This window comes from Chondromyces apiculatus DSM 436 (assembly GCF_000601485.1).
In the GTDB taxonomy this organism is placed as follows: domain Bacteria; phylum Myxococcota_A; class Polyangia; order Polyangiales; family Polyangiaceae; genus Chondromyces; species Chondromyces apiculatus.
On the sequence record NZ_ASRX01000042.1, the window covers coordinates 1 to 57,671 of the forward strand.

Here is a 57,671-nt window from a genome sequence, read left to right on the forward strand (position 1 = left end):
TCCTCGATGGGCGCGAGCCCCTGCCGTGGGAATCAAGGGGCAGAGACGAACGTCGTCGTGCGCACCTGGCGCAGATCGACCCTGCTCTCCGGGTCGAACGCCGGATCCGGGTCGCCCGTGCGGCTCCGGGTCACGGACACGGTGACGTTGCAGGTCTCGGCCTTGTCCGAGCTGGTCGCCGACAGCTCGTTCGCCGGGATGGTGAAGCTGCCCGGATCGCCGGGGACCTCGAAGGTGTCGCTGAAGATGCAGTCGCCGTCGACCTCGATCTCCATCGGATCGCTCGACGTGCCGGTCCAGGTGATGGTGAACGCCTCGGCGCGCGAGGCGTCCTCCGGCGGGACAGGGTTGAGCGCGAAGGGCGCGGGCAAGGTCCCGGCGCTCCTCGGGGCGCCGTCGTCGTCGACGCGCTCCAGCGACACCACGAACTCCGTGCCCTCGGCGCCCACCCGGAAGTCGGCCTGGTACACCCCCGTGCTCTCCACGCCCATCTCGACGCGGTCACCCCCGCCGGCCGAGGCGTAGATCGCGTCTCCGCTGCTCAGGTCCACGTAGGTGTTGCTCTGCGCACCACCCGTGAGCAGCGTGGCCACCACCTCCGACGACGTCCCGTCAGTCGACTCCACCTCGATCAGCGCCGCGATCCCCGCGGTGCGCAGGTTCTTGGAGTCGATGGTCTCGGTGCAACCCGTGGCGAACAGGGCGACCGCGACGGCGATCGTCCCCCCCAGCATCCTCGTTGTCATAAGCAATCCCTCCGAAGCGTGAACGACCCCCCGGCGCGCGGGAGAGCCTACCTTTATGTACGACCATTGCCGGGCGACCGTCCAGCCGGGCGCACGAAACGGCGGCGTGGTGAGGCTCGTCTGGGTGGTGCGAAGGTGGAGCGGGGGCGGCGCAGGTGGGGTGCGGGGGCGGCGCGGGTGGGGTGCCAGACAGGCCGCCTGGCGCGTCGCGGCGCCCTTGCGTCACGCGCTTTTCCCGGAGATCCTGGCCGTTCGGGCGCGCTTGACGCACGCGGCCACCGCGCCGATACGCGTGGATGGACACGTGCCTTTGCACGCGGGTTCTGCAGCACGAGAGGTGGGTATGAGGCGTCGTATGCGCTGGTTGGGATCTGTCGCCATGGTGGCGGGGATGACGGGATGCGGGACGGGGACCATGGAGGTCCCGCTTGAGGGGCCTGGCGCTCCCGGACAGGCCACGTTCTCGCCCGATGAACCCACGGAGCTGTACCTCGTGGAGTTCGAGGTGCCCTCGCTCTCCCGCGGCGGCAGCGAGGAGCTGCTCGACATCGAGCGCGTCGACTTCCGCGAGCAAGCGGCAGCGCGGAACCTGCGCTACCGCGAGCGCTTCACCTTCGGCGACCTCTGGAACGGACTCTCCATCCAGATCGGCGCGGACGACGCCACCGAGATCGCGCGCATGCCGCACGTGAAGGCGGTCTTCCCCGTGGTCCCGTTCGAGCTCGACGAAGGCGACACGCCACCCGAGTCGCCCGAGCCCACCTCGGACCCCGAGCTGGCAGGCGCCACCACCATGTCCGGCGCGACCGTCGTCCGCGACTCCCTCGGCCTCACCGGCCACGGCGTGTTCGTCGCGGTCATCGACACCGGCATCGACTACCACCACCCCGACCTCGGCAACGGCTGCTTCGGCCCGGGCTGCCGCGTCGCCTTCGGCCGCGACTTCGTGGGCAACGTCTACGACAGCGCCAACACCACCATGCAGCCCACCCCGGACGCCGACCCCGACGACTGCGGCGGGCACGGCACCCACGTCGCCGGCATCATCGGCGCGAGTGGCGGGGTGACCGGCGTCGCCCCCGAGGTGACCCTCGGCGCCTACAAGGTCTTCGGCTGCTCCGGCTCCACCAGCGCCGACATCATGATCGCCGCCATGCAGCAGGCCCGCGCCGACGGGGCCCGCGTCGTCAACATGAGCATCGGCTCGCCCTTCGCCTGGCCCGAGTACCCCTCCGCGGTCGCCGCCGACCAGCTCGTCGAGCAGGGCGTCGTCGTGGTGACCTCGGGCGGCAACAGCGGCGATGGCGGCCTGTTCGCCACAGGCGCCCCCGGCACCGGCAAGCGCGTGATCGCCTCTGCCGCGCTCAACAACAAGCAGCAGAGCCTCTTCTCCTTCTCCGCCGACGCCACCCCCTACGGCTACTCCCGCGCGACGGCCGCTCCCGTCTCGCCCCTCTCGGGCTCCCTCCCGCTGGTGCGCACCGGCACCATCACCTCCGACGCCGATGCCTGCACCGCGCTGCCCGCCGGCAGCCTCGCGGGAAAGGCGGTGCTGATCCGCCGCGGTGGCTGCACCTTCTACGTCAAGGCGCAGATCGCGCAGAACGCCGGCGCCGCGGCGGTGATCCTCTACAACAACACGAGCGGCGCCCTCTCGCCCACCGTGGCTGGCACCCCCGCGATCACCATCCCGGTCGTGGCGCTCACCCAGACCACCGGCGAGGCGCTCGACGCCGCCATGACTGCGGGCACCAGCTCCATCACCTGGACGAACCAGTTCGTCACCACCCCCGTCACCACCGCGGGTCAGGTCGTCTCCTTCAGCTCGTACGGAGTGACCGCGGAGCTCGACCTCAAGCCCGACCTCGCGGCGCCCGGCGAGTTCATCTTCTCCACCTACCCCCTGGAGCTTGGCGGCTACCTCTCGCAGGGCGGCACCTCCATGGCCTCGCCGCACATCGCGGGCACCGTCGCCCTCCTCCTCGAAGGGCGCCCGGCGCTTCCGGCCTGGCAGGTGCGCGACGTCCTCCAGAACTCCGCGGTCCCCGCGCCCTTCGGCGAGAACCTCGCGAGCGGCCTGCCCGACCACACCTTCCGTCAGGGCGCCGGCATGGTCCGCATCGACCGCGTCTTCGAGAACGACGTGGTTGTCTCGCCCGGCAAGATCTCGCTCGGCGAGGACAAGCCCGCGCCTCACGCGGTCACCCTGACCCTGCAGAACATGGGCGAGGAGCCCCGGACCTACGTCCTGAGCCACGTCGCGGCGCCCTCTGCCTCCGGCAACCACTTCACCCCCACCAAGATCGTGACCGACGCTGCGGCCGTGCAGTTCAGCCCCGCGACCGTCACCGTGCAGCCCGGTGGGTCCACCACGGTCGACGTCACCATCACCTCGAACGCCGCCCTGCCCGAGGGCGCCCTCTACGGCGGCTACGTGGTCCTCACCCCCGAGACGGCCCCCGCGCAGGGCGACGGCGTGCTGCGCGTCCCCTACGCCGGCTACAAGGGGGACTACCAGCTCCTGCCCACCATCACCCCCAACGGCAAGAGCTACCCCTGGCTCGCGCGCTACGGCGGCGTCGACCTCGCCACCGGAAAGCCGATCTTCAACAACCAGCCGAACGGCGCGACCTTCTCCACCTTCTCGGGCAGCGACCTCCCCTACGTGGTCGCGTTCATCAACCACAGCCCGCGCAAGCTGATCCTCGACGTCTTCCAGGCGACCACCATGAAGCCCTGGGGCCGCGTCCGCGAGGTCGACTACGTCTTCCAGACCGCGACCGCCGCGGACTTCACCTACTACTCCTGGAACGGCTACACGACCCTCAACAAGAAGACGGTCAAGGTCCCGAACGGCCAGTACGTCATCAAGATGCAGCTCCTCCGCGCCCTCGGTGACGAGAACAACCCGGCGCACTGGGACACCTGGACCTCGCCAGTGCTCACCGTCAACAGACCCTGAGCTGGAGCTAGAGAAGGAGGGGCTCCGCCTGCCGGGGAGCCCCCTCCGCGGCGTCCGTCAGCGGATGGTGACCGCCAGCCGGTAGTCGAACTGCCCGTTCGGATCGCTGGGGTCTTGCGCGAACGGCGAGGCGAGCACCTGCAGGTAGTACGTCCCCGAGAGGTGGCTCGCGTAGCTGTCCGTGGCCGGCGTCCCGATGCCGTCGATGCGTGAGCAGAACTCGCGGCCGCCGTCGTCGTCGAAGCCGACCTCCTGCCCCGTGGCGTCGTACAGCACCAGGTAGCTGTCGATGCCGCCCGACTCGCAGGTCTCCGCGCCACCCTCCACGATCTCCGCGCGCAGCGACTTGCCTGCCGGCATGTCGATCTGGAAGTAGTCCGAGTCCTCGCTGTCCAGGTGCCCGCCGAGCACGTAGATGTCGCTGCCGATCAGCCCGTCGGCGGCGCTCAGGAGGTCGTTCACCTCGGTCTCGGTGCCCCCGTCGGTCACCTCGCGCGCCTGCACGGTGTAGGCCGCGATCGCCGCGTTGTTCCCGTACTCCTCCACCTGCAGGTAGTAGATGCCCTCGGGGAGGTACACCATCAGCGCCGAGCAGCTCCCCACCCCGCTGTTGTCGTCGCTGTAAAGCTGGGTGCCGCCCATGTCGAGGATGCGGATGGTGGTGGCGATGCCGGCGCAGCCCTGGCCCGTCGCGTCGAAGGTCTCGATGCGCATCATCCGGTCCTGGCCCGGCACGAACATGGCGAACACGTCGACGTCGCCCACCGCGCCGATGCTCGCGCTCACGAGCCCGGTCTGGTTGACGTGGACCAGGTTGTCGAGCGCCTCGCTGGTGGTGTTGTTGGGCTCGATCTCGGGCGTGGTCTCGAAGGCGCACACCGAGCTGCAGCCGTCGTCGTTGTCCACGTTCCCGTCGTCGCAGGTCTCGGGGGCGTCCACGTACCCGTCACCGCAGACCGCGACGCGATCGCAGGTCGCGGTGCAGCTCGCGCCGCCGTCGCACTCCTCGCTGCCCTCGACCACCCCGTCGCCGCACCGGGCGGTGAGCTTGATCTCCACCCGGTAGGTGGGGATCACGGTGTTGTTGCCCCGGTCCTCGATGTCCACGTAGTAGGTGCCGGCCGGCAGGTGCCTCACGCCCGCGTTGAGCGCCGGATCGACCCTGGAGCACTTGCCGATGCCCCCGTCGTCCGCGGACGCGATCACCGTCTGCTGGTCGGTCCCGAGCACGAAGGCGTAGGTGTCGATCCCCGCGCAGGAGCCGGGCCCGTTCCCGTCGAACGTCTCGATGTGCACGTCCGACGTCGCCGTCAGCGTGAACGCATAGTAGTCGACGTCGTTGGCGGGGTTGATGCTCCCCTGGAGCAGCGCGTAGGGCATGAACGGCCCGTTCGCGGTGCTCGCCGTCCCGTTCGGCTCCTGCTCCAGCGACAGCTCCAGCGCGCAGCTCGCGTTGCAGCCGTCGCCCGGCGTGGTGTTGCCGTCGTCGCAGGTCTCCGGCGCGTCGACGAACCCGTCGCCGCACACGGCCACCCGGTCACAGGTCGCCGTGCAGCCCGGGCCCCCGTCGCACTCCTCCGCGCCGGACACCACCCCGTCCCCGCAGCGCGCGAGCTGCTCGACGAGGAGCGTGTAGCCGGCGATGGTCCCGTTGTTCAGGTAGTCCTCGACCTTCACGTAGTACGTGCCGGCCGCGAGGTGCCGCGCCGCCTCGTCGCCAGGCACCGAGGCATTGATCGCCCCGCAGGCGTTCACCCCGCCCGTGTCCCGCGAGATCAGCGCCGTCGTCCCGTCGCTGCCGAGCAGGGTGACCACGGTGTCCACGCCCAGTGCGCACGCGTCCGGCCCGGTCCCGTCGAAGGTCGCGATCCGGAGATCCGAGGTCGCCGTCAGGGTGATCGCGTAATAGTCGACGTCCCCGACCGGGGTGATCGCGCCCCCGAGCAGCACCACTGGCGCATACGGCCCGTTCGCCTGCGCGTCCGTGTTGTTCGGCTCCGTCTCGGTGAGCTGCTGGAGCTGGCAGGACGCATCGCAGCCGTCGCCCGGCGTGGTGTTGCCGTCGTCGCAGGTCTCGGGCGGGTCGATGAAGCCGTCACCGCAGGTGGGGATCCGCCTGCAGCTCTCGTCGCAGCCCGGCGTGCCGTCGCACTGCTCGCCGCCCTCCACCACGCCATCGCCGCAGAGCGCGTCGTAGCTGACCGTCAGCGTGTAGCCCTGGATGGTGAGCCCCGCGGAGCCTACCCGCACGTAGTACGTGCCGGCCTCCACCCGCGCCGCGGCCCCCGAGATGAGCGAGCAGGCGCCGGGCCCCCCGTCGTCATCCGCCGCGAGCTGGGTCGTCCCGTCACCCGCGAACAGCGCCACGGTGGTGTCGATGTTCAGGCAGCTCGAAGGCCCGCTCGCATCGAAGGTGGCGATCCGCAGGTCGGCGGCCTCCGGTACCTCGAACACGTACCAGTCCACGTCCGAGGCCGGCGTGATGGCGCCGCTCACCAGCACCTCGGGCGAGAACGGTCCGTCGGCCTCCCCGGGGGTCCCGTTCGGCTCGCTCTCCGTGAAGGCGTCCACCTGACAGGTGGCGCTGCAGCCATCGAAGTTCACCTGGTTGCCGTCGTCACAGGCCTCGGCGCCCGCGACGATCCCGTCGCCACAGACCGTGGCGCAGACGCTCGGCGCGCCGCTGCAGCCGTACCCGGCCTCCACCGTGCAGGCCGCGTCGCAGCCATCGCCTGCGGTGACGTTGCCGTCATCGCACGTCTCTCCCGCGCCCACGACGCCGTCTCCGCATGTCACCGAGGTGCCGCCGCCCGCGCCGCCTCCTCCGCCGACGCCACCGCCAGCACCGCCGACGCCACCGCCAGCACCACCGACGCCACCTCCAGCACCACCGACGCCACCGCCAGCGCCGCCCGCACCACCGACGCCACCTTCACCACCTTCACCGCCGACGCCACCGCCAGCACCACCGACGCCACCGGCACCGCCGCCGCCGCCACCGGCACCGCCGCCGCCCCCGCCAGCGCCGCCTTCGCCCCCGCCGGCACCGCCGCCAGCACCGCCGACGCCGCCGCCCCCGCCGCCATCTCCGTCGGCTGGAGGAATCCTCGATCGATCCACGGAAGTGATGAGCTCGCAGCCCAGAGAGCCTGTCGCTCCCAGGGTGAGCAGCATCGCTGCTACTGCACGATTTACGGACGACGTCATGCGCGTGATCCTTGGTGGTGGCGCCCTCGCCCGCAGACGTCACGCGTCAGGGTGACCGAGTGCGCGGTCCTGCTGCCCCTGTTCCCCGAACTCGGGCCGCCCAGCCGGGAGGGGTTCTCAGGGTACGGAGTACCAGAAAAGGAACGTCAGGGGCGAGCGTCTCGCGGGGGTCCAGGGCGTGGTGATGCCCCCCACGAGCTTCCCCGGCGGGGCGAGGGGACGCGCGTCCCTCCGTGGAGACTCAGAGCTGCGCGGCGGAGAAAACCAGGTCGATTGTGGCGCTCTGGCCTGCCACGTAGGTCGCGGGGACCATCTCGTAGGCCTGGCCCTGTGGGCTCGCGTGCCGCCCATCCATCTGGCACCAGCCGGTGGCGTCTTGGGGCGACACGCACTCGCAGTACTCGTTGTTCCCGTCCTCGCACCCGCTCACCTTCAAGTGGACCTGCGCGCGCATCTGGAACGTCTCGCCCGCCGGCAGGGAGGCGAGCCTGACGCAACTGTTGCTGTTGCGGTCCTCCGGGAGACACTTGTGGTCCATCGTCACGTCCTCGAGCACGAGGCCGTTCCAGTGGAAGGGGTACTCGCTGTGAGGATCGATGCGGTGGAGCGGGGTGCGGGAGCACTCGAACGTGCATGGAGCGTCGTCGCCGCTCCGGAGCCGCTCGCACACGGGCACGCACAGGTCCTCGTGCCACTGCACGTCGTTGCCTTCGGCATCGGTGAGGACGAAGGGATCGATCGGCCCGCACCCGGCCCGTCCTTGCAGGTAAATGGGCTGGTCGGTCTGGTTGATGAACCGGACGGTCACGTCGCCGGGAGGCTCGTTCCTGTAGTCCGCGCAGTCCGCCTTCGGCTCGCTCTTGTCGAGTTCGAACTTGCAGCCGGGCATTGCCATGAACGCGCACCCCGCCGTCGCTGCCGTGACGAGCGTCCACCGTGCGGCCGCACGCACCGCCCCGCCGCGCATGCCCGCCAGCAACTCCGCCTGCACCCTCAGCGCTTCTGGCCGCATCCTTCGCAGCATACCTCGCAGCATACCGTCGCAGATAGCACAGGCGATGCCAGCGCCGGGAGCGGCCGGCATCAAACCGACGGCGCGTCCTTGTTCCCGGCGAGGCGCGCCGCCCGCTCCTGCCGTTGCCGCGCGACCCAGGCCTCCGCCTCCGCTTCCGTCACCACCGCCTGAAGCAGGGGAATGTGCTTCCCGCGGCGGATCAAGGTCATGGCGTGCCAGGTCATCCAGGTGATCAGCCGCTGGTGGAGGTTCGCTCCCCACACCACGGACCCGTGGATGTGCCACATGCTTGGCGACTGTGCTGCGGCACGCCGGGTCTCCGAGGCCATGTCGCCGAGGCGCCTGAGGTCGGCCGAGACCATCACCCAAGACATCTCCTCGACGCACTCGAGGAAGATGTCGCCCAGCGTGGACATCTCGCGCGCGCTGATGTCCCCGAGGAACTCGATCCGGATCAGGTCCGGCGGCTCGACCCGGATCCGGTGCGCGCCGAGGTACTGCCAGCCATCTGGTGGTGTGGTCTCGAGCAACTTACGTCGCCCAGGAAACCCTTCATCGTTCCAGATCCCTGAATGCGTCGCGCCAGCCACTCGGCCCATCGTGTTTCCCCCTCGTTGAGATCCCGACACGGATGTCAGGCCTTACCTCAACGGGTACTACGAGCTGCAACGTTGAACAAGCCTTGCCCACGTCGCGGCCGGCCTTCGCGCGTCACCACAAAGTCCCTGATCCACACATGAAGTGGTGAGCCCCGCAACCAGCGTTGCTTTTTGCAACGCCCAGGTGCTCCCGGAGCGCAGGAAAGGCGACCCACACACGTCACGGTGGCTCGGGGAGCGCAGGAAAGGCGACCCCCACACGTCACAGTGGCCCGGGGAGGACCTCACGGCCGAAGGTGAGGGCTCCAGGGCTCCTTGGGGCAGCGGTCATGCCTGACGGCGGGCGCGCTGGGTGTCGAGGAAGGCGTGGGCCTCGGCCTGGGTGGAGACCACGGTCACGGGTGGCATGGGGTGGCTCTGTCCGAGCAGCCTCACGGCGTTCCAGACCATCGTCGCGAGCACGCGCTGCATGAAGCTGCCGCCCCACATGACGCAGCCGGCGAAGAGCGCGAGGTGGCCTTGATGCGCCGCCGTCCGCCGGGTGCTGGCAGGGAGGTCGCCGAGGTGGGTGATGTCCACGGAGAGCAGCATCCAGGGCAGCTCGCCCGAGAGCCGCCGGAAGATGCTCCCGAGCCGCGCCATCTCGGGCGCGCTCAGGTCGCCCCGGATCTGCAGTTCGACGAGGTCGGGCGGGAAGAGCCAGACCCGGTGCGCGCCGATCCGCTCCTCCAGGGTGTAGTTCGGTCCCGGTGGGGGGGAGGTGAGGCGGTCCGGCGATCCCTCCGCTTCGAGCTTGGTCTGCTCCACAGGGCGCAGCATAGCTCGACCCCTGTGCGGTGCTGGAGGCGCGAGGCGCTGGCCAGCAGGGTGGCGCAGGGTGGCCCCGCGCCCGGGACGCTCACTGGAAGACCAGTTCCACCGCCGCGTTGCCTTGCTGGTACGCGGCCGCCTGGGTGGGGCTCTTCGCGCCGGCCGGCGCGGTGGGGTAGCTGAGCAAGCACGCGCCTTCTCCGGTGGTGGGCTCACAGGCGCAGCCTTCGCTGGAGGCGGGATCGCAGCCGTCGATCGCCTTGTAGACCATCCCCGTCACCTCGTAGGGGCCGGCGCCGAGGACCTGCTGCTGGCAGGTGGCGTCGAGGGGCTCGCCGCTGTCGTCGCAGGCGTCGGAGCGCTCGGCGAGCACGAGCCCGGTCCAGGTCATGTCGTAGTGGCCGCCGGGAGCGATCTGCACGAGCGGCGGGAGCGCGCAATCTGCGGCGCAGTCGAGGCCCACCGTCGCGCAGGTCTGCGCGCACGGCCCGACGTACCAGGGGACGACGGCGCCCGCCTCGTCGCGCAGCTCGAAGGCGTCGAGCCAGCCGCAGCCCCTCTCCGAGCCCAGGTAGATGACCTCGTCGCTTCCGTTCGTGAACCGCACCGTGACCTCGGTGGCCGCCTCGTTGTCGTAGTCCGAGCACTCGGCAGGGCCTCCAGTGCCGCCCTCCGAACCCTCGCTACACCCGGCCGCCAGCGCCGTCGCCGCTGCCGCCATCACCCAGCAAAGCCCTGCCAAGCTCTTCATCGCCGTACGCATGGGAGGCGTCACTAGCACGGCAGATGCCAGCGCGTGGAGGCGCCGCCGCAGGGCAAGCGGGAGCAAGGGAACGCGCCGCCGCGAAGGCACCTGGAAGGGCTCTTTCCCGGCGAGGCAGAGGGACACGCGGTGCAGGCGCAGCGCCTCGGAGGCGCGACCAGGGCACCCGTGCCCGCAGTGAGCTACGTTGGGCCACGGCAGGCGCCGGGGTGGGAGCAAGGGCGGGGAGGGGCATTGCCTGTTCAACGTCAGGGTGTGCAGACGTTGGACGATGTCGACACCGGGCAAGGACGCCACCGGGTGATGCCGACGCCGGAGGGTGTCGCGGCAGCGCTGCGGCGGGGGTGTGCTGCGGAGCGCCGCTAGAGAGAGGCTTCCGTCTGCACGTCGTGGCGGCGTTCGCCGTCGATCCAGGCGCGCGCCTCGTCCTCGGTCGCGCAGATGTGGAGGGGTTGCTTGTGAGGCTTGAGCCTCGCGATGGCCTTCATCAGCATGCTGGCGACGAGCCGCTGGGGGAAGGCGAGGCCGAAGGTCACCGCGCCCCTGAACCAGGGCGAGGGTTTGATGGTGGCCATCCAGCGGCGCACCTCGGGGGCGATGCTGCCCGAGTAGGTCGCGTCGTACAGCACCCGGTACTCCTGCGAGCCCGTCAGCTCCTCGGCCGCGAGGACGATGCGCTGCATGTCGTCGATGGAGATGACGCCGGAGAAGCGCACCACCAGGAGATCAGGAGCCTCGAACACGACGAGGTGGGCGCCGCATGGCCTTCGATGCTCGTTCATCATGGTGCACGCAGACTCCCCTCACGATGTCACCAGCCCGGCGACCCAGGTGAGAGTCATGTCTCCAGGGTACCTTTTACCCGAGCGGTGTCGGCGCTGGAGGAGGGCTGATGGGATTCGCGATGCAAAGGTGGCGCGGGTCACCCCCGACTCCGGTACCCTGGCGAGGATGGTCCACGCCGGCAGCGAGGCCGATGCCGTGAGCGGCGCGCAAGACGCCCAGCGCGATGCCTTCGAGCGGGGGCTGACGCGGGAGATCCTGATCAGCGAACGGCTGCGGGTGACCATCCTGGCGGCCATCCCCGGCATCGCGTTGATCCTGTTCCTGGCGGCGACGACGCAGTACCCGGAGCAGGTCGAGTGGGCGCTGCAGGGGGAGATGGACAGGCTGCGGGTCGGCATGCTCCTCGGGGGGTTCGCGACCTACGAGCTGATCGCGCTGCAGGGCGTGGAGCGGCTGCTCCGGAGCGGTCGGGAGCGCTCGCGGCTGCGGCGCTACCTGAACGCGCTGGTCGAGGTGAGCCTGCCGACGCTGGCGATCATCTACTACATGACGGTGGTGAGCCCGGTGGAGGCGCTGCTCTTGCCGCCGGTGTTCATCTACTTCGTGTTCATCCTGCTCTCGACGCTGGGGCTGGACTTCAAGCTGTGCCTGTTCACGGGGTTCGTGGCGGCGGTGGAGTACGCGCTGCTCGCGCTGGGGGCGCTCGACGGGGTGATGGGGGGCGGGACCCAGGCGCCGCTGTCGTCGATGGCGCACCACCTGGTGAAGGCGGCGATCCTGTTCGTGAGCGGTGTCGCGGCGGGGTTCGTGGCGCGGCGGCTGCGGAGCGGGTTCGTGAACACGCTGGAGTCGCTGGAGGAGCGCAACCGGGTGGTGAACCTGTTCGGCCAGCACGTGTCGGCGGCGGTGGTGGACGACCTGCTCGCGCGCAAGGCGGGGGCGCAGAGCGAGGTGCGCGAGGTGTGCGTGATGTTCGTGGACATCAGGAACTTCACCTCGTTCGCGGAGCAGCGGAGCCCGGAGGCGGTGGTGGCGTACCTGAACTCGGTGTTCGAGCTGATGATCGAGAGCGTGAACGAGCACCGGGGGATCGTGAACAAGTTCCTCGGTGACGGGTTCATGGCGGTGTTCGGGGCGCCGCTCTCGGACCCGGACTACTGCAAGAACGCGGTGGACGCGGGGCTGTCCATCGTGGCGAAGATCGAGGCGAAGGTGGCCTCGGGGGAGATCGCGCCGACGCGGGTGGGGATCGCGCTCCACGCGGGGGAGGCGGTGGTCGGGAACGTGGGGTCGACGATGCGCAAGGAGTACACCGTGATCGGCGACGTGGTGAACGTGGCCTCGCGGGTGGAGACGCTGAACAAGGAGCTGGGGTCGCAGATGCTGGTGACCGAGCGGGTGTGGGAGGCGAGCGGGAGGCCGATCGCCGACGCGACGCCGCCGATGTCGGTGCGGGGCCGGCGGGAGCCGCTCCGGCTTTATCAGCTCGCCTGAGGGCGGGGGTCGCGGCCGGTGGAGGGGTCGCGCGGGACGCGGGGGTCGCGGGAGGCGAGGGCCTCGGCGACGGCGGTGGCGATGGCGGGGCGGCCGAGGGGGACGCCGGTGATGGTGAGGACCTCGGCGAGGACGGCGCGCAGCTCGGTCTCGGCGTGGGGGGCGCTGGAGACGATGGAGACGCCGTAGCGCGCGCCGTCGGCGTCGAAGGCGAGCAGGTCGATCCGGGCGTCCTGGCCGAGGGTACCGGCGGCTTCGAGGAGCAGCTCGCGCACGTCGCTCTGGCCGATGGTGCTGGTGGCGAGGTTGAGGACGACGGTGACGGGGCGCGCGGGGCCGAGGACGCGGACGGGGTGGGTGAGGCCGAGGAGGTGAGGGACGCGGATCTCGTGGCCGCGCTCGTCTTCGAGGCGGGTCTCGAGGAGGGTGATGGCGCGGACGCGGCCGGCGCGTCCGCCGATCTCGGCGAAGTCGTCGACGCGGAACCTGCGGCCGTAGACGACGGCGACGCCGACGGCGACGGAGGCGAGGAGCGGGGTGACCGAGAGGCCGAGGGCGATGACGGCGACGATGCCGACGCGGGCGAGGGTGCCCTGGTCGTCGCCGGTGACGAGGGGGGCAGCGACGATGAAGAACGAGAGGACGATGCCGGCCCGGACGAGGAGGCTGGTGGGCGCGGCGAGGTCGGCGGGGAGCCACTCGACCTCGGTCTCGCCACGGCCGACGCTGTCGAAGAAGAGGCCGACGAAGCGGACCAGGACGACGAGGGCGATGCCGACGATGACGGCGACGATGAGCAGGGGCAGGGCGCCGACGAGCCTGACGAGCAGGGCATAGAGGGGCCCGAAGACGAAGCCGGTGAGCTGCTCGGCGTAGATGCGGGTGGGCTCGAAGAGCGAGAGCGTGATGAGGACCCAGCCGTAGGCGACGCCGATCTGGGCGAGGGCCTTGGAGGCGCCGACGCCGATGTTGAGCGCGGCGCGGAGGGAGGCGGGGCGGATGACCTCGATGGAGCGGAGGCGGATGGCGGGGACGCGCTCGGGGTGCTGGGCGATCCAGGTGCGGGTGGCGTCGGCGAGGCTGCCGGCGCGGCGGATGAGGAAGAGCGCGAGGAGGCCCGAGAAGACGACGAGGGCGAAGGAGAGGAGGGTGATCAGGGTGGCGCTGCGGGAGCGCTCCTTGCGGAGGGCGTCTCGGAGCTGGGGCGCGATGCGGACGGCGTAGGCGTGCGCGGAGGGGTCGCCGGCGGCGAGGGCGTCCTCGGGGCCCAGCTCCAGGACGGGGCGGTTGCCAACGACGATGAGGGCCGTGTCGCCCTGGGTCTCGACCTTGACCTCGGCGCTGCCGCCTTCCTCGGCAGCGCGGCGCAGGGCTGCGCTGGCAGCATCGGCGCGCTGTTCGGGCGAGAGGCCGTCGCGTGAGGCGTGGATGAGGAACGCCGGGGTGCGGAGGACGCGCACGGTCGCGGAGGGAAGCGCAGAGGGCGCGGAGGGGAGCGCAGAGGGCGCGGAGGGGAGCGCGGAGGGCAGCGCGGGTGCGGGAAGGGCGTCGGGGAGGGTGCTGGTCCCCGGGAAAGGTGCGGTGGGGGTGGAGGTGGCAGCGCGCGGAGCTTCGGGGAGCGCGGGCGCGGCGTGGGAGGGGGTGGCCAGGGGCGCGAGCGCGGCGAGGAACGCGAGGGTGCGCGCGGTGGCGGCCCAGCGCGAGAAGCGCGGGGGGGTGCCGGTCGGCAGGGTCGTGGCGGGATCCCTCAAGCGCGCGACTCCGTTCCAGGATCTCGTTCCGGGTCCGTTGCGCGGTGCTCGTGCGAAGAACCAGGGGGTGGCGATCATCGGGGAGCGTCAGGAGCAGACGGGCCCCTGATCCATGGTACGCAGTACCAGCTTCGGCTCCTGCCGTCGCGCAGGTCAAGCCGGGCGCGGACGGGCCGTACCCAGGTCGAGGGGATGGGGGAAAGTGGGCCAGCTCCCTGCCCTGCGCGAGGCCATCGGTGGTATGGGCGTCACCCCATGCAAACTCACCGACGACGTGCTCTGTGCGTGCTGACCCTGGCGGGCCTGGCTGGGCTCATGACGGCGCTCGGCGCTTGCACGACCTACACGCCTGCACCCAGCGCGGAGTCTGCGCCGGGGAACCCAGGGTCGCCGCCTGGGGCGCCGCCCGCAGCGCCGCCCGGGGCGCCGTCCGAGCCTGGCGCGGCAGAGCCTCAGGGCCCCGGCAAGCCGTGCATGGACATCCGGGCAGCGCTGGTGCGGTGTCCGGATGGCGAGGAGATCACCCACGAAGGGTGCGACGGGCCGGAGTACAACAAGCGCTGCGCGCCGAAGCGCGCGCCCTAAGGCCCACGCCGCAGTGACCCGTCCCATCGCCCTGCGCAGGGGCGGCGGGAGGTCGCTCGGGAGAGGGTCAGGGCCGGCCGAGGCGCGCCTGGTGCTCGCGGCGCAGCAGGCCGTAGATGGCGGTGTCGGTGTAGCTGCCGTCGCGGAACCAGTTCTCGCGGAGGAGCGCCTCGCGGGTGAAGCCGGCCTTTTCGAGGACGCGGGCCGAGGCGAGGTTCTGGGCGTCGAGGTGGGCCTCGGCGCGGTGCAGGCCCATGTGCTCGAAGCCGTACTGGAGGACGGAGCCGAGGGCCTCGGTCATGTAGCCCTTGTTCCGGTGCCGTGAGGCCAGCTCGTAACCCAACTCGGCCCAGTAGTGCTCCTTGTTCCAGGACCGGAAGCCGAGAGAGCCGATCATCTCGCCGGTGTCGCGCAGGGTGAGGGCCCAGCGGATGGACCTGACCTCGCGGATGCCGGCGGCGACGATCTCCAGGCGCTCCTTGCAGTCCTCCAGGGTGAGCGCGCTGCGGCCGGAGAAGCGCACCACCTCGGGGTCCGTGTACACGGCGTGGAAGACGCCAACGTCGTCCGGGGTCAGGGCGCGCAGGAGGAGGCGCGACGTCTCCAGGACGGGGAACGGGTCGAAGGAGAGCATGGGGTCAGGACGCGCCGAGGCGCGCCTGGAACTCGCGGCGCAGCAGGCCATAGACGGGGGTGTCCGTGTAGCGGCCGTTGTGGAACCAGTTCTCGCGGAGGAGCGCCTCGCGGGTGAAGCCGGCCTTTTCGAGGACGCGGGCCGAGGCGAGGTTCTGGGCGTCGAGCTGAGCCTCGATGCGGTGCAGGCCCATGTGCTCGAAGCCGTGGTGGAGGACGGGCCCGAAGGCCTCGCTCATGTAGCCCTTGTTCCAGTGCCGTGTGGCGAGTTCGTAGCCGATCTCGGCCCAGTGGTGCTCCTTGTTCCAGCGCCAGAAGCCGAGAGAGCCGATCATCTCGCCGGTGTCGCGCAAGGTGAGGGCCCAGCGGATGGACCTGACCTCGCGGATGCCGGTGGCGATGATCTCCAGGCGCTCCTTGCAGCCCTCGAGGTTGAGGGGGTCGCGGCCGAAGTAGCGCACCACCTCGGGGTCGCTCTCCAGGGCGTGGAAGACCTCGACGTCGTCCGGGGTCAGGGCGCGCAGGAGGAGGCGGGGCGTCTCCAGGACGGGGAACGGATCGAAGGAGAGCATGGAGGAGCGGAGATGATGCCGGTCCCCGCTGCCGTCAAGCGCGGCGGCGGGAGGTGAGGCGCCGCGCAGGGGGCAGGTGTCAGGCGGGTTCCATGGGGAGGTAGCTGGGCTCCCACATGGCCGCGGCGATGGCGGCGGGGATGGCGGCGTCGTCGAGGGGACGGGCGGCGACGCCAGCGTCGCGGGCGGCGCGGGCGACCGAGGCGGCGACGGCGACGGTGACGCGGCGGAGGTGGGCGACAGAAGGAAAGAGGCAGCCGGCGGCGAGGTCGTGCGCGTCGACCTCAGCGGCGAGGCGCTCGGCGGCGGCGAGGAACATGGTCTGGGTGATCTGGCGGGCCTCGCTGACCAGCGCGCCGAGGCCGACGCCCGGGAAGATGAAGGCGTTGTTGGCCTGGCCGATGCGGATGGTGCGGTTGCCGAAGGGGACGGGGTGGAAGGGGCTGCCGGTGCCGAGGAGGGCGCGGCCGTCGGTCCAGGTGATGACGTCGGCGGGGCGCGCCTCGGAGAGGTCGCTGGGGTTCGACATGGGCATGATCACGGGGCGCCGGGTGGCGGCGGCCATGGCGCGGATGATGGGCTCGGGGAAGGTGCCGGGCTCGCCGGAGGTGCCGAGGAGGGCAGTGGGGCGGAGGGCGCTCACGACGGCGGCGAGGTCGCGGGGGCCGTCGGCGAGGCCGTGGGCCCTGGCGAGGTCGGCGGGCCAGGTGAACTCGCGCTTGTGCTCGTCGTCGATGCGCCGGTCGTCGACGAGGAGTCCGCCGCTGTCGAGGCAGGCGATGGCGGCGGTGAGCGCCGGGCCCGCGAGGCCAGCGCGTTCGAGCTCGGCGCGGATGAGGCGGGCGATGCCGACGCCAGCGGCGCCCGCGCCGAGGATGACGATGCGCTGCTGGGTGAGGGGAATGCCGGTGATGCGCGCGCCGGTGAGCATTCCCGCGAGGGCGACGGCGGCGGTGCCCTCGATGTCGTCGTTGAAGGAGGGGAGGGTGGCGCGGTGGCGGTCGAGCACGCGGAAGGCGTTGCCCTTCTTGAAGTCCTCCCACTGCACCAGGGCGCGGGGGAAGCGGCGGCGAATGGCGTGGACCAGCTCGTCGAGCAAGGCGTCGTAGGCAGGTCCACGCAGCCGGCGCTGCCGGTAGCCGATGTACAGGGGGTCGTCGAGGAGGGCCTGGTTGTCGGTGCCGACGTCGAAGCTGAGGGGGAGGGTGCGGGTGGGGTGGATGCCGGCGGCGGCGGTGTAGATGGCGAGTTTGCCGATGGGGATGCCCATGCCGCCAGCGCCCAGGTCGCCGAGGCCGAGGATGCGCTCGTTGTCGGTGACGACGAGGAGGCGGACGTCGTCGAAGGGGGCGTTGCCGAGGACCTGGTCGATGCGGCCGGCGTGCTCGGGGGTGATCCAGAGGCCGCGGCCGCGGCGGTAGATGTGGCTGTAGCGCTGGCAGGCGCGGCCCACGGTAGGGGTGTAGACGATGGGGAGCAGCTCCTCGATGTGGTCGAGGAGGACGCGGTAGAAGAGGGTCTCGTTCCGGTCCTGGAGGGCCGAGAGGCCGATGTACTTCTCGAGCGGGTCCTCCTTGCGGCGGATGCTCTCGTGGGCGCGGACCGCCTGCCTGTCGATGGTGCCGACGGCGCTCGGCAGCAGGCCGTCGAGGCCGAACGCAACGCGCTCCTCCGGGGTGAAGGCGGTCCCCTTGTTGTAGATGGGGTGCGCGAGCAGCCGCGCGCCACGGTAGGGCACGAGCAGCTTGCGGCCTCCCTGAGCTTCCTCGACCACGCGATAGGGCTCCATGCGGAACGACCTCCGGTTCTGGGGCCATCAGCTTATCCGGCTCTCGGGGGAGGGGGACGAGGAGGGGCACGAGGAGGCGAACGTCGAGGTAAGGAGGAAGGAGGGGTGAAGCAAAGTGCGACGTCGGGTCCCACTGGAATGCGGTCACAGGAGATCTGGTGGGCGTTCGAGGGAAGACGGCCTGTGATCCGGCCCCCGATCAGTCCGCCGCGACCGTGCCGGACGATGCACAGAGACTCTCGCATTATGCCGTCTCATGGTAGGTGTGGACGGTCGTGGGGTAGGCGTCGCTGCGACTGAAACCGCTCGGGGCCTACCAGGGTGCATCGCAGGAACTTGGCGTTAGGATCGGGTGCGGGTCGCGCACACTTGGCAGGGAGACGGAATATGAAACAGGGTGTCTGGACCAGCTTCCTACGCATGAATGCGTTGGCGGGAGCGCTGGTCACGTGGCTCGTCGCGGCTCCCGGGTGCGCGTCGAATACGGAGCCGCCTACCGGCACGACGACCACCACCTCCACCAGCAGCACTGGGGGCGGCGGTGGCGAGGGTGGCGGTGGCGGTGCGGGCGGCGGTGAGTGGACGGGTCCCTGCGATCAGGACTGCTCGAAGATCGAGACGGCGCCGTGCCTCAAGGCCGTGTGCAACGAGGGCCAGGTCATCGGCACGATCGGGCTCTGCGCGATCGTGTACGACGACGGGACGACCTGCGACGACGGCCTGTTCTGCACGACGAACGACACCTGCGAGAGCGGGCAGTGCGTGGGCGGTGAGCAGAACGATTGCGGCATGGAGACCACCTCCTGCCACTCGGTGGTGTGCGACGAGGACAGCGACTCGTGCTCCGAGGGTTCGGACACGGCCCAGAACGGCAACCCCTGCCAGCCCACGGACCTTTGCCAGACGCTCGGCACCTGCCAGAACGGGACGTGCGTGGGCCTGCCGAAGGACTGCACGTTCTCGCCGTTCACGGAGTGCAACAGCGTGGCCTGCAACCCGGCGACGGGGCAATGCGAGCCGACGGCGGACGCCGCGAAGAACGGGGTGAGCTGCTCGCTCACCGGCGACCAGTGCTCGGTCAGCAAGACGTGCAACAACGGCCAGTGCCAGGGCGGGACCACGAAGGACTGCTCGGCGTTCACGGCTGGCTGCAACGTCGGCGTGTGCAACGCCCAGTCGGGCAACTGCGTGGCGCAGGCGATTCCGGCGGGCCAGACCTGCGCGGAGGGCACGAACAACTGCAACGTGGGCATCTGCGACGCGGCAGGCGTCTGCAACCCCACGCCGGTCGCGGACGGGACGGTGTGCAACGATCGCAATAGCTGCACCGGCAGCGATAGCTGCACGGCCGGCACCTGCAACGGCATGGCCGTCACGGGATGCGCGCACTACCTCAGGGACAACTTCGAGACGGGTTGCCCGCCCACCGGCTGGACCCTCGCGGGTGACTGGGAGTGCGGCACGCCCTCCAGCGTCGGCCCGGCGAAGGCCTACAGCGGGTCGGTCTGCATCGCGACGCAGATCGACGCGAACTACAGCGTCAACCAGACCTACACCACCTCGTACGCCCAGTTCCCGCCCATCTCCCTCGTCGGAGCGACGGCGCCGGTCCTGTCCTTCCAGACGTACATCAACACCGAAGGCAGCACCTACGACGGGGTGAACCTGAAGGTGAGCACCGACGGTGGCACCACCTGGACGGTCCTGTCGACCGTGACCCCTGCGTACAACCTCACCATCGACAGCCAGTCTGCGTGGGGTGGCCCGGCCCTGACGACCAACACCTGGGCGACCTTCAGCGCCAACCTCTCGGCCTACGTGGGTCAGAACGTCCTCCTGCGCTTCTCCTTCCGCTCCAACGCCAGCGTCCAGGCGCCGGGGGTCTACGTGGACGACGTGGTCGTCGCGGAGGCGAACGTCATTCCCCTGCGGATCACGACCTCGCGGCTCCCCGACGCGGCGACGAACACGCCCTATTTCGCGAACCTGCTGAAGAATGGCGGCTCCAGCGCGGCCACGTGGAGCATCGTCAGCGGGACGAACCACGACTGGCTCACCCTCAACCCGTCCACGGGCGCCCTCGGTGGCACGCCGGCGGTCGCGAACATCGGTCCCTTCGAGGTGCGGGTGCGCATCGAGGAGCCCTCGCTGCCCTCGAACTTCGACGAGGTGACGCTGCAGGGGATGGTGGTCGATGCCGTCTTCGCGGCGACCTTCGAGTCCTGCCCGAACGGCTGGACCCTCGCGGGTGACTGGGAGTGCGGCGTGCCCTCGAACGTCGGACCCGCGACGGCGTACAGCGGCACGGGGTGCCTCGCGACGCAGATCGACGCGAACTACAGCGCGAATCAGGCGTGGGCCACCACGATCGCCACGTCTCCGGCCATCAACCTGAGCGGGACGACGGCCCCGCTGCTCAGCTTCCGGATGTGGCTCTACTCGGAGATGAACTCCACGGCGACGAACTACGACGCCGTCAACCTGAAGATCAGCACCGACGGGGCGACCTTCACGCCGGTCACGAACACCAACATCGCCTACAACATGACCGCGGCGAGCGAGTCGGGGTGGGGCGGCAACCAGTCGGCCCTCGGCTGGCGGCTCATCACCGCGGACCTGACCGCCTACGCGGGACAGACCATCTACCTCCGGTTCGCGTTCCGGAGCGACGGCACGGTCCACTATCCCGGCGCCTACATCGACGAACTCTTCGTCACCGACTGAGGCCTCGGCTCTGATGCTGGACAGCGCTCGGGGTCCGCGCCCCGAGCGCGCAGCTCACCGGCTGCGCGGGTCCAACCCGCGGTCGGCGTGCTGAACTCAGGCTGAGGGCGCGCTCCTTGCAGACCCCGCGCGAACCGTGCTCGGGAGCAGGAATGAAGGGCGCAGCACCTTCGCACAGTACGTGAATCGTGAAAGCGTAGGGGTGGGGGGAACGGGCTCGCTTGCGGGCGCGCTCCATCCGTGCTTTCGGGAGAACACGAACCATGAGCCAGACCAGCATGCCGCGCTCTCTCCGCCGGGGGGTGGTGCTCCTGTCGTTGTTCACCTGCACCGCGCTCGGTTGCGCGACATCTGCCGAGCCGCCGCCTGGCCCCGAGCCTGGCGAGACCGGCGGTGCTGGTGGCGCGGGTGGGGCCGGCGGCGCGGGTGGGGCGGTGAGCCCGTGCGGGATCGACTGTTCGACCATCGTGCTGCCGACCTGCCTGAAGTCGGTGTGCAACGAGGGGCAGCTCGAAGGTGAGGTCGGGGTCTGCGTGGTCACGATGGATGACGGCGCGGCCTGCGACGACGGCCTGTTCTGCACGCTGAACGACACCTGCTCCGCCGGGGCCTGCGTGGGCGGGGAGCAGAACGACTGCGGCTACGAGAGCACCACCTGCCACTCGGTGGTGTGCAACGAGGACGTCGACGACTGCACCGAGGGGCCCGATCCCGCGCAGAACGGCAACCCCTGTCAGCCCGAGGAACTCTGTCAGACCCTCGGTACGTGCAACAACGGCACGTGCGTGGGCCTGCCGAAGGACTGCACGTTCTCGCCCTTCACCGAGTGCAACTCCGTGGCGTGCAACCCGGCGACGGGCCAGTGCGAGCCGACCGCGGACACCTCGAAGAACGGGGATAGCTGCTCGCTCACCGGTGACCCGTGCATGATCTCCAAGACCTGCAACGAGGGCGCGTGCGAGGGCGGCGCCGCGAAGGACTGCTCGGCGCTCACGGTCGGCTGCTCCAACGGGCTGTGCAACGCCCAGACCGGCGACTGCGTGACCGAGCCGGTGGCGGAGGGCGAGACCTGCCTCGCGGCCGCGAGCGAGTGCAACACCGGCATCTGCGACGCGTCCGGGACCTGCATGCCCGTGCCGCTCGCGGACGGTACGGTGTGCAACGATCACAATAGCTGCACCGATACCGATGCCTGCCTGGCGGGCACCTGCACGGGGACGGCGGTCACGGGCTGCACGTTCTACTTCGAGGAGAACTTCGAGACCTGCCCGCCGTCTGGCTGGGTGCTGAGCGGCGACTGGGAGTGCGGGTCACCCACCTCCGTGGGGCCGAGCGCGGCCTACGAAGGGACGCGCTGCATCGCGACGCAGATCGACGACTACTACAGCGACGATCAGACGTACGAAGTCGCGTACGCACAGACCCCGCCGATCAACCTCACCACCGCGACCGAGCCGACGATGCAGTTCGCGGCCTACATCGAGACGGAAGACCCGGACTACGACGGCGCGAACATGAAGATCAGCACCGACAACGGGAGCACGTGGTCGATCCTGACCACGGTGAATCCCCCCTACGTTGCGAACGTGGACGGGGAGGCTGCCTGGGTCGGCGACGTCACCGGAGGTGCCTGGCGGCTCTTCAGCGCGGATCTTTCGGCCTATGTGGGGCAGACCGTCCTGATCCGGTACTCGTTCTACAGCGATTACGCGGCATCCTATGCCGGGGTGTACGTGGACCAGATCGTGGTGGCGGAAGCGAACACGATCCCGCTGGGCATCACCACCACTGTGCTGCCCGCGGCGGCCGCGGGCTTCGCTTACTCCGCGTCGGTGACGAAGAGCGGGGGGTCGTCTGCGTCCACGTGGAGCATCGTGGGCGGGACCAACCACGACTGGCTCACGATCGATCCTGCCACGGGTGTCCTGAGCGGCACGCCCGACGCGTCCCAGGATGGCCCGTTCAGCGTCACCGTGCGCGTCGAGGAGCCCGGCCTCCCGTCGAACTTCGTAGAGAAGGTGCTGAGCGGGTCGGTGATCACCGCCGTCTACGTCGAGAGCTTCGAGGGCGCCTGCCCCAATGGCTGGACGCTGGGTGGCGACTGGGAGTGCGGCGTGCCCACGAACGTCGGCCCCGACACCGCCTACTCGGGCACCCAGTGCCTCGGGACGCAGATCGACGGCCTCTACAGCAACAGCCAGTCGTGGGGCACGGCCATCGCCACGTCTCCGCCCATCGACCTGACCGGGACCACGGCGCCGGTGCTCACCTTCCGGATGTGGAACCTCACCGAGCCGTACCTCTTCTCTGGCTACGACGGCGCGAACCTGAAGATCAGCACCAACGGCACGACCTACTTCCTGCTCACGAACGTGACCCCCGCGTACAACACGACGGTGTCGGCCCAGCAGGCGTGGTCCGGTGACCAGAGCGCTCTGGGCTGGCAGCTCGTTACCGTCCCCCTGAGCGCGTACGCGGGGCAGACGATCCGCCTGCGCTTCGCCTTCGCCAGCGACAGCATCGTCAACTACGACGGCGTGTACATCGACGATCTGCTCATCGCGGAGTGACCTGAGAGAGAGAGAGCCGAGGGCGCGGCGGGGGCGCGCGCCTCGGGCTCCCGTGGTGCTCACTTCGACGCGGTGGCAGGCGCCGGCGTGACGCACCGGATGCCGAGGAAGCCGCAGCGGTAGGTGACCTCGAAGCCGCCGGGGCGCGCCACCTTGACCTGGGAGGCGATGCCGTCGCGCCAGCTCCCGCCGCGGGCGACGCGCATCTTCGACTTGCCGTCGTTGGCGCTCGTGGTCCACTCGAAGACGTTGCCGGCGAGGTCCTGGATGCCCTCGGGGCTGACCCCGCCAGGGAACGCGCCCACCTCGCAGGTGCCGGTGCGGGCCGTGCCGCCGCCCGACCAGCAGAGCTGGTCCTTGGGCTCGGGCGCGCCCCAGGGGTAAGCGCGCCCCTCGGCGCCGCCGCGGGCTGCCCACTCCCACTCGTCTTCGCGCGGCAGGCGCTTGCCCTGGGCTTTGCAGTAGGTGTCGGCCTGCGCGTAGTCGACGCAGACCATGGGGTGCTTCTCCTTGCCCGGCACGTTGTACGTCGACGCCTCGGCGCACTTGGAGAAGTTGTCGTTGCACTGGCCCGCCTTGACGCACGCTGCGTACGACGCGGCGGTGACCTCGGTGCGGTCCATGCAGAAGTCGTCGATCTTGGCGTTCACCTTGAGCGGGCCCATGACGAAGCTGCCGCCAGCGACCCTGGTCATCCCGTCCGGGCAGCCGTCGCCCGCGGGCTTGGGCGGCTCCGGCGCGGGCGCGCTGGCCTGAGGAGCAGCGGAAGGCGCCGCCGACGTCGCAGCCTCCGGTGCAGGGGGAGCCGGTGCAGGGGCCGTCGGAGCACCTGGCGCAGCGGGCGTGGCGCTGGCGCCGTCGGGCGTGGCCGACGCGCTCTCGGGGGCGGGCGACGCCCCGCAGGCGAGGATGGACGTGGCGAGGGCCGGGGTGACGAGGCGGAGAAGCTGGAAGCGCATACGTGGACACTCGTGGAGGGCGAAGGTGAATGAAGACCGGTGGAGCACGCACCCTGCGGCGTGGATCACCGGGCGATGATGGTCGGCTCGGGATCGTCCTCCAGCCACTGTTCCTGCAGGACGATCGCGGGCAGCAGGGTGAACGGCCCGTCATAGCCAGGGCCGAAGGTCAGGATCTGGAAGGCGCGGCGGTCCCCGCGCCGGACCGGGAACATCACCTCACCTCCGCGGGTGAGATCGCTGTCCTTGGGCGGGGTGATCCAGAACGCGACGCCCTCGGTGCGACCGCCGAGGAGCGACACGGCCGAGAAGGTCAGGTCCGGGCAGCGGAACCGGAGCCACTCGCGGACGCGGTAGGTGCGGCACCCCGCGGTCGCAGGTCCGCTGCGCGTCAAGCGAACGACGCCTGCGTCCGCCCACTCCGCCGCGGTGGGGCGCTTCGAAGGCTCTGCGGGGAAGGGTTCGGCGCCGAGGGCGCGCTCGACGTCCGCGGTGGGAGCGACCGAGCCTGCCGCGGGGCCTGCGCTGGGTTCTCCTGGCGTGGGTTGCGCGGTGGCTGGCGGGGCGGCGGCGGGCGTCGGAGCTCCCGCACCGGGGAGCGCGTCGGCGCGCCCGGCGTAGCCGAGGGGCAGGGAGAGCAGCGCGAGCGCAGCGGCAGTGAGCAGGGCAGGGCGCGTTCTCATAGCGTCTCCAGGAAGGCCACGAGGGCCGCGCGGTCGTCCGGTGACAGGTGGCTGGTCTTGCCCATCCAGTCGGCGTTGCGCTCGATGAGATCGGTCAGGCTGCGGTGGCGGCCGTCGTGCAGGTATGGCGCCCGGCCGGCGACGAAGCGCAGCGAGGGCGTCTTGAACTCCTGGCGCGGATCGTCGTCGAAGCCCGGCGAGGAGCGCTTCGGCATGGGGTATGCCGTGCGGTCGGTGTACCCGGTCTCGGGGACGTGGCAGCTCGAGCAGCGCGCCTCCTTGCTGATGAAGATCTCCTGCCCGCGCCTCACGCGCGCGTCGGGCGCGCCGTCGGCGCGGGGCGGAGGCACCAGGCCCTTGCGGAGGAACACGCTGAGGTGGTGGGAGCGGGCAACGAGGCCGTTGGGGTCGTGTCCCTGCGGGAGCCCGCCCCAGCGGTGGAGGCCGAAGCCGGCCTTGAGGCGGGCGGGGAGGTCCTCGCTCTCGCCGTGCCACCCGTAGGGACCAGGGGCGCTGACGTTGCCGGCGAGCATGGGGGTGCGCCTCGGGTACCCCTTCTTCTTCGCCGAAGGGGGCATCAGCTCGGGCCTGCCCACGAAGTTGGTGTGCTCGCCGTCGGCGGTGTCGAAGGCTGCCTCGTGCCACACGTAGCCGTCGTCGCGGCCCTCGGGGTGGCAGCCGGCGCAGGCCAGGTTGCCGCTCGTGACGGCGTCGGTCGCGCTGTAGAACAGGCGGCGTCCCACCGCGACCTCCGGGTCGTGCGGGTCGTTGGCGAGGTGCACGAGCGCGAAGGGCTTCTCCTCCGGTGGGGGAGGCGGCGCTACCAGCGCGGGGGGAGCCGAAGGCACCGTGGGGGCCAGGGGCGTCGCCTTTGGTGCCCCGGTGGCTGGGTCGCGCTGCGGCACGGGGGGGTCTCCGCTGCCGAGACGGAGCGCGGCGATGTCGTAGGTGGCGCGGCAGAAGACCCACGCGGTGTCCTCGTTCGCGGAGAGCGCGAGGCCCGCGGGGGCGCCGCAGCTCCCTGCCACGCGGAAGTGCGGATCGTACTGGCTCCCGACCTTGTAGGTGCGCACCACCGCGATCGACGGATCCACCGCCACCGCGTCCAGCTCGGCGACGAGGTCGTCACCCTCGGCAGCGACGAGCAGGGTGCGGGCCGACCTGCGGTACACGATGGCGCGCGGCTGGGTGAAGGGCGTGACGGTGGCGCCCGGGACCGTGATGACGCTGTCCGGGGTGAGCACCTGCTCGGCGAACGCCGACTTGAGGACCGGCAGCCCTCCCTGGTGGAGCGGCGCGACCGCCTCGTCACGGCCGGGGACCATGACGTCGACCGTGGCCGCCCCGAACCAGGCCGCGTGGCCCATGGCGCCGAGCGCGTGGCGCGCTGCGAAGAGGCGGCGGCCGTCGTCCGAGAGCGCCAGCGCGTAGCCCAGCGAGGCCGCGAGGTGCACGCCCGAAGGAGCGCGGAGCGGCGACGCGGCCAGGGCGACGCGGCGGGGCGTGGGCGCGCTCGCGAGGCCGTCGAGCCGGGTGAGGTCCGCGCCCACGAGGTGGCTCACGTAGGCGGCGCTGCCGTCGGGGAGAATGGCGATGCCCCGCGGCTCGCGCGCGACGGGGACGGTCCAGGTCACCTTAAGGGCGTCGAGGTCCACGGCGGAGACCTGCGCTGTCCACGCGGAGCTGACGAGCGCCGTCTTCTCGTCGGGCGTGATCGCGATGCCCCAGGCATCCAGTGGCAAGGCGACGCGCGCTGCCTCGACGAGGCCCGCGGCCGGATCGGGGCGGAGCACGAGGAGCAGGCCCGGGTCGCGGATGGTCACGAGCACCCGGCCGTCGAGGGGCAGCACCTGCGCGGGAGGACCCGGGAGCGTCACCGCCAGGCCGGGGCGATCCGGCGCGAGAGGCAAGGGAACGATGCGCAGGACGCCGTGGTCCTCGTCCGCCACGTACAGGGCGTCGTCGGTGACGGCGCGGGCGATCGTGCCTCCCTGGCGGACCGGCGCGGGTCTGCGGGACGCGGCCTGCGGTGCCGGCTGCGTCGCGGCGGCCGTGCTGCTGCCGCCCGGCGTGGCGCCCGCGTCAGGGGGGGATGTGGAGCCGCCCGAGGAGCAGGCAGCGGTGGCGAGGGCGAGGGTGGCGATGAGGAAGCGCATCGGAAGGTGAGGAGGCCGGGATCTTCGGCGCTCCCAGCGAAGCGGTCAACGCCGTGGGGGTGTCGCAACATTCCCCCGTGCGCGCGTCTCGGGCCGTGCCGCAGCGCAGCGGAGCGCAGAGGGCGGAACAGGGCTCTCCGGGGAGGCGCCCTGATTCCCTTTTTTCCGGATGTCGCTTGCCTCTGCGTGCACCTCACGGCACGAGGGCCTGCATGAAGATCCACCACCTGAACTGCACCTCCCTGTGTCCACTGGGGGGCGAGCACCTCGGCGGTGAAGGCGATCTCTGGACGCGCACCACCCTCGTCTGCCACTGCCTGCTGGTCGAGGGGCCCGATGGCCTCATTCTCGTGGACACCGGCTTCGGGCTGGAGGACATCCGGACGCCGAACAGGCGCATGGGGGCGCCCTTCGTGTGGATGATGCAGCCCCGCCTCGACCAGGCCGAGACGGCCATCCGGCAGGTGACGCGGCTCGGCTTCAAGCCGGAGGACGTGCGGCACATCGTGCTCACGCATCTCGACCTGGACCATGCGGGTGGCCTCGCGGATTTCCCCTGGGCCAAGGTGCACGTGTACGGGGCCGAGCATGCCGCCGCGATGGCCCCCGCGACCTTCGTCGAGCGGGAGCGTTACCGGTCCGTGATGTGGGAGCACGGGCCGGACTGGGCGCTCGCGTCGGCGCCCGAGGGGGGCGAGCGCTGGTTCGGCCTGGAGTGCGTGCGTGACCTGCCGGGCCTGCCCCCGGAGGTGCTGATGGTGCCGATGCCGGGCCACACCCGCGGCCACGCCGCCGTGGCCGTGCAGGGCGAGGGCAAGTGGGCCCTGCACGCGGGTGACGCTTACTTCTACCGGGGCGAAGTGGATCCCGCGGGGCCGCACTGCCCCGGGGTGCTCGGGTTCTACGAGCAGCTCATGGAGGTCGACCACGAGAAGCGGCTGCACAACCAGGCGCGCCTGCGCGAGCTCGCGCGCGATCACGGCGACCAGGTGACGCTCTTCTGCGCCCACGATCCCGTGGAGCTCGCGCGCCTCGCGCCCCACCAGCAGCGGCCCGCGCCCGGGTACGCGGCTGCGTAGAGCGCAACAAAACCGCGCAAAATCGGCCTGAAGCGGGGGGGCCGGACCACGCCCTTTCCTCGACTTTCCGGTGCCGGTGGGCTAATCCTGCCGCCCGTATCCATCATGCAATTCTCGGATCTGAAGCTCATCGATCCCCTGCTCCGCGCCGTCGCGGCCGAGGGATATGACACTCCCACCCCCATCCAGCAGAAGGGCATCCCGCCGATCCTCGCGGGACATGACCTCCTCGCGTGCGCGCAGACGGGCACCGGCAAGACGGCCGCCTTCGCCCTCCCCATCCTCCAGCGCCTCGCCGGGAGCGCGCCTCCCGAAGGTCGGTCGCGCCCCATCCGCGCCCTCGTGCTGACGCCCACCCGGGAACTCGCCGCACAGATCGGGGACAGCTTCACCGCCTATGGCCGCCACCTCGGCCTGCGCAACACCGTGATCTTCGGGGGCGTGGGCAAGGGCGCGCAGATCGCCGCCCTCCGCCGCGGGCTCGACGTGATGGTGGCGACGCCAGGCCGCCTCCTCGATCTCGCGTCCGACGGCGCCGTGAACCTGAGCCGCCTCGAGGTCCTCGTGCTCGACGAGGCGGACCGGATGCTCGACATGGGCTTCATCCACGACGTCAAGCGGGTCATCGCCCTGCTCCCCCAGAAGCGCCAGACCCTGTTCTTCTCCGCGACCATGCCCCCCGACGTGCGCGACCTCGCCGAGCGCATCCTGGTCAACCCCGAGCGGATCGCCGTCGCGCCGGTGGCCACCACCGCCGAGCGTATCGAGCAGAGCGTGTACTTCGTCGAGCGCACCGACAAGCGCGCCCTCCTGGAGCACGTGCTCCAGGACCAGACCATCCGGCGGGCCATCGTCTTCACCCGCACCAAGCACGGCGCGAACCGCGTCGCCGATCAGCTCAGCCGGGCCAGCATCGGCGCCGCCGCCATCCACGGCAACAAGTCCCAGAACGCGCGTGAGCGGGCGCTCGCGGACTTCAAGCGCGGCGCGACCCGCGTCCTCGTCGCCACCGACATCGCCGCGCGTGGCATCGACATCGACGACATCTCGCACGTCATCAACTACGACCTGCCCAACATCCCCGAGAGCTACGTGCACCGTATCGGCCGCACCGCGCGCGCCGGCGCCTCGGGCGTCGCCCTGTCGTTCTGTGACCAGGAGGAGCGCGCTTTCCTCACCGACATCGAGCGCCTGATCCGGATGCGCGTGCCCGTCGTGGAGGACCACCCCTACCGCTCGCAGATCTCCGCGGCCGCCCCGGCGAGGTCCTTCGCCCCGGACCGCGGCCCTGGCCCGGGTTCCCGCCCCTCCGGCCCTCCGGGTCACGGCAGGCGCCCCCAGCAAGGTGGTGGCGGTCCTCCTCGCCACCAGGGCAGTCCCGGCCCTCGCCCCCAGCACGGCGGTCCCCGCCCGCAGAGCGCCGGCCCTCGCCCCCAGCATGGTGGCCCCCGCCCCCAGCACGGCAGCCCCCGTCCTCAGGCCCAGGGGTCCGCGAGTAGCTCCCCGCGCAGCTCGGACGACGCCTCCGCCAGCCAGGGGAGCGCGCAACCCCGGGGTCGGCGCATGTCGTTCCGCCCCCCGGTGTGACGCCACGCCGCCTTCCGAGATGACACTCGGGCGACGCCGTTCACGGCCTCGCCCCCTCCGTTATCCAGGATGTGTGTCTGTTGACGGCGGACGCGACCGTCCGTTATCAAAGATACGTGTCTGTTGAAGCGGTAAGTCTCGACCCCTCCACCCACCCCCGCCCGGCGCCTCGCCCGGCGCCGCATCTCGTGGCCTGCGACGGCTGGCTGGAGGTCCACTTCGGCGCCGGCACCCCTGCCCGCGCCGACTTCCACTGGTTCTGGCTACGCCACCAGTGCGACGGCGATCGCCACCCGCTGACCGGCGAGCGCACCCTCGACGCCTCCGAGGTTCCCCTCGACATCCGGCCCCTCAGCGTGACCCTCGACGATGCGGGCGCCCGCGTCCTCATCGCGTGGGACGAACCCTCGGGCCGTCGCAGCGCCTACGACCTGGCCTGGCTGCGCGCGCACGCCTACGCGCCCGACCGCCCCTCCACCCCCACGCCTCCCTCCGACGTCGCGCGCGTCACGCTCGACCTGCGCGACCCCCGCGTCACCAGCCACGACCCCCGCGTCACCAGCCACGACCCTCGGCAGCCCGACCCCGCCTCCGTGGTCGGCGCCAGCCTCGACCTCCTGCGCCGCGACGGGCTCGCGGTGGTCAAAGGCTTCGCGAGCGCCCCCGGGCGCGCCCCGGTGGACGACACCGACGTGCTCATCGACGCCTTCGCCGCGGCCGGTCTGTCCCTCATCGTCACCCACTTCGGCCGCATCGAAGACCTCCGCACCGACAACACCACCAACCAGAACACCGACCAGCTCGGCTACACCGACGCCGGCATCGACCTGCACACCGATCAGCCATTCCTCGATCACCCCCCCCGCTACCAGCTCCTCCAGTGCATCCGCCCCGCGACCGTGGGCGGGGAGAGCTTCCTCGTCGACGCCCTGGCCGCCGCGCGCCTGCTCCAGGCCCTCGACGCCCCTGCCTTCGAGCTCCTCACCACCGTCCCCATGCGCTTCCACCGCAAGCAGAAGTCCTTCGAGCGGGTGGTGGACGCTCCCCTGCTCACCATGGCCGGACCGGACGGCTTCCAGACCCGGTACTCCTACTTCACCCTCGCCCCGTTCCACCGGCCCTTCGCCGAGATGGAGGCCTGGTACCGCGCCTACTCCCGCTTCGCGCGCATCGTCCGCGACCAACGGCACCAGTACCGCTTCCAGCTCGAGCCCGGCGACTTCGTGATCTACGACAACTACCGCATGCTCCACGCCCGGACCTCGTTCTCGGGCCCCCGCTGGCTGCGCGGCGTGTACTTCGATCCCGCTCCTCGAGCCGCCTGACCTCCGCGCCATCGTCGGTCTCACCCCTGCGGCCCTCCTCCACACGCGCCTCAGTGCCGCGCCGTACCAGCGCCTCCGGGCTGCGGCGCACGCATCGAACCGGTCCGCCCTGAAGGCAGCGCGTGCCCCCTTCGGCCATGGTTCGCGCAGCCGCGCGACACGCGGTCCGAGGAGAGGATGAGACCGATGAAAGAGCCCGCAGCGAAGAGCGATCCGAAGGACCGCGAGCCGAAGCCCCCGTTTCCCCCCCAGGAGCAGGACCGCCCTGGCTTCGAGTCCAGGATGGACCCCCGGCCCGATCACGGCGAGGACACCTACAAGGGCACCGGGCGCTTGAAGGATCGCGTCGCCCTGATCACCGGCGGTGACAGCGGCATCGGCCGGGCCGTCGCGCTCGCCTTCGCCCGCGAGGGCGCCGACGTGGCCATCGCCTACCTGCGCGAGGAGCAGGAGGACGCCGAGGGCGCGAAGCGGTCCGTCGAGGAGGCGGGGCGCAAGGCCGTGCTGATCCCGGTGGACCTCGTGGAGGAGTCCGAGTGCAAGCGCCTTGTCGACGCGACTGTCAAGCACTTCGGCCGCATCGACATCCTCGTCAACAACGCCGCCGAGCAGGGCAAGTCGGTCGAGAAGTTCGAGGACATCGGCGCCGCACGGGTCGAGCGCACCTTCCGCGTCAACATCATCGCGATGTTCCACCTCGTCCGGCACGCGCTCCCCCACATGACGAAGGGCAGCTCCATCATCAACGTCTCCTCGGTCCAGGCCTACCTGCCGAGCGCCGAGATCCTCGATTACGCGACCACCAAGGGCGCCATCGTCGCCTTCAGCAAGGGCCTCGCCGAGTCGCTCATCGAGCGCGGCATCCGGGTCAACAGCGTCGCGCCCGGCCCGGTGTGGACGCCGCTCGTGATCCAGTCGTTCGACGCGAAGAAGAACTCCGAGTTCGGCAAGAACTCTCCCATGAAGCGCCCCGCCCAGCCCGGTGAGCTCGCGCCTGCGTTCGTTTTTCTCGCCTCCGACGAGTCGTCCTACATCAACGGCGAGGTCCTCGGCGTGACCGGCGGCAAACCCCTCGGCTGATCCCACCGCCGCGCGACCCGCCACCCGCGTGCCCCTCCGGCGCGAAATCGCGTACCGTGAGGGCACCATGATCCCCCTGAATCCGGCCCGGCGCCGCTGGATCGCCCGCGCGGCCTTCGCCCTCGGCGCAGGCGCTTGCTCCTCCTCCGACACCAAGCCGGATCCCGAGATCCCGCCCGATCCTCCGGGCCGCGACCCTGCCCACTGCACCTTCGAGACTCCGCCAACGCGCGAGGCGCTCCCCGCCAACACGCCCGCCCCGGTGCGCGCCGGCATGGGCTCCGTCATCCTCCCGATGCCCATCGGCGCACCCCTCGGCGGCTACGCCTCGCGCACCCCAGCTCTCGGCGGCGCGCCCGTCGACGACCGCGCTGGCCGCTTCGTCACCGGCATGATCCCCTCCATCGGCGTGCACGACGCCCTCCGCGCCGAGGCCCTCGCCCTCGAAGCCGGCGACGAGCGGGTGATCATCCTCCGCATCGACGCGCCCCTCCTCAACGAGAACACCCTCTTCGAGCTGGAGTCGCTCGCCGCCCCCGACGGCTCCCTCCGCGGCCGGATCCTCATCTCCGCTTCTCACAGCCACGGCGCCTGGGCCGGCTGGCAACCGAGCCTGGTGCTGATGCCCGGCGTCGACGCCCCCCACCGCGCCCTTGCCGACCGCGTGCTCGGCGCCATGGCCAAGGCGATCCAGGACGCCGTCGCCGCGCTCGAGCCCGCGCGCATCGGCGTCGCCGTCGACCCCGACTTCGACCCCTCCGACACCGTGAACCGCGACCGCCGCGGCGAGAACGACGCCATCCTCGACCCCCACGGCGAGGCGGCCCACGGCGGCAAGGACGCCACCGTCTGGGCCCTGCGCGTCGATCGCGCCGACGGCTCCCCCCTCGCCGCCCTGGTGAACGTCCCCATCCACGGCACCATCGGCGGCGACAGCAACATGATCGCCTCCACCGACGTCATCGGCGGCATCTCCCGCGCCCTCTCCGCGGAACTCGGCTACCCCGTCCTCCACCTGCAAGGCGCCGCGGGCGACGTCTCCCCCGCGGGCGAGGAGGGACGCGCCGCCTGCCCCGACGGCACGCGCTGCCTCGACATCCCCCGTATCGAGACCGTCGGCGCCCGCGCGGCGACCCTCCTCGCCCCCCTCGTCGAGGGCATCGAGACCGGCGCCGACGCCGCCCTCGAGGTCGTGACCCGCACGTTCTACATCGGCCACGACATCGAGGTCCGCCGCCCTGACGACACCCTCCTCAGCTACGCGCCCGTGAACCCCGACCCCGAGTTCGTCGCCGATGGCGTGCTCCTCGACGAGCGCGGCCGCATCGCCACCCCCGTCGACGAGTTCAACACCAACGCCGGCGCCGGCCTCTGCGGCGACCCCGACGCGGGCTCCTTCGCCCCCATCCCTGGCGCGCGCAGCATCCCCCCGTACAACTCCTGCCTCGAGCTCACCCTCGGCAAGGACCTCGTCTTCGGCCTCTTCGAGGGCGTGAACACCGACATCCCCGTGCCGCTCTGCGACTCCATCCGCGCCACCGGCAGCGCCATCCGCATCTCCGGCACCCCTTCCGGCGACTGGCTCCTCCTCGGCATCCCTGGCGAGCCCACCGCCCCCTTCGCCCACTACCTCCGCAGCCGCTCCCCCGCCGGTCCCGAGCGCACCTTGCTCATCGGCTACGCCGACGACCACCTCGGCTACCTCCTCACCGCCGAGGACTGGGTGGCCGGCGGCTACGAGCCGAGCATCAACATCTGGGGCCCCCTCGAAGGCGAAGCCGTCATCGACGGCGTGCTCGAATCCGCGACGATCGCCTGGACCGCCGAACGCGAGGACCCCGAGGTGGGCAGCTCCCGCTGGCTCGACTGGACCTACCCCATCACCACCCCCATCGAGCCCTCCATCACCAGCGACCACGGGACCGTCTTCACCGGCGACGCCCCCATGTTCTGGCCCGACACCGCCGACACCGCCGCCACCGCGCCGACCACCATCTCCCGCGCCGTCGGCGCCGCGCGCCTCGCCTGGACCGGCGGCGACCCGGCCATCGACAACCCCGAGGTAATCATCGAGCGCGAGACCGAGCCCGACGTGTTCGAGCCCCTCCTCGACGCCCACGGCCGCCCCGCGAGCACCGCCGACGGCGCCGTGGTCATCACCTACACCCCCGACCCTCTCGACGCCGAGGTCCCCACCCACCACATCTACGGCGCCGTGTGGCAGCCCGTCCCCGCCGATCCGTTCTCGTACGCCACCCCCGCGCAGCCGTTCTCTCTCCCCCTCGGCCGCTACCGTTTCCACGTGCGCGGCGCAGCCCAGAGCAGCTCAGGCCCCACCACCTACGACTTCACCTCGGACCCCTTCCAGGTCGACGCCGCGCCCCTCGCCGCGACGTCCTCCGCCATCCGGTCCGCCTCCGCCATCGACGTGGTCGCACTGCTCGGCAGCGCCCCTGGTCTGCGCGCCCTCCGCGAAGGTCCGAGCGACGTCGACGTGCCCCTGCTCGGTCCCTGGAGCGTGACAGTCACGTTTGCCAGCGGTCCGATGCAGGCCTTTGACATCACGCCCGACACCGCCAGCACCGCCTCCATCCCACTCGCCGCCGCCGACATCACCGACGCTGTCTCCGTGGAGATCCGCGACGTGCACGGCAACGGCGGCGTGCTGACGCTCTGACCACCCTCAAGAGGTGGTACGCGCGCTGAACGAAGCCGCGCTGGCCCCTTCCTTCCACCGCCGCTGTTGAAAGCTGGCGCGCTCTCTGCGCGCCGCACGAAGCCGTGCTGGCGCACACGCAGCAGCACCGAAGCTCATGATCGTGCGCGTCACACACAGCAACGAAGTGCGACGCTTCCCACCACGATCGCCCACGTGCATCCGCCTCCGCTCGCGCTCGGTCCCTGGATAAAGTCTGCAGACCCGGACGTGAGGATCAGGAGCGGCCGGATGGTTCGACCCGTCCCCATCCGTATGATGCCTCATCATAACGCCTGCAAATGGCGGGGAGAACCGCACCATGCCGATGGGTCTCGACATCACACCTCCGCGTGAGCCGCGCGATCAGGCGGCAGTGCCTTCGTCTGGCGCGTTCGAGTTCGACATCCGAGTGACCGACCTGGATGAAGAAGGCCTCGATCAGCAACCCTTCGGGATCATCCGTCTCGACCGCGAGGGCAACATCCTGTCGTACAACCTGTACGAGGAGAAGCAGGCCCGCCGTAAGCGCGAGGACGTGGTCGGTCGCAACTTCTTCACCGAAGTCGCTCCCTGCACGAAGGTGAAATCCTTCCACGGTCGCTTCCGCGAAGGCGTGGCCCGCCGCGAACTCGAAGCCACCTTCGGCTTCGTGTTCTACCTGCGCCACGTCACCCGCAACGTCGACGTATCCCTGTTCTACAAGCGCGCCCCCCTCGAATCCGCCGACTCCATCTGGGTCTTCGTCCGCGGCTAGTACTGCGCAGTACTGCGTACCCAGGAGCAGGGACCCAAGGTCCCTACGCTCCCTATGGTCGCTACCCCCTCGCGCTGCGCAACAGCATGGCGCGAGGACCGGACGCGTGCTGCGGAGATGGCGCGTGAAGAGGACCAGACGCGTGCTGCTGAAGAGTGCGCGTGAAGGGGACCGGACGCGTGCTGCTGAAGAGCGTGCGTGAAGAGGACCAGGCGCGTGCTGCGAAGAGTGCGCTTGAGCGTGCCGCGCGAGGACCGTGCGCGTTGCTAAGCGTGAGCGTGGCGTGTGACGAGATGCGCGTGCTGCTGCGTGCGCGTGATGACAGCGCCCTCTGGATCAGGTGAACGCAGGGCCCACAAACGGCGAACGCCGCCAGCCCGAAGGCGGCGGCGCTCAGCCAGTCACCGATCGCCTCGCAGCGATCAGTCGCACCACTCGTGCAGCTCGTAGGTGCAAACGCAAGGCGAGCTGGGCGACCAGTTGCAGCTCTCTGCGCCGGGCGGAGGTCCGCAGACCTCGCAGGTCCCGTAGGTACAGTTCTCGCCAGTCGTCTGCGCCTTCGCCTGATCGCTGGACAGCTCCTTGTAGAAGTAGCCCTCGCGCTTCAGAACCTCGACCTCGTCAGCCGTGAGCTGACCGAAGTTCGCAGGGTTCGACGAGATACGGAACTGGTTGTCGGGCGAGTCGGTGAGGTCCACCGGCACGCTCGTGCCGTAGTCGACGTTCTGCAGGTCCCCGATGTGCTGTTCCATCGTGAACTTGTGATCGCCAGCCGTCATCTCGACCCGGGCGAAGTCAATGGGCTTCCGGTAGTCGAAGTAGAAGACGGTGTCGTCCTTCAGGCTCAGCTCAAGCTTCTGGCCCGCAGGCAGCGCCTGGACGTCTTCCGCCGTGACGCGCTCATTCACAACCCCATCCGGAGTCGTGTCTTCACCCTCGTCACCACTCTCGCTGGTGCAGCCAGCGACAGCGAACGCAAGGGTGCTAACGAGAAGCAGTGACTTCATGATGCTCATGGACTGTCGAATCATGGGACGCCCTTCCTAAATCTCCCGAACCTGACCAAAGATCCCTTTTCACATCGTGCGGGGGGCTCTTGCTCCCCGGGTCCATCCCACCTTCGTCAACGATGCCCTGGACCCTGTTGCACGACGAAGGGTTAAGAGTTCCAACTCGGGATGTTGGGGGAGGTAGGGTGGACATGACAAGTCCATTCCCTCGATCCCCCGAATTTCAATGCTCCCACATGCTCCGAGGTAGGTTGATCGGCTCCGATCCGCTCCTGACGCCATCCCGGCTCATGCTTCTGAGCACTACGATGCGTCAGCGGACGGTTCCGCTGCGCATTTGCCCGATCGAGATCGCACGCGCTCCGAACACCCCCCGATGATCCTCCTGGACGGACCTCTGGGCACGGAACTCGACGCCAGGGGCATAGCCACCCCTCCTCCTCTATGGAGCGCCGCCGCCATCACGGAGGCGCCCGATGTGATCCAGGCCATCCACCGCGACTACGCCCTGGCCGGCGCCACCCTCCACACCACCAACACCTTCCGTACCCGGCCCCGCCAGGCCGGGCCTGCCTGGGCAACCCTCGCAGCCCGCGCTGTGGCCCTGGCGCGCGCCGCCGTACCCCCTCATCACCGCGTCGCCGGCAGCATCGCGCCCCTCGAAGACTGCTACCGCCCCGACCTGAGCCCCGCCGATCCCGCCCCCGAGCACCGCGCCCTCGCCCAGGTCCTCGCCACCGCCGGCGTCGACCTCCTCCTCTGCGAGACCTTCCCACAGGTGGGTGAGGCCCTCGTGGCCGTCACCGAGGCCGTCGCCACTGGCCTCCCCGTGTGGGTCTCGTTCACCGCCGGCCCCGACGCCGACCTCCTCACCCCCACGCAGGTCGGCCAAGCCGCCCGCGAAGCCGTAGCCTGCGGCGCCTCCGCCGTCCTCGTCAACTGCATCCCTGCCTCCCGCACGCTCCCCTACGTCGAGCAACTCGCAGGCGCCGGCGTCCCCTTCGGCGCCTACGCCAACGCCGGCACAGTCGACGAAGGCATGGGCTGGGAGAGAGCCCGCACGCCACTTCTCGTCAGCGCCACCTCGCGCACGCCACCTTTCGCCGACGCCACCTCCCGTGCGGCCCTCGCCTACGCCGCCCGCGCCCGCACCTGGCTCGCCGCCGGCGCCACCCTCCTCGGCGGTTGCTGCGGCACCGGCCCCGCGCACATCGCCGCGCTCGCCGCGCTCGACATCCGCTGACCCTTCCCGGCGTCATTCTCCCCCGGCGTCGTTCTCCCCCGGCGTCGCCCTCTCCGGCATCATCCTCCCCGGCGTCGCCCTCTCTGCTGCCACTCCTTCTCAGCGTCAGCGACGCAGGCTCTGTGGCTGCGCCTCACCCTGCGCGGGCTTGCTGCCCTCCTGCGCCGGGCGCCGCAGGAACACCCGCTGCTCCCCGTGGGCGAGGATCTGCACCTCGTTCTGCGTCAGCTTGCGATCGGCCATCACCTTCCGCAGCACCCGCAGATCATCTCCCCGCTCGTCGAGCGAGTTCACGAAGGTGTCGTAGTGGATCGGCACCATCCAGCGCGCCCCCAGGTCCTGGTAAATCTGCACCGCCTCGGTCGGGTCGACGTGCTTCGACACCATGAAATCCCGCGGCGCGATCGGCGCGATCGGCAGGAGCGCCACATCGATCCCCGGGAACCGCTTCCCCGTCTCCCGGAACATGTCCTTGTCGTACGCCGTGTCCCCCCCGAAGTAGACGCGGATCCCGTCGTACTCCACCACGTACCCGGTGAAGGTCTCGGTCATCCAGTCCCGGTCGATGCCGTACCGGAACCCGCTGTGCACCACCGGCGTTGGCGTCACCTTGAGCCCCCCTCGCTCCCACGTCTGCCACGGCCCCAGCTCTACCGTCTCGAACCGGAACGGCGGCACGTACACGAGCCCCCCCCGCGGCACGAACGCCACCTTCGTCTTGTCCTCGATCATCTCCAGCGAGCCGAGCGACAGGTGATCGAAGTGCATGTGCGAGATGAGCACCGCATCCACCGGCGGCAGGTTCTCCGGATCCAGCCCCGGCTCCACGAACCGCTTCGAGACCATCCCCACCGTCGACGTGAACACCGGATCGGTGAGGATCACCTTGTCCCCGATCTGCACAAGCGCCGTCGCATGCCCCACCCACAGCACCGCGAGCCGCGCCTCCGGTCGGAAGGGCTCCCGCACCTTGTTCTTCACCTCCCTCGGCGTCTCGAACAGCGGCGACAGGTTGCGCGTCAGGATCCCCGACACCGCACACGACGACGCCCCGAGCAGCGAGAAGGCCAGGAGCAAGTACCGCGCACGTCCCATGGCAGGCCTCAGAAGTACCGGACGTTGAGGGTCACCGTCGTCATGCGCAGCCCCGGCGTCGGCACGTGCGACACCTGCACCCCGAGGAACCCGAACAGCGTGTAGAGCCCCGCTTCGTACGCCATCCCCGCCTGGTCCCGGTGGTAGAGCGCCGCCCCGCCCACCGACATCGACAGGTACTCCCCCCGATCCAGGATGGGCAGGTACGCGCGCACCCCGGCCCGCAGCAGCCACCGGTTCCCGAGCGTCCCTCCCCCCGCGAGGTACGCCGGAGACCCGTACAGCTCGACCGACCCCGCGTGCCGCACGATCGGCTCCGCGACCAGCACCCGCCACGGCGACAGCCGCGGATCGATCCCGAACGAGTAGAGCAGCGGCGTCACCTGCCACCGCGCCCCGAACCGTACCCCCGCATTCGACACCAGCCACTCCGCGCTCGGCACGAGCTGCGTCGCGACCCACGGCAACGTCGCCCGCACCCGTGGCTCCGACGCCCCTTCCGCAGCAGCCTCTGCGGGCATCCCCGCGAGCGTGAGCAGCGCGATCACCGCCGCGCCCCCCCGACCCAGCATCCCGACGTTGCCGCGCCGCGGACGGCATGTCACGAAAGTCCAGCTCGCCGCCTTCTCGGCACATCCGCCGCGCAGGCGGCGCAACGCGGAGCGAACCATGATCGACCTCTACTACTGGCCCACGCCGAACGGTTGGAAGATCTCCATCATGCTCGAGGAGATCGGGCTGCCCTACAAGCTCATCCCCGTGAACATCGGCCGCGGTGAGCAGTTCAAGCCCGACTTCCTCGCCATCAGCCCCAACAACCGCATGCCCGCCATCGTCGACCACGACCCCCCGGGCGGCGGCGAGCCCGTCTCCGTCTTCGAGTCCGGCGCCATCCTCATCTACCTCGCCGACAAGTCCGGCAAGCTCCTCCCGAAGGACGTCCGCGGCCGCTTCGAGGCCCTCCAGTGGGTGATGTGGCAGATGGGCGGCCTCGGTCCCATGGCCGGACAGGCGCACCACTTCCGCCACTACGCCCCCGAGAAGATCGAGTACGGCATCACCCGCTACACCAACGAAGTGAACCGCCTCTACGGCGTGATGAACAAGCGCCTCGCCGACCGCGAGTACCTCGCCGGTGACCTCTCCATCGCCGACTTCGCCGCCTTCCCCTGGGTCGTGCCCTACGAGAACCAGGGCCAGAAGCTCGAAGACTTCACGAACCTCAAGCGCTGGTTCGAGGCCCTCAAGGCCCGCCCCTCCGTCGAGAAGGGCCTCGCCGCCGGCGCCGAGCTGCGCCAGCAACCGAACATGGACGAGGAAGCCAAGAAGATCCTCTTCGGCCAGAAGGCCACGCCCTGACCTTCGTCACTCCACGCCGCGCGCTGCACCTCGTGCCCGAGCAGCGCGCCGCCTGATCTCTCATGCTCCCCCCCATCGCTCCCATCTCCCTCACCCCCATCGGCGTCGCCCGCACCCCGCACCCCGACCGCGTGAGCGCCCCGCGCCAGCCCTACGCCGCGCACGACATCCCCGGCACCATCGAGCTCTACCCCGCCCTCAACTACGAGCACGCCCTCTCCGATCTCGAAGGTTGGGAGCGCATCTGGGTGGTCTTCCTCTTCCACCTGAACCCCCCTGGCGTGTGGCGCCCCAAGGTGCTCCCCCCCCGCAGCGCCGGCCAGCGCCGCGGCGTCTTCTCCACCCGCTCCCCGCACCGCCCCAACCCCATCGGCCTCAGCGTCCTCCGCCTCGACGCCGTCGACGGCCTCACCCTCCACGTGCGCGACCTCGACCTCATCGACGGCACCCCCATCCTCGACATCAAGCCCTACGTCCCCTGGGCCGACGCCTTCCCCTCCTCCCGCACCGGCTGGCTCACCCCCCTCGCCCAGGACCCTTCCTCCGAGGGCACCCCTGGCGCGTCCATCCCCACCCCTGACCCCGAGCCCGGCTTCCGCGTCACCTGGTCCCCGCTCGCCGCCGAGCAATCCGCCTGGCTCGAAGAGCACCACGCCGTGGATCTCAGGACCCCCGTGACCCGCGCCCTCTCCCTTGGCCCCCAGCCCCACCCCTACCGCCGCATCAAGCGCGACGGCGACGCCTTCCGTCTCGCCGTCAAGGACTGGCGCATCCGCTTCCAGGTCGATGGCCGCGACGTCGCCGTCCTCCGCATCCAGAGCGGCTACCGCCCCTCCCAGCTCGCCACCGCCACCGACCCCGCCGTGCAGATCCAGCAGGCCTTCGTGGCCCGCTTCCCGGACTGAGCGCGCCCTCGGCGAGCCCCGACGCGCACAGAGACGCGCGCAGACGCAGCGACCCTCGCCAGCGCAGAGATCCGTAGACCCCCGCGCCCGGTCACGCCGCCTTACTGCCGCAGCGTCTTGCAGGCCGTGACGGCCGCATCGCGCTGCTTCTCTTGCCCCACCGACGTGTCACAGATGTACGCCTTGCCGCCGATGTCCCGCCGCACGGTCGCCCAGTAGTTCTTCCCCATCGACCCCTCGTTCTCGAAGGTGACCACCCACCCATCTTCGAGGCTCTCCGTCTTGATGTTCAGGGGCTTGAACATCTCGATGTCCTTCTTCATCTCGTCGATGGTCTTCGGCTTGTCCGGCTTCGCCGGGCTCACGTTGAGCGGCGCCGAGGCCCCCATGATCATGTGCCCCTCGCCCACGATGGCATCCGTCACCGCCGAATCCACTGGGACGTCGATCTGGAGGTTCAGCTTCGGCAGCTTCGTCGCCTTCCCGCCCCCCACGATGGTGTCTGACTTCCCCTCTTCGGTCTTCGCGCCGGCCGCCGTCGGCTTTGTGGTGTCCGCCCCAGGTGCCGCCCCCGGCGCAGCACCGGCAGGCTTGTCACCCGACTGACAGCCCACGAGACAGGCGGTGAGTGCGACGGCAGACAGAATCTTCAAGGTCATGGTGTTGTTCTCGCAAGGGGAGCACCCCACCCCAGGGGCGCTCTGGATGCCCCGTCACGCGGGGCCCGTGCACGTCACCACGTCGGCTGACCGTGGCGGGCGGCGGACGCCAGTAGAGCCGAGAGGCCGAGGAATGTCCAAAGAAGGACGGGGCCCAGCGCGAGCAAGGGCGACGTGCGATGTCCCACCGGGGGCAGGGGCATGCAGCGATTGCGCTGCCGCTGCATGATCGGCGTGCGTCGTCGGCTACGAATGACTTGCCGAGGCAGAGCGTCGCTCGTGCGTCTCGGGAGAGTGCCGGTCGGGTGGCGCGTGCTCGGACAGCTTCCAGAGAGCCTCCAGGATCATCTTCCGCTGTTCCTCGGCCAACGTGCCGGCGAGCGCTCCTGTGAGTGGCGTGATGGCTTCTCGCTGGCCCAGCTCCGCAAGGTATACCCACACCTCAACGCCAGTTGGATTCGCGCGCGCGAATGTCAGACCTACCTCGAGGGCCTGGTCGTGTGGCATCAGCTTGAGCGCTGAAACGACGTCCTCGGGAACCGTGAGCAAGCCTTGGCGAATCGCCTGCTCCAGGCGCGTCAGGGGGGCTCCGTCCCCTGGCAGGCCCGGGTGCTGCGCAGCGCCTCCGCCAAGCTTGTTCATCAGCATGCTCATCGTGAGGAGCGTGGTGGTCTGTTGAACGACGTTGAACTCCTTGCTCTGCAGCAAGCGCGAGACGTCTTGATCGATGTACTCCGAACGCGCTGGCCCCTCGCGTAGCGACGCCGTCGCGAGATCCATGACAGGTCTGATCATGCCGAAGAGCACGTCGATGAAAGCTTGCTCGTGGAGCTTTCCGAGCGCCTGCAGGGCGCGTCTCCTCTGGTCGGGTGTGCCCATCAGGGTGAAGAACTCCACGAACTGGGCAGAAGCGCCGTCGTCGATGGTCGTGAGCGCCTTGTTGAAGGCATCCTCAAGAAGGTCCGGTGCGAGAGCATGAACCGCGAAGAGCGCGGTGCCGCTGGCTGCAGATTTCATTTGTCGACCCATGCTCAGGAGCGGCTCTGCGGCGCTCCTGTCTCCCAGGATGGAGAGGGCCATGCCCGCGGCCGCGACAGCGGCATCGTTCGACGATCTCAGCAGATTGACGAGCGGCGCGACAGCCCCTCGGAATCGCATGGCTCCGAGCGCGCTGGCCGCACTGACGACCTCTGTTTCAATGGCGAGGTGACGGATGAGCTGCTGCCCCAGCGCTGCGGCGACCTCCGTGGAGGCGAGCTCCGTGAGCACGCGATGTGCCCTACCTTGAGCCTGCTTCAACACCCACGTGACGAACCGAGCGAGGATCTCCTCCTGGCGCGCCCGACCCACCGCATCTCCGGCCTCGGTCATCAGCAGCGTCGCGAGGGGCACCTGCTTTTCGAGCGCCTCGGTGATGTAGCTGTCTTCCCCCTCGATCTTCGTCGCGAGCACCTGCTCCACGAACTTCCTTGCGCTCACTGGCCGCTTCTGGACGAGCACCAGATACCCCACCCCGAGCCGCAGCACTTCCTCCCAGCGGGGCTCAAAAAGGTGCGCCAGCGCCACCTCCTCGAAGCGCTCCTCCGCGTGCAGCCCCGCCGCCACGAAGAACTCCTGGAAGGTGAGGTGGAGGAACCCCCAGGCACCCGCCCCGCGCTCCACCAGGATCTGCACTTCCTCGCCGGCCTTCCGCAGAAACTCCCGGGCCGCTCGCTTCGCCTCGTCACCCTCGGCCCGGCCCAGGTCGCGCATGGCGCTCTCCAGCGTGGTGAGCACGAAGGCTTCCGGAGCAACACCGGTGGGATGCGCCTCGTGCATCGCCAGCGCGAGCCGCCCGAGAATGGGCAGCGCTTCCTGCTCGTAATCGAGATCAGGCTCGCTGGTGTCCTGTCCCGCCACGAGGCGGCGGGCCTGGCCCCAGGTCTCGCAAAGCGCCCGCGCGAACAGCTCGTAGAGCTGCACGCGGTGACGTGGGAGGCGCCCCTCGGCCCGCTGGACCAGGGTGAGCGCCGAGAGAAGGAAAGGGTTGCGCGCGAGGCCAGCGAGCCGCTGGTTGGCCCCGATGGCGGTGAGGAGGCGATGGGTTTCCTCATCGGCCCTGGCGTCCTCCCGCACCCCCAGCTCCCAGGCCATGTAATGCCGGTGGAAGGTGCGCACGTAATGGTCTACCTGCGCGTCGGTCAGGGGTAGCAGTGCCCACTCGCTGCTGCGGGGCAGCTCGATGCCGGTGTAGCCCACATGCCGGGAGGTCACGATGAAGCGATTGTCGGCGTACACCGCCGCGAACGCTTCGATCCAGCGATAGAGGTCCTGGCGCTCCTCGGCGCGCACCTCGTCCAGACCGTCGAGCAACACGAGGCACTGGCCGGTTTCGAGCGCCGCCGGAAGGAAGGCGCGCAGGTCGACGAGCGATGCGGCGCGGCGGTTTGCCAGGTACCGCACGATCGCCTCCAGTGCCGGAGCCTCGTCTCCCAGCTCGCGTCGGACTTCCGCCAGGCGTCCCACGCTCAGCAGCAGCGGCAGCCGTCGCTCGTACACACCGAGCAGGCCATGCGTCGCAGCTCCTCCCTGGGCAGTGGCAGCCGCCAGCCAGCGGAGCAGCGTCGTCTTCCCGGTGCCCGGATCCCCGAGCACCACCAGGCTGTGGCTCTGCTGGAAGGCTTCGTGGAAGTCGCGCGCTTCTCCGACCGGCGCGGCGCGTGAGAGGTCGCGGGACACGCCGGCAAACGGCGACGCTCCTGCCGAGGAGAGCGCCGACTGCTTCAGGACCGCGGTGAGCACCTCGCGCTGCACCGGCGTCCTGCGGCCGCTCGGCTCCACCCGGAGCGGCTCGAAGACCTCCATCAGATCCAGCGCCGGAGGCTCCCGGCGCTGCAGGCGAAGCCCCACGTAGCGCAGCCGGGTCACCTCGGGGCTCCGCGCGTAAGCGCGCAGGCTGTCCCAGAGACGCAGACCGTCGTCCGAGCGCAGCGCTGTACGATCGATCCTGGCCACGGCCGCCGCTGGAAAGACGTACATGGGCAGGGTGTCGCCCATGGTCACGCCTGCGAGGGTCAGCGTCACCCGCTCGTCCTCACGGAGCGCCAGGAACACCTCCTCACTGACCAGGATCGCGGTCTCGGGGGCGAGCCGTTCGAGCTTCGCGCACGCCTCCACGCCAGGGCCCTGGAAAGTGCCCGGGTCCTCCAGCCACGCTGCCTGGCCCACGTGCGCGACGATGCGCGTGGGTATCTGCAGCTCCAGCCAGGCACGCTGCCACAGGGCGAACGCGAGCTGCCAGGCGCGCTCTCCGAGGCTCTCGCCGGTCACCCCTAGGGTGACCGCATCACCCTCCCATGTCAGCGGTTCGGTCACCCCGAACGCCCGGGCGATGGCCTCCACGCCACGGGTGTAGCGGGTGCGACGCGCCATCCCCTCGGGCTCTGCCAGCGCCTCGGGCGAGGGCGGATGCGCGAGCGCGATCCGGACGAGGCTCAGGAGGGAAGTCGGCGTGGTCATCTCACGTGGAGGAAGCGTAGCGGAGGATCACCCGGAAGCGGCCATCCGCCAGGGAAAACTCCGGCTCTGGCAGGTCCCGGTCGGTCATGCTGCGGATCATCTCGGGCACGCCGATGCCTGCATTCTCCTTGCGAGAAAGGCGAGCGAGGGCGCCCGCGAGGTAGGGATTGCGCCTCTGGCTCACGCCGCCTAGCTGGATACCGTCGAGGGTGAGCTGGTTGAGCAGCTCGGCAGGGTTGATGATCTCCACGCGGTCGTCGAACACGTAGATCAGGATCTGGGAGGTCACGCGGTAGTCGCGGTGGGTGAGGGCGTTGGCCACGGCCTCGCGGAGCGCGACGCGTGGGATGCCCAGCTCGCGGCGGGTGGTGCCGATCACGACCGAAGGCGAGGGGACGTTGAGATCGAGGAAAGTGAAGGCGTGCTCGAGCTGGTCCTGGACGCGGCCGCGGATCTCCTGGCGGTCCCGGAATTCGGAGGAGATGACGGTGCCATGGAAGCGGATCACCGTGATGTACGCATCGAGCAAGAAGAGCTGCGGCTCGCGAGCGAAGAGCAGAGCCCCGGCGATCGTGGGTACGCCGTCGGGATCGATGGCCTTGATGGCACGCAGGTAGCGGTCGGTCTGGTTGTGGAGGAGGCCGGGATAGGTCTCCATGATGAAGGAGCGGATCGCGTCGGGATCGAGGTCGTCGCGCGTGGCGTCATCGATGGGCTGCTCGTCGAAGTGCAGGTCCGTCGACGACTGGAGGATCCGCACCAGCTCCGGGCGCGTGGCCTCGCGGGACCGGTTGCCATCGCGCACGTAGTAGCGAGAGCCCGCGCGGAATGGACGATCAGGGCTGAAGCCGGGGACTCGGACCACGACCACGAGGGCGCCGTCGACCTCCACCTTCAGGAGCTTGCAGAGGAGGGAAGGCTGCAGGTTTTTCTGAGCGACGTCTGCGAGGTGCTGGATCACCCGATCTGCCTGCTGGGGAGAGCCGACGCCGCTCAGCCTGCCGTCGTCCTCAACGCCCGCGAACAGATCGCCACCGCCGGAGTTGGCCAGCGCGCAGAGGGTCTTGGCAGCGGCATCCGTGTCGATGAGCCCTCTGGGATTGGCGACGCTCTTGAACTCGGTGCGCGTGTCCTCGCCGAGGCGGGCGCGCTCCTTGACGTCCGCAGCCTTCATGCCGCGAACCTAGCCGGATTGCGGGAGCCCGTCAGCTTCCGGGCGAGGCACCGTCGGCCAGGAGCACGCGCCCACCAACCCTGACCGTCACCACACTCCCCGCGCTCCCAGCAGCGCTCCCAGCGGCCCTGCCGACAGCACCCCGGCGCTCACCCAGGGCGCTCCCGGCCTCGTCCTCGGCCCGGCTGCCGCATCGCCCGCGCCCCCTCGCGTGTCCGTCGCCGTCGTCGTTCCTGCCCCGCCCTTCTCGCTCCCCCCCGGCTCCGTCACCAGCAGCACCACCGCCGTCCCCACGCCCACAGCCCCGACCGCGAACCCGATCGTGCTCACGAGGCCCATGGTCTTCACCCGGTCCACCGCGTCGAGCCCCGCCGCGTCGCACACCCGCGCATTGCTCTGACCGATGGCGCTCCCGCAGTGCTCGTCCATCGTCCCCTTCGCCCCGAGCGCGAGCGCCCCCATCACCCCGCCCACCGCGAGCCCCGCGACACCCAGCCCGCCGACCGTGTATGTCAGCGCGCGCCGCCCCGCGGATACGCCTGCATCCCCTTCGCCGGCCCCCGAAGCGATAGGCTTCAGCGGCCCGGGCTTCGGCAGGTTCACGCCCAGCGTGACCTCGCGCTTCTCCTTCGGCGCGAGCGAGATCTCCTCCTCCCACGGCTCCGTGCCAGGCACCTCGGTCGACACCGTGTGCGGCCCCGGATCCACCGGCAGCGGCACCCCGATCGCAGCGCTGCCCACCACCTCACCGTCGCGCTTCACCACCAGACCTCCGGGCGCCGTGGGCGGCAGGACCAGCGTCAGCTCGGGGGACTCGGCGCGCAGGCGGTCGCGCTCCTTCTTCGCCACCTGCGGGCGCCTGCCCTGGCGCAGCTTCTGGGCGCGGGGGAGCTTCTCGTAGATCTCCAGGTAGTCGCTGAAGTGCGCAGCGGCGGAGGCGGTGTGGCCCCAGCGGTTCTCGCACTCGGCCAGCGTGAACAGCGTCCCGGGGCGGGGGTCGATGCGCTGGCTCTCGGCGATGGCGCGGCAGCCCTCCTGGTAGCGGCCGGCCTTCATGTCGGCGACGCCGCGGTTGTAGAGCGCCTCGGCGCTGGCGACGTCCTGGGCTGCGGCGGGATCGACACGCGCGAGGGCTGCAAGCGCGATGAGGAGGGCAGTGCGCGTGGGACCCATCGCGGGTCAGTCGCGTCCCAGCAGAGAGGAGGTCTCCGGGAAGGCATCCTTCTTCGAAGTGCCGAGCTTGCCAGAAGTGACGGGCGTGCGCGTCTTCGTGACGGGCGTGGCGGCGCTCGAAGACTTCGTCGTGGGCTGGGCGCCGTGGCCTGACGTGGGCGCACCCGAGGCCTGGGTGGGGTCGCCCGCAGCAGTGCCGGGGGGCGTCGCGGAAGTGGTGCCGGCCTGGCCAGCCTGGAGGGAGCCCCCCGCGCTGCTCTCGGGCGTTCCTGGCGTCGTGGGCTGGGCGCCATCGCCAGGCGCGGGGGCGGTGGGCGCAGGCGTGGCTGCGGTGGGCGTGGTTGCGGCAGGGGAGGCGAGGCCCGGGGCACCTTCGGGCGAGACAGCGTTCACGGTGCGCGGTGGGGTCGTCTCGGCAGAACCGGGCTGGGTGACCCACCACAGCGCCGAGACGAGCAGGCCCACGGCGAAGCCCATGCCGACCACCTTCGGCCCCATGGCGAGCCCACGCTTCGGCGGGGCCGCGACGGGTCCCGCCGCTGTCGCGCCTACCAGGTTCGTGGTCCATTCACGGACCGAGGTCGACGACAGGTCCACGCGCGTGGTCGTCCCGTCGAGCGGGACACCGGTGGGGAAAGGAGAAATGATGGGCAGAGGCGTCGCAAGTGCTCGGGGCGCCGCAAGCGTCTGTGACGCGGTGAGCGCCTGCGGCATCGCGATAGGGAGCGGCGTCGCGAGGGCGTGAGGCGCACCGAGGGGCAGCGGGGTCCGGCTGGAGTTCGGGGAGTGGCCGAGCAGCACCTCGTGCAAGGCGCTCACGGCCTCGGGGGCGGACTGGTAGCGCGCACCCGGGTCGAGGGCGGTCATGCGCGCGAACCAGGCGTCGAAGGCTGCCGGGAGGACGACGCCTGCGGCGGCGGCGCGGCGCACGGCGGACTCCTGGGGGCCCCGGATCGCGATCAGCGCGAAGGCGATCGATGCGGACGCGGCAGACGCCTCGGGAGCCCAGTAGGGCACGCCCACGAGCAAGGTGAAGGCGACGAGGCCGAGCGCGTAGATGTCGGTCGCGCCGCTCAGCTTCGTGCTGACGGTGAGCTGCTCGGGGGCCATGTACATGGGGGTGCCCACGTTCTGGGTGGCCTCGGCGGCCGAGATGCCTTCGCTCACGATCTTGGCGACGCCGAAGTCGATGATCTTGAGGCGCGGGGTCCCGTCCGGGCGGAGCGTGAGGAACAGGTTCGCCGGCTTGAGGTCACGGTGGACGATGGACGCGGCGTGGGTGAGCGCGAGCGCGGAGGCGGCCTGCAGGAGGTACGTGAGCGCCTCCTCGACGGGGAGCTTCCCGGTGCGCTTGAGGCGGGCGCCCAGGTCCTCGCCGCGGAGCAGCTCCATGACCATGAAGGGGCTCTGCGTGGCCTCGTCGATGCCAGCGTCGACCACGTCGACCACGTGCTCGCTCTCGATGCCGCCCGCGATGCGCGCTTCGAGCTGGAAGCGCTCGCGCAGCGCCTCGCTGTCGAGGATGTGCGGGTGCATGACCTTGAGCGCGCGGCGCCGCGCCGTCTCCAGGTGCTCGACTTCGTAGACGGCGCCCATGGCCCCGGCCGCGATGCGCCGGACAATCCGGTAGCGCTGCGCGAAGAGGAGGCCTTCGGGGAGGACGCCCGGCATGAGGCGGAGGATCGGTGCGCCCGCCAGGGGAGTCAAGCGCGCTGCCCTCCTGCAGAGGCAGGTGTGCGGCCGCTGAGGTGCGTCTACTGCGCGATGGGATCCCTGGAGTAACTGACGATCCGATTGAACTCGTCGTCGACCCAGTAGAGGCACTGCGTACCGAGCAGCATCTCACCTGGCTTCATCTTGCTCGCCGGATCGACATACAGGGTCTCGGCGGTGGTGTCGTTGAAGCCCGCGCGCGAGATCTCGCGGCTGCCGGTGGCGTGCGCCCAGTAGACGTGGGACTGGTCGGCGACGATCGTCGACGGGCTCGGTTTGGATCCAGCGATGGTGTCCACGTCCGGCGCGCCGGGCGTGTAGATCCGCACTCCCTCCGGGTTCTGCGTCGTCCAGAAGATGCGCACGTTGGGCTGGGGGCCTGTGTCCGGCAGCGGGACGAGCGTGAGATCGTGGACACTCCCTGTGTCGTCCGAGTAGTCGATAGCGGCGGGGCTTCCAATGCTCCAGAGGTAGACCAGGCCCGAGACATCCCAGGATGCCCAGTATTTCATGCCCTGGGAGGTGACAGCGAGGTGGCGAGGCGGGAGGTTGCCATCATGGATCCGCTCGATGGGTCCACCGTTGAAGGTCCCGTAGTACACGTCGTGGGTCACGTTCTGCACCCAGAAGACGGTGCCGAACCGAGCTTCCATTTCCGCGACATCCGTATGCTGCTCGAAGCCCGGGAGCATGGTGAGGGGAGAGGACGGAGATTTCGACGTTTGCATGAAGCCGCTGGAGGTGAGCGCGATGATCTTGTCCTCCGACTCGGCGATCTCGTCGATGGTGACACCCCCGGAGGCACAAACGAGGCTCTCTGAGGCCGTGGCCGCATCGCCATCGCGCTGGGACCTGTAGATGCACGAGCCGTCGTGCCAGTAGAAGTAGCTCAGGTCGAAGATGGGGCTCTTGAGGGTCGAGCCCTGCGGCGCCCTCGCGACCGTGGCGGGTACGCACTGGCCGTTGAAGCATCGGCTGCAGTCGCAAGCCAAGGCGCACTCGTTGCAAATCGCAGGGTCGGAGTTCGGGTAGTCGCAGGGGACGGTCGCGTCCGCGCCACCCCCTTGCCCCGCGCCGCCCTGCCCCGCGCCACCTTGCCCAGTGCCACTCGCCCCCGAGCCACTCGCCCCCGAGCCACCCTCCCCCGAGCCACCTGGCCCGGAGCCTCCCTGCCCGGGGGGCACGGGGCTGTAGTCACCCTCGACGCCGAGGATCGTGGTGCAGCTCAGCGCAAGCACCGCGGCGGCGCCGTACAGGGCAGGGCGGAGGAGACGTCGGGAATGCATCGTGAAAGCCATCTCCTGGGTCACCGAGCGCTGGTCGTCCGGGGTCTCTGCCCGACCGGGGGCCGGAGGCGACGGCAGCCTCTTTGGGGGGCTCCATCTTCAGGGTGCCAGCCTACCATGAACACCCTCTCCAAGCGGGTAGGGAAGCCTCGTTCCGGGCGCGTGTCCCTCGGACGGAGGCCGCGGGTTGCGAAAAATCGGAGGAAACGTCTCTGCTCCGGGTGGGAACTGCAACCCAACCGCTTGGGTTGACGTTGCTCCGGGTGGGAACTGCAACCCAACCGCTTGGGTTGACATTGCTCGCGGTGGGAACTGCAACCCAACCGCTTGGGTCGACATTGCTCGCGGTGGGAACTGCAACCCAACCGCTTGGGTCGACATTGCGAAATGTCGGAGCGCCAAGTTCAACCCTTCGGTTGCAATTGCACGCGCCCGCAGGGGGAAAGGACGTCCTCGAACGTCGTTTTCCTGCGTTTGCAGGTGAGCAGGAGCCCTTCCGGGCCTGGTTCTCTCGTGGCTCGTAGCGGGGGGCACCTTCTCGGGAGGGCTCTGCCGCGCGCGGCGTCGGAAAGCTGCTGCGCGCGGTCGGTCCTGTCAGCGCTTCAGCCGTCGGCGGGGGTGGCGTGGAGCTTGCCATCCTGCCAGCTCACCACCTGGTCGACGGGGGTGACGCGGGTCCAGTCGAAGGTGCGGAGGAGGTCGGCGGGGGTGCAGTCCTCGGGCTCGGGGAGGAGGCCGACGCACCAGGCGAGCTGGCCGCAAAGGCGGGGGGCGGTGAGGCCGAGGGTGGCGCCGCGGGGGGAGAGGTGGGTCTTGGCGAGCTTGCCGCCGCGGGCTTCGAGGAGGAGCAGGTGGTGGCGGTAGCGGGGGGTGGGGAGGCCGAGGAGGGTCTGGAGGGCGGCCTGGGTGGCGGTGGAGGGGGCGATGTCGCGGCCGCGGACGATGCGGGTGACGTGGGCGGCGGCGTCGTCGACGACGACGGCGAGCTGGTAGGCGATGGCGCCGTCGCGGCGGCGGACGACGGGGTCGCCCAAGGCGAGGGAGGGGTCCTGGGAGAGGTCGAGGCCGCCCTCGTCGGCGGGGCTGAAGGTGCCGGCGGGGAGGGCGACGCGGAGGGGGTCGCGGGAGGCGCGCCAGCCGCCAGGGGGGAGGGGGCGGCCGCGGCTGCGGTTGTCGTAGGCGAAGCCGCCGTCAGGGGCGCGGCGGCCGAGGGCGCGGAGGTCTTCGCGGGAAGCGGTGCAGGGGTAGAGGGCGCCCTGGGCTGCGAGGTGGTCGAGGGCTGCCTCATGCTGGGGGGCGAGGGCGCGCTGTTCGACGGTGGCGTCCCAGTCGAGGCCGAGCCAGGTGAGGTCGTCGAGGATGCTGCGGGCGTGCTCGGGGCGGCAGCGGTCAGGATCGAGGTCTTCGAGGCGGAGGAGGAGACGGGCGCCGCGGGCGCGGGCGTCGAGCCAGCAGAGCAGCGCGGCGGTGAGGGTGCCGAGGTGGGCCTGGCCGGTGGTGGAGGGGGCGAAGCGGCAGACGTCGGGAGGGGAGGGAGCCACGTCCGCGGGGAGCTTCAGGTCGCGGCGCCAGGCTGCGCGGGAGGCGCTGAAGGCGCGGGGGGCGCAGAGGGGGCGGTGAGGAAGCGGGAGAGGCGGGTGCGCACGCGGTCGATGCCCATCACGGCCATGACCTCGTGCAGGTCGGGGGTGTTCTTGGTGCCGCAGAGGGCGACGCGGAGGAGCTGGGAGACGTCGCCGACGTGGCCCTTGTAGGCGGCGGGGTTGGCCTTGTGGAGCTTCATGTCGCCGGCGTAGCCGTGCTGGTTGGAGACCTCGCGGATGCGGTCGAACCAGGCGTCCTTGCCGGCGGCAGGGTCGTAGGTGTCGAGGAGCTGCTGGAGGAGGACGGGGCGCTCCGCGGCGGGGATGGCCTCGGGGAAGTCGAAGTTCCCGGCCGTGGCGAGCGCGTCGTACAGCTCGTCGTAGAAGTAGCCGAGCTGGGGGCGGAGGTCGGGCCAGGTGACGATGCGCTTGTTCTTGGCGCCGGGGCGCTCGATGTGGAGGGCGCGGCGGGTGTAGTCGGGGTGCTGCTCCATGAGCGCGGCGAGCTCAGGGTCGAAGCGCTTCGCCCAGCGGAGGCCGTTGCCGTAGACCTCCTCGGCGTTCATGCGGGCGATGACGCCCTGGCTGACGTTGCTGAGCTTCACGAGGTCGCTCAGGGCGCCGCCGGCGGCGAGCTTGTTCAGCTTGAGGGGGAAGTCGGTGTAGGGCTTCTGGGGGCTCCCGCGGCGCCAGTCCTCGAAGGCGGAGTTGGCGATGTTGAGCAGGTACTCGATGGTGCCCGCCTCGGGGACGCCGGCCTCGAAGTAGTAGTCGACGTTGGCCTCGGGGTCGTGGCGCTTGCTCAGCTTGCGGCGGGAGTCGGTGGTCTTGGTCTCGCCGGTCTCGGCGTCCTTCTCCTCCACGCGGTCGAGCTTCTGGATGGGCGGGACGTGGGCGTAGCTCGGGGGCTTGAAGCCGAGGTAGCGGAAGAGCTGGAGGTGGAAGGGCATGCTGCTCATCCACTCGTCGCCGCGGATGACGTGCGTCGTGCGCATGAGGTGGTCGTCGACGGCGTGGGCGAAGTGGTAGGTGGGGATGCCGTCGGACTTGAGGAGGACGTGGTCGACGTCGTTGACGGGCATGGAGATGGTGCCCTTCACGCCGTCCTTCCACTCGATGCGGCCCGAGGGGTCGTCGGGGGCGCGGAGGCGCATCACGAAGGGGAGGCCGCGGCCGAGGGCCTCCTCGACGCTGGCGAGCGAGGCGTCGCGCCACTTCGCCCAGCGGCCGTGGTAGCCGGTCTTGGCCTTGAGGGCGGTCTGCTCGACGCGGATGGCGTCCAGCTCCTCGACGGTGCAGAAGCAGGGGTAGGCGAGGCCGCGGCGGATCAGCTCGATGGCGTAGTCGCGGTAGATCGCGGCGCGCTCGGTCTGCACGTAAGGGGCGTAGGGGCCTTGCTGGATGAAGGAGCCGTCAGGGCCGCGGAGGACGCCCTCGTCGGGGTCGAGGCCGTAGCGGGCCATGGCGTCGACGATGGTGTCGAGGGCGCCGGGGATGGCGCGCTTGACGTCGGTATCCTCGAGGCGGAGGTAAAAGGCGCCCTTGCTCTGGACGGCGAGGCGCTTGTTGATGAGCGAGACGAAGATGCCGCCGATGTGCATGAAGCCGGTGGGGCTCGGCGCGTAGCGGGTGACCATGGCGCCCTCGGGGAGCGCGCGGGGCGGGTAGATGGCCTCGTAAGCCTCGGGGCGCTTCGCGGACGCCGCCGCGTAGCCATAGAGCAGGCGGATGAGGGCCTCGCGATCGGTGGCGCTGGCGTCCGCGGCGCCTGCGGCGGTTGCTGCGCTGGCGGCGTCTGCGGCGAGATTTTCCGGCTTGTCCATGGGCGGCGTGTCGCTCCTCGTGCGGTCGGGGGCGTGCCTTTGCATGCCGTCCGACGCCTGTCAACGAGGGGTCCCCGGCCGCTGCATGCCGTCCTGCGCCTGTCCACGAGGGGGGGTCCCCGGCCGCTGCGGTCCGGCGTACCATGGCAGCATGGGGTCGCGTCCGGTCTCGGGGCTCGTGGTCGCGGTGCTGATCGCCGCGCAGAGTGGCTGCGGATCGTCCGGTACCAACCAGCTCCTCAACGCGGCGCTCTCGACGGGCATCGCGGTGGCATCCGTCGCGGCGGCGCGGGCGACGACGGACGCTTGCTGGGGCGACTGCCGTTTGGGTACCGCGTGCGACACGGCGTCGGGCACCTGCCAACCGCTGCCGTGCCACGCCACCTGTGCCGCAGACGACCGCTGCGTCCTGGTGGACGGCGTGGAGACCTGCGTGCGCGGCACGGGGCATGACGGGATCGCGGGGGCGCCGGACGTGGGGGGACCCGACGAGCCGGCTGGCAAAGCGGCTGCCGCGGATCCGTGTCGGGGGCTCTGCTTTGCGGGGGAGACGTGCCAGGTCGAGGTCGGCGTCGCGAGCTGCGTGCGCGCCGCGCCTTGAAGCGCATCCGCGGGGAAGGCGGGGCGGGCTCGTCCTCCCCCGAGGAGCAAGGAGGGCTCAGTTGCTCTTGACCGGGATCTGCCTCGGCTTCACGGCGGCCGACTTGGGCAGGTGGATGAAGAGCACGCCGTCCTTCAGCTCGGCGGCGATCTTCTCGGCGTCGATGCCGCGGGGCACCACGAAGGTGCGCCGGTAATCCCAGAGGCCGCCCACGTCCTTGCCGGGCACGAGGCGGGCGGCGTCGACGCGCTTGCCCTCGATGGTCAGCTCGCCCTTCTCCAGGTTCACGCTCAGGCCGTCCTGGAGCACGCCCGGGAGGTCAGCGACGACGAGCAACTCGTCCGCGTTCTCGTGGATGTCGACGCGTGGGGCCACGGTGGCGCGCTGCTGGAAGCTCTCGGCCTGGTTGCGCGCTCGGTCGTTCGCAAGGGTGTTCTCGGTGCTCATGATGGTCACTCCTCTGATCCTCTGAAGTCTTCTGTGGGGCGCTCTCGCCCGCTCGCGCCCTCGTGTGCACGCGCGGGCAGGGCTGCCATTACCTGGTCGTCACGCCGATCTTGCGGGGCTGCGTCTCCGGGCTCCGGGGCAGGGTGAGCGTCAGCACGCCGTTCTTGAGCACGGCGGTGGTGGTCTCCGGGTCCACCTTGCTCGGGAGCGTGAAGGTGCGCGAGAACCTCAGGCCAGGGCGCTCCTGCCGGTGCGTCGTGTAGCCTTCGGGAGCGTCGCTCTTGCGCTCGGCCGAGAGGGTGAGGACGTCCTGATTCAGCGAGACGTTCAGGTCCTTCTCGGTCACGCCGGGCAGGTCCGCCTTCACGACGTAGGCATTGCCCGTGTCGAAGAGGTGAATGCGCGGGCCAGCGGCGGTGAGGCGAGGCCCACCATCGAATTCACCACGGAGCGAGGCCCGCGGAGGGGCGAACGTGTCGTAGGTCTCGAACATGCGATCCATGCGCTGCCGAAGGTCGTCCATCAGGGCAAAGGTGCGATCGATCTGGTTGTAGCGTGCCATGGGAATAGCTCCTTCACTCGTACCAGCCGGCAGACCAGGGGGGCCGCTGCGTCCGTTGCACGCGCCCATTCCTGTCCCCAGGTGGCAATGATTCTCGTCTCAATCGCGGGACCGCCGCTCCCCTGAGCTCGGTTCAACCCGCACGACCAATCTTCGCACGGTGCGGAGGGTGTCAAGGGCAGGGCGATCGGGTCTCGCGAGGAGAGGCGCCACAGGCGACGGGGGAGAGGCGCCACGAGCGGCGGGCCCCTTCATCTAAAAGAGGAGAGAGGACGCGGGAGCTCTGCAAGGTGGAACGAAAGGTTGACTGTCTGAACAACTTGATACAAACCATGAACATGGCATCCAGCTCGCCGCCCAGGTCATCGCGCTCGCTGTCGAGGCTCGTCGCCGGGGGGGCGCTCGTCGCGGCGACGGGGGTGCAAGGGGTGGCGCTCGGGCTGCCCGCCGAGGGCGAGAAGGCGCCGAACGCGCGGGTCGAGGATGCGGATGGCCGCGCGCTCGAGATGAAGAGCCTGCAAGGCAAGCCCATCATCATCATGTACGAGGACAAGGAGTCGTCCTCGCAGAATAAGGCGTTCAAGGACGAGCTGGGCAAGCTGGCCAAGGGTGACCGCTACAAGAAGACGGTGGCGCTCGCGGCCATCGCCGACGTGAGCGGGTACAACTTCTGGCCTGCCAAGGGGTTCGTGAAGGACGCGATCCGCGAGGAGTCGGTGAAGGCGGGGACCACCATCTACTGCGACTGGGATGGCTCGTTCCGCAAGAAGTACCGGCTGCGCGCGGGCGTGAGCAGCGTGCTTCTGGTGAGCCGCGCGGGTGAGGTGCTCTTCGCGGCCGAGGGGACCCTGTCGGCAGAGCGGCGCGGGCAGATCATCGAGCTGCTGAAGTCCGAGATCGCCAAGTAGAGGAGCGCCAGGTAGAGCGGCGCCGGCGCGCTCCCCAGTAGTGCGTACGGCAATTCAGGGACCTTCGGTCCCTACGCTCCCGATGGTCCCTACCCCCGTTGCTTCGCTCGAACGCCGAGCCGAGGACCTGGGATGAACCTGGGTAGCGCAGTGCTCATACACACGGCCGGGGACATTGTCCGCTTCCCGAGGTGACGGGCGTCAGGCCCGAAGCGGCAGAACGCTCTGGAGACCGCGGGTGGATCGCGGAGTGGGGGGCCCCGACGAGCTTTGCCCGGCGGGGGGCGGGGGCGCGAGCCCCTGCCGTGTGAATCAGGAGAGGCTGCCGTTGCGGTCGCGGCGGAGGGTGGCGAGGGCGCGCTCGATGGTGGTGCGCAGATCGTTGAGGTCGGTGGCGACGATGCCTCCGCGGGACTCGATGAAGGGCCGCAGGGCTGTGGCGCCGTGACCGCCGACGATCCACACGGTGCCGCGGCAGGCGTCGGCGTAAGCGTCGACGAGGTCGCGGGCATGGGAGGGGATGGGCGCCACGGAGACGGTCAGGGCGACGACCTCGGGGGAGAGGGACTCGACGGCGCGGGCCATGGCCGAGGGGGGGGTGCGGGGGCCGAGGAGGACCACCCGGAAGCCCCAGGCGCAGAAGCGCAGGCCCACGCCGATCAGGCCGAGGACGTGGTCTTCCTCGATGAACCCGGCGAGCACCACGCGGCGCGCGCTCTCGGCGGGCTGGGCAAGGCGGAGGAGGTGGAGAAGCGTGGCGCCGAGGATCTGGGAGGCCATGTGCTCCTGGGCGACGGTGACCTGGCCGGCGTGCCAGAGGTCGCCGATCTGTTCGAGGGCAGGGCCGAGGGCGCGCTCGAAGATGGTCACGGAGGGGCCAAGGGAGAGGGCCTTGCTGACCTCCGCTTCGAGCATCTCCGGGTCGAAGCGGACGGTGGCCTCGACGATGCGGTCACGGGTGCTCGTGAAGGCGTCGCCATCGCCGTTGGTGGCGGGGAGCGTCGCGCCGCGGGCTTCGAGGACGGCCTGCGCGGCCTCGGCTGCCGCCATGCCGGAGGCGACGTGGTCGCGCATCTTCTTGACGAGCTGGACGTCGTCGTCGCTGTAGAGGCGGTAGGCAGAGGCCGTGCGCGCCGGGGCGGGGACGCCGTAGCGGCGCTCCCAGGCCCGGAGGGTAGCCGTGGAGACGCCGCTCATCTTCGAGACGGCCTGGATGCGGTAGCGGCTCACGCAGGTGTTCCTCGCCGGGTCTCTCGGGGCCGGCGTCAGGGGCAGCGTCGTCGGGATGCCTTCGGTCGTGCGAAG

The 57,671-nt window shown here is 70.4% G+C and carries 45 protein-coding genes; 16 read left to right on the forward strand and 29 right to left on the reverse strand.

Annotation, left to right across the window (positions count from 1 at the left end; all coding sequences use genetic code 11):
* Positions 1 to 32: 32 nt before the first annotated feature.
* A complete protein-coding gene (locus tag CAP_RS24710; RefSeq protein WP_044245280.1) occupies positions 33 to 746 on the reverse strand; it encodes a hypothetical protein in 714 nt (237 codons plus the stop codon).
* A gap of 355 nt (positions 747 to 1,101) precedes the next feature.
* On the opposite strand from CAP_RS24710, the gene CAP_RS24715 reads away from it, so the two are divergent.
* Positions 1,102 to 3,708: a S8 family peptidase gene (locus tag CAP_RS24715; RefSeq protein ID WP_052375860.1), complete on the forward strand. Its 2,607-nt coding sequence runs from the start codon at positions 1,102 to 1,104 to the stop codon at positions 3,706 to 3,708.
* 57 nt (positions 3,709 to 3,765) lie between these two features.
* Here CAP_RS24715 and CAP_RS53955 read toward each other — a convergent pair whose 3' ends face one another.
* From CAP_RS53955 to CAP_RS24745, 7 genes are all read right to left on the reverse strand, one after another.
* Positions 3,766 to 6,504 (reverse strand): DVUA0089 family protein, encoded by a 2,739-nt coding sequence (locus tag CAP_RS53955; RefSeq protein ID WP_052375862.1) that lies wholly within the window; start codon positions 6,502 to 6,504, stop codon positions 3,766 to 3,768.
* Positions 6,501 to 6,794, reverse strand: coding sequence for a hypothetical protein (locus CAP_RS53960; RefSeq protein WP_052375863.1), 294 nt, complete (start codon positions 6,792 to 6,794; stop codon positions 6,501 to 6,503). Before CAP_RS53960 ends, CAP_RS53955 begins: the two co-directional genes overlap by 4 nt.
* A gap of 362 nt (positions 6,795 to 7,156) precedes the next feature.
* The gene (locus CAP_RS24725; protein ID WP_044245283.1) at positions 7,157 to 7,927 is read right to left on the reverse strand and encodes a hypothetical protein; all 771 of its coding nucleotides are present in this window, start codon (positions 7,925 to 7,927) and stop codon (positions 7,157 to 7,159) included.
* Positions 7,928 to 7,998: 71 nt separating this feature from the next.
* Positions 7,999 to 8,460, reverse strand: coding sequence for a hypothetical protein (locus tag CAP_RS24730; protein WP_044245286.1), 462 nt, complete (start codon positions 8,458 to 8,460; stop codon positions 7,999 to 8,001).
* Between the two features lie 396 nt (positions 8,461 to 8,856).
* Positions 8,857 to 9,348, reverse strand: coding sequence for a hypothetical protein (locus CAP_RS24735; protein WP_044245288.1), 492 nt, complete (start codon positions 9,346 to 9,348; stop codon positions 8,857 to 8,859).
* A gap of 79 nt (positions 9,349 to 9,427) precedes the next feature.
* Positions 9,428 to 10,090, reverse strand: a complete 663-nt coding sequence (locus CAP_RS24740; RefSeq protein WP_156041118.1) for a hypothetical protein — start codon at positions 10,088 to 10,090, stop codon at positions 9,428 to 9,430.
* A 374-nt stretch (positions 10,091 to 10,464) separates the two neighbouring features.
* The gene (locus CAP_RS24745) at positions 10,465 to 10,887 is read right to left on the reverse strand and encodes a SpoIIAA family protein (protein WP_044245291.1); all 423 of its coding nucleotides are present in this window, start codon (positions 10,885 to 10,887) and stop codon (positions 10,465 to 10,467) included.
* 166 nt (positions 10,888 to 11,053) lie between these two features.
* On the opposite strand from CAP_RS24745, the gene CAP_RS24750 reads away from it, so the two are divergent.
* Entirely contained in the window at positions 11,054 to 12,382 is a 1,329-nt protein-coding gene (locus tag CAP_RS24750) for an adenylate/guanylate cyclase domain-containing protein (RefSeq protein ID WP_197041342.1), read from the forward strand.
* Here the strand turns inward: CAP_RS24750 and CAP_RS24755 are convergent.
* Entirely contained in the window at positions 12,370 to 14,133 is a 1,764-nt protein-coding gene (locus CAP_RS24755) for a DUF8459 domain-containing protein (protein ID WP_156041121.1), read from the reverse strand. The two genes, CAP_RS24750 and CAP_RS24755, sit on opposite strands and share 13 nt — an antisense overlap.
* A 255-nt stretch (positions 14,134 to 14,388) precedes the next feature.
* On the opposite strand from CAP_RS24755, the gene CAP_RS24760 reads away from it, so the two are divergent.
* A complete protein-coding gene (locus tag CAP_RS24760) occupies positions 14,389 to 14,718 on the forward strand; it encodes a hypothetical protein (RefSeq protein ID WP_197041343.1) in 330 nt (109 codons plus the stop codon).
* A 67-nt stretch (positions 14,719 to 14,785) separates the two neighbouring features.
* Here the strand turns inward: CAP_RS24760 and CAP_RS24765 are convergent, their stop codons facing one another.
* The 3 genes from CAP_RS24765 to CAP_RS24775 all read right to left on the reverse strand — a co-directional run bounded on the left by CAP_RS24765 (position 14,786) and on the right by CAP_RS24775 (position 17,712).
* Complete coding sequence (locus CAP_RS24765; RefSeq protein ID WP_044245296.1) at positions 14,786 to 15,352, reverse strand: GNAT family N-acetyltransferase; 567 nt, start codon at positions 15,350 to 15,352, stop codon at positions 14,786 to 14,788.
* Positions 15,353 to 15,356: 4 nt separating this feature from the next.
* Complete coding sequence (locus CAP_RS24770) at positions 15,357 to 15,923, reverse strand: GNAT family N-acetyltransferase (protein WP_044245298.1); 567 nt, start codon at positions 15,921 to 15,923, stop codon at positions 15,357 to 15,359.
* A gap of 79 nt (positions 15,924 to 16,002) precedes the next feature.
* The gene (locus tag CAP_RS24775) at positions 16,003 to 17,712 is read right to left on the reverse strand and encodes an NAD-dependent malic enzyme (RefSeq protein ID WP_044245299.1); all 1,710 of its coding nucleotides are present in this window, start codon (positions 17,710 to 17,712) and stop codon (positions 16,003 to 16,005) included.
* A 420-nt stretch (positions 17,713 to 18,132) separates the two neighbouring features.
* Between CAP_RS24775 and CAP_RS24780 the strand changes: the two genes are divergently transcribed.
* Positions 18,133 to 20,436, forward strand: coding sequence for a choice-of-anchor J domain-containing protein (locus CAP_RS24780; RefSeq protein ID WP_044245303.1), 2,304 nt, complete (start codon positions 18,133 to 18,135; stop codon positions 20,434 to 20,436).
* A gap of 263 nt (positions 20,437 to 20,699) precedes the next feature.
* The gene (locus tag CAP_RS24785; RefSeq protein WP_044245305.1) at positions 20,700 to 23,006 is read left to right on the forward strand and encodes a cadherin repeat domain-containing protein; all 2,307 of its coding nucleotides are present in this window, start codon (positions 20,700 to 20,702) and stop codon (positions 23,004 to 23,006) included.
* Between the two features lie 59 nt (positions 23,007 to 23,065).
* Here CAP_RS24785 and CAP_RS24790 read toward each other — a convergent pair whose 3' ends face one another.
* From CAP_RS24790 to CAP_RS24800, 3 genes are all read right to left on the reverse strand, one after another.
* Positions 23,066 to 23,965 (reverse strand): formylglycine-generating enzyme family protein, encoded by a 900-nt coding sequence (locus tag CAP_RS24790; protein ID WP_044245306.1) that lies wholly within the window; start codon positions 23,963 to 23,965, stop codon positions 23,066 to 23,068.
* A gap of 65 nt (positions 23,966 to 24,030) precedes the next feature.
* On the reverse strand, positions 24,031 to 24,648 hold the full coding sequence (locus CAP_RS24795) for a hypothetical protein (protein ID WP_231511672.1): 618 nt from the start codon (positions 24,646 to 24,648) through the stop codon (positions 24,031 to 24,033).
* Positions 24,645 to 26,804 carry a hypothetical protein gene (locus CAP_RS24800; protein ID WP_044245309.1) on the reverse strand — a complete coding sequence of 720 codons (2,160 nt, stop codon included), beginning with the start codon at positions 26,802 to 26,804 and terminating at the stop codon, positions 24,645 to 24,647. Before CAP_RS24800 ends, CAP_RS24795 begins: the two co-directional genes overlap by 4 nt.
* A 212-nt stretch (positions 26,805 to 27,016) precedes the next feature.
* On the opposite strand from CAP_RS24800, the gene CAP_RS24805 reads away from it, so the two are divergent.
* From CAP_RS24805 to CAP_RS24830, 6 genes are all read left to right on the forward strand, one after another.
* On the forward strand, positions 27,017 to 27,883 hold the full coding sequence (locus tag CAP_RS24805; RefSeq protein ID WP_044245310.1) for an MBL fold metallo-hydrolase: 867 nt from the start codon (positions 27,017 to 27,019) through the stop codon (positions 27,881 to 27,883).
* A 105-nt stretch (positions 27,884 to 27,988) separates the two neighbouring features.
* Positions 27,989 to 29,470 carry a DEAD/DEAH box helicase gene (locus tag CAP_RS24810; RefSeq protein ID WP_081865230.1) on the forward strand — a complete coding sequence of 494 codons (1,482 nt, stop codon included), beginning with the start codon at positions 27,989 to 27,991 and terminating at the stop codon, positions 29,468 to 29,470.
* A gap of 116 nt (positions 29,471 to 29,586) precedes the next feature.
* Positions 29,587 to 30,795, forward strand: a complete 1,209-nt coding sequence (locus tag CAP_RS24815; RefSeq protein ID WP_231511673.1) for a TauD/TfdA family dioxygenase — start codon at positions 29,587 to 29,589, stop codon at positions 30,793 to 30,795.
* Positions 30,796 to 30,981: 186 nt separating this feature from the next.
* On the forward strand, positions 30,982 to 31,875 hold the full coding sequence (locus tag CAP_RS24820; protein ID WP_044245314.1) for an SDR family oxidoreductase: 894 nt from the start codon (positions 30,982 to 30,984) through the stop codon (positions 31,873 to 31,875).
* 67 nt (positions 31,876 to 31,942) lie between these two features.
* A complete protein-coding gene (locus CAP_RS24825) occupies positions 31,943 to 34,552 on the forward strand; it encodes a hypothetical protein (RefSeq protein ID WP_156041123.1) in 2,610 nt (869 codons plus the stop codon).
* A gap of 340 nt (positions 34,553 to 34,892) precedes the next feature.
* A complete protein-coding gene (locus CAP_RS24830) occupies positions 34,893 to 35,327 on the forward strand; it encodes a PAS domain-containing protein (protein WP_231511674.1) in 435 nt (144 codons plus the stop codon).
* A 422-nt stretch (positions 35,328 to 35,749) separates the two neighbouring features.
* Here the strand turns inward: CAP_RS24830 and CAP_RS24840 are convergent, their stop codons facing one another.
* On the reverse strand, positions 35,750 to 36,235 hold the full coding sequence (locus CAP_RS24840) for a hypothetical protein (RefSeq protein ID WP_044245321.1): 486 nt from the start codon (positions 36,233 to 36,235) through the stop codon (positions 35,750 to 35,752).
* 478 nt (positions 36,236 to 36,713) lie between these two features.
* Here CAP_RS24840 and CAP_RS24845 point away from each other — a divergent pair, with 478 nt between their 5' ends.
* Complete coding sequence (locus CAP_RS24845; RefSeq protein WP_044245323.1) at positions 36,714 to 37,580, forward strand: homocysteine S-methyltransferase family protein; 867 nt, start codon at positions 36,714 to 36,716, stop codon at positions 37,578 to 37,580.
* 105 nt (positions 37,581 to 37,685) lie between these two features.
* Here the strand turns inward: CAP_RS24845 and CAP_RS24850 are convergent, their stop codons facing one another.
* Both CAP_RS24850 and CAP_RS24855 read right to left on the reverse strand, forming a co-directional pair.
* Positions 37,686 to 38,675, reverse strand: coding sequence for an MBL fold metallo-hydrolase (locus tag CAP_RS24850; protein WP_081865231.1), 990 nt, complete (start codon positions 38,673 to 38,675; stop codon positions 37,686 to 37,688).
* Between the two features lie 8 nt (positions 38,676 to 38,683).
* Positions 38,684 to 39,346 carry a hypothetical protein gene (locus tag CAP_RS24855; protein WP_197041344.1) on the reverse strand — a complete coding sequence of 221 codons (663 nt, stop codon included), beginning with the start codon at positions 39,344 to 39,346 and terminating at the stop codon, positions 38,684 to 38,686.
* Here CAP_RS24855 and CAP_RS24860 point away from each other — a divergent pair.
* Complete coding sequence (locus CAP_RS24860; protein ID WP_044245325.1) at positions 39,345 to 40,034, forward strand: glutathione S-transferase N-terminal domain-containing protein; 690 nt, start codon at positions 39,345 to 39,347, stop codon at positions 40,032 to 40,034. The genes CAP_RS24855 and CAP_RS24860 overlap by 2 nt on opposite strands.
* A 62-nt stretch (positions 40,035 to 40,096) precedes the next feature.
* On the forward strand, positions 40,097 to 40,939 hold the full coding sequence (gene tsaA, locus CAP_RS24865) for a tRNA (N6-threonylcarbamoyladenosine(37)-N6)-methyltransferase TrmO (RefSeq protein WP_052375875.1): 843 nt from the start codon (positions 40,097 to 40,099) through the stop codon (positions 40,937 to 40,939).
* 101 nt (positions 40,940 to 41,040) lie between these two features.
* Here tsaA and CAP_RS24870 read toward each other — a convergent pair whose 3' ends face one another.
* The 8 genes from CAP_RS24870 to CAP_RS24905 all read right to left on the reverse strand — a co-directional run bounded on the left by CAP_RS24870 (position 41,041) and on the right by CAP_RS24905 (position 53,848).
* Positions 41,041 to 41,598 carry a hypothetical protein gene (locus CAP_RS24870; RefSeq protein ID WP_044245327.1) on the reverse strand — a complete coding sequence of 186 codons (558 nt, stop codon included), beginning with the start codon at positions 41,596 to 41,598 and terminating at the stop codon, positions 41,041 to 41,043.
* A 246-nt stretch (positions 41,599 to 41,844) separates the two neighbouring features.
* A complete protein-coding gene (locus CAP_RS24875; RefSeq protein ID WP_044245330.1) occupies positions 41,845 to 45,096 on the reverse strand; it encodes an NACHT domain-containing protein in 3,252 nt (1,083 codons plus the stop codon).
* Position 45,097: 1 nt separating this feature from the next.
* Positions 45,098 to 46,270 carry an ATP-binding protein gene (locus CAP_RS24880; protein ID WP_044245333.1) on the reverse strand — a complete coding sequence of 391 codons (1,173 nt, stop codon included), beginning with the start codon at positions 46,268 to 46,270 and terminating at the stop codon, positions 45,098 to 45,100.
* Positions 46,271 to 46,357: 87 nt separating this feature from the next.
* Positions 46,358 to 47,443 (reverse strand): tetratricopeptide repeat protein, encoded by a 1,086-nt coding sequence (locus CAP_RS24885; protein WP_044245336.1) that lies wholly within the window; start codon positions 47,441 to 47,443, stop codon positions 46,358 to 46,360.
* Positions 47,444 to 47,449: 6 nt separating this feature from the next.
* Entirely contained in the window at positions 47,450 to 49,114 is a 1,665-nt protein-coding gene (locus CAP_RS24890) for a serine/threonine protein kinase (RefSeq protein WP_044245446.1), read from the reverse strand.
* A gap of 83 nt (positions 49,115 to 49,197) precedes the next feature.
* Entirely contained in the window at positions 49,198 to 50,442 is a 1,245-nt protein-coding gene (locus CAP_RS24895) for a hypothetical protein (RefSeq protein WP_156041125.1), read from the reverse strand.
* Positions 50,443 to 51,044: 602 nt separating this feature from the next.
* Positions 51,045 to 51,983 carry a glutamate--tRNA ligase family protein gene (locus CAP_RS24900; RefSeq protein WP_044245338.1) on the reverse strand — a complete coding sequence of 313 codons (939 nt, stop codon included), beginning with the start codon at positions 51,981 to 51,983 and terminating at the stop codon, positions 51,045 to 51,047.
* Between the two features lie 14 nt (positions 51,984 to 51,997).
* Positions 51,998 to 53,848: a glutamate--tRNA ligase gene (locus tag CAP_RS24905; protein WP_081865232.1), complete on the reverse strand. Its 1,851-nt coding sequence runs from the start codon at positions 53,846 to 53,848 to the stop codon at positions 51,998 to 52,000.
* Positions 53,849 to 53,999: 151 nt separating this feature from the next.
* Here CAP_RS24905 and CAP_RS24910 point away from each other — a divergent pair, with 151 nt between their 5' ends.
* Positions 54,000 to 54,449, forward strand: coding sequence for a hypothetical protein (locus tag CAP_RS24910; RefSeq protein ID WP_156041126.1), 450 nt, complete (start codon positions 54,000 to 54,002; stop codon positions 54,447 to 54,449).
* Positions 54,450 to 54,506: 57 nt separating this feature from the next.
* Here CAP_RS24910 and CAP_RS24915 read toward each other — a convergent pair whose 3' ends face one another.
* Together CAP_RS24915 and CAP_RS24920 are read right to left on the reverse strand one after the other, a co-directional pair.
* Positions 54,507 to 54,896, reverse strand: coding sequence for an Hsp20/alpha crystallin family protein (locus CAP_RS24915; protein WP_044245451.1), 390 nt, complete (start codon positions 54,894 to 54,896; stop codon positions 54,507 to 54,509).
* 88 nt (positions 54,897 to 54,984) lie between these two features.
* A complete protein-coding gene (locus CAP_RS24920) occupies positions 54,985 to 55,458 on the reverse strand; it encodes an Hsp20/alpha crystallin family protein (protein ID WP_044245343.1) in 474 nt (157 codons plus the stop codon).
* A gap of 338 nt (positions 55,459 to 55,796) precedes the next feature.
* On the opposite strand from CAP_RS24920, the gene CAP_RS24925 reads away from it, so the two are divergent.
* Complete coding sequence (locus CAP_RS24925) at positions 55,797 to 56,366, forward strand: YtfJ family protein (RefSeq protein WP_231511675.1); 570 nt, start codon at positions 55,797 to 55,799, stop codon at positions 56,364 to 56,366.
* Between the two features lie 312 nt (positions 56,367 to 56,678).
* Here the strand turns inward: CAP_RS24925 and CAP_RS24930 are convergent, their stop codons facing one another.
* Positions 56,679 to 57,596: a MerR family transcriptional regulator gene (locus tag CAP_RS24930; RefSeq protein ID WP_044245348.1), complete on the reverse strand. Its 918-nt coding sequence runs from the start codon at positions 57,594 to 57,596 to the stop codon at positions 56,679 to 56,681.
* Positions 57,597 to 57,671 lie beyond the last annotated feature (75 nt).

Coding starts and splice junctions, on each gene's coding strand:
- CAP_RS24710 (WP_044245280.1), bottom strand. CDS start 746: ATGACAACGAGGATGCTGGGGGGGACGATCGCCGTCGCGGTCGCCCTG.
- CAP_RS24715 (WP_052375860.1), top strand. CDS start 1,102: ATGCGCTGGTTGGGATCTGTCGCCATGGTGGCGGGGATGACGGGATGC.
- CAP_RS53960 (WP_052375863.1), bottom strand. CDS start 6,794: ATGGCGGCGGGGGCGGCGGCGTCGGCGGTGCTGGCGGCGGTGCCGGCG.
- CAP_RS24725 (WP_044245283.1), bottom strand. CDS start 7,927: ATGCGGCCAGAAGCGCTGAGGGTGCAGGCGGAGTTGCTGGCGGGCATG.
- CAP_RS24735 (WP_044245288.1), bottom strand. CDS start 9,348: ATGCTGCGCCCTGTGGAGCAGACCAAGCTCGAAGCGGAGGGATCGCCG.
- CAP_RS24740 (WP_156041118.1), bottom strand. CDS start 10,090: ATGAAGAGCTTGGCAGGGCTTTGCTGGGTGATGGCGGCAGCGGCGACG.
- CAP_RS24745 (WP_044245291.1), bottom strand. CDS start 10,887: ATGATGAACGAGCATCGAAGGCCATGCGGCGCCCACCTCGTCGTGTTC.
- CAP_RS24750 (WP_197041342.1), top strand. CDS start 11,054: ATGGTCCACGCCGGCAGCGAGGCCGATGCCGTGAGCGGCGCGCAAGAC.
- CAP_RS24760 (WP_197041343.1), top strand. CDS start 14,389: ATGCAAACTCACCGACGACGTGCTCTGTGCGTGCTGACCCTGGCGGGC.
- CAP_RS24765 (WP_044245296.1), bottom strand. CDS start 15,352: ATGCTCTCCTTCGACCCGTTCCCCGTCCTGGAGACGTCGCGCCTCCTC.
- CAP_RS24770 (WP_044245298.1), bottom strand. CDS start 15,923: ATGCTCTCCTTCGATCCGTTCCCCGTCCTGGAGACGCCCCGCCTCCTC.
- CAP_RS24775 (WP_044245299.1), bottom strand. CDS start 17,712: ATGGAGCCCTATCGCGTGGTCGAGGAAGCTCAGGGAGGCCGCAAGCTG.
- CAP_RS24780 (WP_044245303.1), top strand. CDS start 18,133: ATGAATGCGTTGGCGGGAGCGCTGGTCACGTGGCTCGTCGCGGCTCCC.
- CAP_RS24785 (WP_044245305.1), top strand. CDS start 20,700: ATGAGCCAGACCAGCATGCCGCGCTCTCTCCGCCGGGGGGTGGTGCTC.
- CAP_RS24790 (WP_044245306.1), bottom strand. CDS start 23,965: ATGCGCTTCCAGCTTCTCCGCCTCGTCACCCCGGCCCTCGCCACGTCC.
- CAP_RS24795 (WP_231511672.1), bottom strand. CDS start 24,648: ATGAGAACGCGCCCTGCCCTGCTCACTGCCGCTGCGCTCGCGCTGCTC.
- CAP_RS24800 (WP_044245309.1), bottom strand. CDS start 26,804: ATGCGCTTCCTCATCGCCACCCTCGCCCTCGCCACCGCTGCCTGCTCC.
- CAP_RS24805 (WP_044245310.1), top strand. CDS start 27,017: ATGAAGATCCACCACCTGAACTGCACCTCCCTGTGTCCACTGGGGGGC.
- CAP_RS24810 (WP_081865230.1), top strand. CDS start 27,989: ATGCAATTCTCGGATCTGAAGCTCATCGATCCCCTGCTCCGCGCCGTC.
- CAP_RS24820 (WP_044245314.1), top strand. CDS start 30,982: ATGAAAGAGCCCGCAGCGAAGAGCGATCCGAAGGACCGCGAGCCGAAG.
- CAP_RS24825 (WP_156041123.1), top strand. CDS start 31,943: ATGATCCCCCTGAATCCGGCCCGGCGCCGCTGGATCGCCCGCGCGGCC.
- CAP_RS24830 (WP_231511674.1), top strand. CDS start 34,893: ATGCCGATGGGTCTCGACATCACACCTCCGCGTGAGCCGCGCGATCAG.
- CAP_RS24845 (WP_044245323.1), top strand. CDS start 36,714: ATGATCCTCCTGGACGGACCTCTGGGCACGGAACTCGACGCCAGGGGC.
- CAP_RS24850 (WP_081865231.1), bottom strand. CDS start 38,675: ATGGGACGTGCGCGGTACTTGCTCCTGGCCTTCTCGCTGCTCGGGGCG.
- CAP_RS24860 (WP_044245325.1), top strand. CDS start 39,345: ATGATCGACCTCTACTACTGGCCCACGCCGAACGGTTGGAAGATCTCC.
- CAP_RS24855 (WP_197041344.1), bottom strand. CDS start 39,346: ATGGTTCGCTCCGCGTTGCGCCGCCTGCGCGGCGGATGTGCCGAGAAG.
- tsaA (WP_052375875.1), top strand. CDS start 40,097: ATGCTCCCCCCCATCGCTCCCATCTCCCTCACCCCCATCGGCGTCGCC.
- CAP_RS24870 (WP_044245327.1), bottom strand. CDS start 41,598: ATGACCTTGAAGATTCTGTCTGCCGTCGCACTCACCGCCTGTCTCGTG.
- CAP_RS24875 (WP_044245330.1), bottom strand. CDS start 45,096: ATGACCACGCCGACTTCCCTCCTGAGCCTCGTCCGGATCGCGCTCGCG.
- CAP_RS24880 (WP_044245333.1), bottom strand. CDS start 46,270: ATGAAGGCTGCGGACGTCAAGGAGCGCGCCCGCCTCGGCGAGGACACG.
- CAP_RS24885 (WP_044245336.1), bottom strand. CDS start 47,443: ATGGGTCCCACGCGCACTGCCCTCCTCATCGCGCTTGCAGCCCTCGCG.
- CAP_RS24890 (WP_044245446.1), bottom strand. CDS start 49,114: ATGCCGGGCGTCCTCCCCGAAGGCCTCCTCTTCGCGCAGCGCTACCGG.
- CAP_RS24895 (WP_156041125.1), bottom strand. CDS start 50,442: ATGCATTCCCGACGTCTCCTCCGCCCTGCCCTGTACGGCGCCGCCGCG.
- CAP_RS24905 (WP_081865232.1), bottom strand. CDS start 53,848: ATGGACAAGCCGGAAAATCTCGCCGCAGACGCCGCCAGCGCAGCAACC.
- CAP_RS24910 (WP_156041126.1), top strand. CDS start 54,000: ATGGGGTCGCGTCCGGTCTCGGGGCTCGTGGTCGCGGTGCTGATCGCC.
- CAP_RS24915 (WP_044245451.1), bottom strand. CDS start 54,896: ATGAGCACCGAGAACACCCTTGCGAACGACCGAGCGCGCAACCAGGCC.
- CAP_RS24920 (WP_044245343.1), bottom strand. CDS start 55,458: ATGGCACGCTACAACCAGATCGATCGCACCTTTGCCCTGATGGACGAC.
- CAP_RS24925 (WP_231511675.1), top strand. CDS start 55,797: ATGGCATCCAGCTCGCCGCCCAGGTCATCGCGCTCGCTGTCGAGGCTC.